The 53,927-nt window shown below is 68.9% G+C and carries 41 protein-coding genes, 1 tRNA gene and 1 pseudogene; 31 read left to right on the top strand and 12 right to left on the bottom strand.

Going from position 1 to position 53,927, the window contains the following annotated elements; all coding sequences use genetic code 11:
• The 6 genes and pseudogenes from ACYVDG_RS28045 to ACYVDG_RS28020 form a co-directional block, all read left to right on the top strand.
• Window positions 1–101: pseudogene (locus ACYVDG_RS28045) on the top strand (IS982 family transposase); the annotation flags it as partial.
• A gap of 68 nt (window positions 102–169) precedes the next feature.
• Entirely contained in the window at window positions 170–925 is a 756-nt protein-coding gene (locus tag ACYVDG_RS28040) for a polyamine aminopropyltransferase (RefSeq protein WP_460760647.1), read from the top strand.
• 66 nt (window positions 926–991) lie between these two features.
• Window positions 992–2,131 (top strand): FUSC family protein, encoded by a 1,140-nt coding sequence (locus ACYVDG_RS28035; protein ID WP_460760640.1) that lies wholly within the window; start codon window positions 992–994, stop codon window positions 2,129–2,131.
• A gap of 34 nt (window positions 2,132–2,165) precedes the next feature.
• The gene (locus ACYVDG_RS28030) at window positions 2,166–3,287 is read left to right on the top strand and encodes a PQQ-dependent sugar dehydrogenase (protein ID WP_460760636.1); all 1,122 of its coding nucleotides are present in this window, start codon (window positions 2,166–2,168) and stop codon (window positions 3,285–3,287) included.
• Window positions 3,288–3,507: 220 nt separating this feature from the next.
• Window positions 3,508–6,021 carry a hypothetical protein gene (locus tag ACYVDG_RS28025; protein WP_460760632.1) on the top strand — a complete coding sequence of 838 codons (2,514 nt, stop codon included), beginning with the start codon at window positions 3,508–3,510 and terminating at the stop codon, window positions 6,019–6,021.
• Window positions 6,022–6,194: 173 nt separating this feature from the next.
• Window positions 6,195–7,145: an alpha/beta hydrolase gene (locus ACYVDG_RS28020; RefSeq protein WP_460760629.1), complete on the top strand. Its 951-nt coding sequence runs from the start codon at window positions 6,195–6,197 to the stop codon at window positions 7,143–7,145.
• A 130-nt stretch (window positions 7,146–7,275) separates the two neighbouring features.
• Here the strand turns inward: ACYVDG_RS28020 and ACYVDG_RS28015 are convergent, their stop codons facing one another.
• Window positions 7,276–9,528: a glycoside hydrolase family 9 protein gene (locus tag ACYVDG_RS28015; RefSeq protein ID WP_460760625.1), complete on the bottom strand. Its 2,253-nt coding sequence runs from the start codon at window positions 9,526–9,528 to the stop codon at window positions 7,276–7,278.
• Window positions 9,529–9,644: 116 nt separating this feature from the next.
• On the opposite strand from ACYVDG_RS28015, the gene ACYVDG_RS28010 reads away from it, so the two are divergent.
• Entirely contained in the window at window positions 9,645–10,175 is a 531-nt protein-coding gene (locus ACYVDG_RS28010; RefSeq protein WP_460760622.1) for an NUDIX hydrolase, read from the top strand.
• A 343-nt stretch (window positions 10,176–10,518) separates the two neighbouring features.
• On the opposite strand, the gene ACYVDG_RS28005 is transcribed toward ACYVDG_RS28010, so the two are convergent.
• Window positions 10,519–10,589 (bottom strand) — tRNA-Gly (locus ACYVDG_RS28005).
• 135 nt (window positions 10,590–10,724) lie between these two features.
• On the opposite strand from ACYVDG_RS28005, the gene dcd reads away from it, so the two are divergent.
• The 5 genes from dcd (at window position 10,725) to ACYVDG_RS27980 (ending at window position 16,125) form a co-directional block, all read left to right on the top strand.
• On the top strand, window positions 10,725–11,315 hold the full coding sequence (gene dcd, locus ACYVDG_RS28000) for a dCTP deaminase (RefSeq protein ID WP_460760619.1): 591 nt from the start codon (window positions 10,725–10,727) through the stop codon (window positions 11,313–11,315).
• 432 nt (window positions 11,316–11,747) lie between these two features.
• Entirely contained in the window at window positions 11,748–12,746 is a 999-nt protein-coding gene (locus tag ACYVDG_RS27995) for a quaternary amine ABC transporter ATP-binding protein (RefSeq protein WP_460760643.1), read from the top strand.
• Window positions 12,743–13,981: an ABC transporter permease gene (locus ACYVDG_RS27990; protein WP_460760616.1), complete on the top strand. Its 1,239-nt coding sequence runs from the start codon at window positions 12,743–12,745 to the stop codon at window positions 13,979–13,981. The genes ACYVDG_RS27995 and ACYVDG_RS27990 overlap by 4 nt, the downstream gene beginning before the upstream one ends.
• Window positions 13,982–14,020: 39 nt before the next feature.
• Window positions 14,021–15,034, top strand: a complete 1,014-nt coding sequence (locus tag ACYVDG_RS27985) for a glycine betaine ABC transporter substrate-binding protein (protein ID WP_460760611.1) — start codon at window positions 14,021–14,023, stop codon at window positions 15,032–15,034.
• A gap of 167 nt (window positions 15,035–15,201) precedes the next feature.
• The gene (locus ACYVDG_RS27980) at window positions 15,202–16,125 is read left to right on the top strand and encodes a glycine betaine ABC transporter substrate-binding protein (RefSeq protein ID WP_460760607.1); all 924 of its coding nucleotides are present in this window, start codon (window positions 15,202–15,204) and stop codon (window positions 16,123–16,125) included.
• Window positions 16,126–16,264: 139 nt separating this feature from the next.
• Here ACYVDG_RS27980 and ACYVDG_RS27975 read toward each other — a convergent pair whose 3' ends face one another.
• Together ACYVDG_RS27975 and ACYVDG_RS27970 are read right to left on the bottom strand one after the other, a co-directional pair.
• Window positions 16,265–16,879: a rhomboid family intramembrane serine protease gene (locus ACYVDG_RS27975; protein ID WP_460760602.1), complete on the bottom strand. Its 615-nt coding sequence runs from the start codon at window positions 16,877–16,879 to the stop codon at window positions 16,265–16,267.
• Between the two features lie 85 nt (window positions 16,880–16,964).
• Window positions 16,965–17,438 carry a hypothetical protein gene (locus ACYVDG_RS27970; protein WP_460760599.1) on the bottom strand — a complete coding sequence of 158 codons (474 nt, stop codon included), beginning with the start codon at window positions 17,436–17,438 and terminating at the stop codon, window positions 16,965–16,967.
• A 679-nt stretch (window positions 17,439–18,117) separates the two neighbouring features.
• On the opposite strand from ACYVDG_RS27970, the gene ACYVDG_RS27965 reads away from it, so the two are divergent.
• The 5 genes from ACYVDG_RS27965 to dacB all read left to right on the top strand — a co-directional run bounded on the left by ACYVDG_RS27965 (window position 18,118) and on the right by dacB (window position 25,887).
• Window positions 18,118–19,827 carry an ABC transporter family substrate-binding protein gene (locus ACYVDG_RS27965; protein WP_460760594.1) on the top strand — a complete coding sequence of 570 codons (1,710 nt, stop codon included), beginning with the start codon at window positions 18,118–18,120 and terminating at the stop codon, window positions 19,825–19,827.
• Between the two features lie 83 nt (window positions 19,828–19,910).
• Window positions 19,911–20,921: an ABC transporter permease gene (locus ACYVDG_RS27960; protein WP_460760591.1), complete on the top strand. Its 1,011-nt coding sequence runs from the start codon at window positions 19,911–19,913 to the stop codon at window positions 20,919–20,921.
• Entirely contained in the window at window positions 20,914–21,840 is a 927-nt protein-coding gene (locus ACYVDG_RS27955) for an ABC transporter permease (RefSeq protein WP_460760587.1), read from the top strand. Before ACYVDG_RS27960 ends, ACYVDG_RS27955 begins: the two co-directional genes overlap by 8 nt.
• Window positions 21,837–24,074 (top strand): ABC transporter ATP-binding protein, encoded by a 2,238-nt coding sequence (locus tag ACYVDG_RS27950; RefSeq protein ID WP_460760583.1) that lies wholly within the window; start codon window positions 21,837–21,839, stop codon window positions 24,072–24,074. The genes ACYVDG_RS27955 and ACYVDG_RS27950 overlap by 4 nt, the downstream gene beginning before the upstream one ends.
• A gap of 214 nt (window positions 24,075–24,288) precedes the next feature.
• A complete protein-coding gene (dacB, locus tag ACYVDG_RS27945) occupies window positions 24,289–25,887 on the top strand; it encodes a D-alanyl-D-alanine carboxypeptidase/D-alanyl-D-alanine endopeptidase (RefSeq protein WP_460760579.1) in 1,599 nt (532 codons plus the stop codon).
• A 381-nt stretch (window positions 25,888–26,268) separates the two neighbouring features.
• Here the strand turns inward: dacB and ACYVDG_RS27940 are convergent, their stop codons facing one another.
• From ACYVDG_RS27940 to ACYVDG_RS27925, 4 genes are all read right to left on the bottom strand, one after another.
• Window positions 26,269–27,477, bottom strand: a complete 1,209-nt coding sequence (locus tag ACYVDG_RS27940) for an RNA-guided endonuclease InsQ/TnpB family protein (RefSeq protein WP_460760575.1) — start codon at window positions 27,475–27,477, stop codon at window positions 26,269–26,271.
• Entirely contained in the window at window positions 27,474–27,881 is a 408-nt protein-coding gene (gene tnpA, locus ACYVDG_RS27935; protein ID WP_460760569.1) for an IS200/IS605 family transposase, read from the bottom strand. Before tnpA ends, ACYVDG_RS27940 begins: the two co-directional genes overlap by 4 nt.
• Window positions 27,882–28,171: 290 nt before the next feature.
• The gene (locus tag ACYVDG_RS27930) at window positions 28,172–28,765 is read right to left on the bottom strand and encodes a TetR/AcrR family transcriptional regulator (RefSeq protein WP_460760566.1); all 594 of its coding nucleotides are present in this window, start codon (window positions 28,763–28,765) and stop codon (window positions 28,172–28,174) included.
• A gap of 32 nt (window positions 28,766–28,797) precedes the next feature.
• Window positions 28,798–29,121 carry a DMT family transporter gene (locus ACYVDG_RS27925; RefSeq protein ID WP_460760563.1) on the bottom strand — a complete coding sequence of 108 codons (324 nt, stop codon included), beginning with the start codon at window positions 29,119–29,121 and terminating at the stop codon, window positions 28,798–28,800.
• A gap of 319 nt (window positions 29,122–29,440) precedes the next feature.
• On the opposite strand from ACYVDG_RS27925, the gene ACYVDG_RS27920 reads away from it, so the two are divergent.
• Window positions 29,441–30,754, top strand: a complete 1,314-nt coding sequence (locus ACYVDG_RS27920) for a L,D-transpeptidase (protein ID WP_460760560.1) — start codon at window positions 29,441–29,443, stop codon at window positions 30,752–30,754.
• Window positions 30,755–30,931: 177 nt separating this feature from the next.
• Here the strand turns inward: ACYVDG_RS27920 and ACYVDG_RS27915 are convergent, their stop codons facing one another.
• On the bottom strand, window positions 30,932–31,594 hold the full coding sequence (locus tag ACYVDG_RS27915) for a TetR/AcrR family transcriptional regulator (protein ID WP_460760557.1): 663 nt from the start codon (window positions 31,592–31,594) through the stop codon (window positions 30,932–30,934).
• A gap of 165 nt (window positions 31,595–31,759) precedes the next feature.
• Here ACYVDG_RS27915 and ACYVDG_RS27910 point away from each other — a divergent pair, with 165 nt between their 5' ends.
• Genes ACYVDG_RS27910 through ACYVDG_RS27895 form a run of 4 tightly spaced genes read left to right on the top strand, consistent with a single transcriptional unit; the run spans window position 31,760 to window position 37,584 of the window.
• A complete protein-coding gene (locus ACYVDG_RS27910; protein ID WP_460760551.1) occupies window positions 31,760–34,225 on the top strand; it encodes a beta-glucosidase family protein in 2,466 nt (821 codons plus the stop codon).
• Window positions 34,226–34,262: 37 nt separating this feature from the next.
• The gene (locus tag ACYVDG_RS27905; protein WP_460760547.1) at window positions 34,263–35,693 is read left to right on the top strand and encodes an ABC transporter substrate-binding protein; all 1,431 of its coding nucleotides are present in this window, start codon (window positions 34,263–34,265) and stop codon (window positions 35,691–35,693) included.
• Window positions 35,690–36,652 carry a carbohydrate ABC transporter permease gene (locus tag ACYVDG_RS27900; RefSeq protein ID WP_460760544.1) on the top strand — a complete coding sequence of 321 codons (963 nt, stop codon included), beginning with the start codon at window positions 35,690–35,692 and terminating at the stop codon, window positions 36,650–36,652. The genes ACYVDG_RS27905 and ACYVDG_RS27900 overlap by 4 nt, the downstream gene beginning before the upstream one ends.
• On the top strand, window positions 36,649–37,584 hold the full coding sequence (locus tag ACYVDG_RS27895; protein WP_460760541.1) for a carbohydrate ABC transporter permease: 936 nt from the start codon (window positions 36,649–36,651) through the stop codon (window positions 37,582–37,584). Before ACYVDG_RS27900 ends, ACYVDG_RS27895 begins: the two co-directional genes overlap by 4 nt.
• A gap of 110 nt (window positions 37,585–37,694) precedes the next feature.
• Here the strand turns inward: ACYVDG_RS27895 and ACYVDG_RS27890 are convergent, their stop codons facing one another.
• Window positions 37,695–38,594, bottom strand: coding sequence for a helix-turn-helix transcriptional regulator (locus tag ACYVDG_RS27890; RefSeq protein WP_460760539.1), 900 nt, complete (start codon window positions 38,592–38,594; stop codon window positions 37,695–37,697).
• A gap of 190 nt (window positions 38,595–38,784) precedes the next feature.
• On the opposite strand from ACYVDG_RS27890, the gene ACYVDG_RS27885 reads away from it, so the two are divergent.
• A complete protein-coding gene (locus ACYVDG_RS27885; protein WP_460760534.1) occupies window positions 38,785–39,582 on the top strand; it encodes an SDR family NAD(P)-dependent oxidoreductase in 798 nt (265 codons plus the stop codon).
• A 73-nt stretch (window positions 39,583–39,655) separates the two neighbouring features.
• Here ACYVDG_RS27885 and ACYVDG_RS27880 read toward each other — a convergent pair whose 3' ends face one another.
• Window positions 39,656–40,225, bottom strand: a complete 570-nt coding sequence (locus tag ACYVDG_RS27880; protein WP_460760531.1) for an NADAR family protein — start codon at window positions 40,223–40,225, stop codon at window positions 39,656–39,658.
• A 479-nt stretch (window positions 40,226–40,704) separates the two neighbouring features.
• On the opposite strand from ACYVDG_RS27880, the gene ACYVDG_RS27875 reads away from it, so the two are divergent.
• From ACYVDG_RS27875 to ACYVDG_RS27860, 4 genes are all read left to right on the top strand, one after another.
• Window positions 40,705–41,211, top strand: a complete 507-nt coding sequence (locus tag ACYVDG_RS27875; RefSeq protein ID WP_460760526.1) for a MarR family winged helix-turn-helix transcriptional regulator — start codon at window positions 40,705–40,707, stop codon at window positions 41,209–41,211.
• A 194-nt stretch (window positions 41,212–41,405) separates the two neighbouring features.
• Entirely contained in the window at window positions 41,406–41,852 is a 447-nt protein-coding gene (locus tag ACYVDG_RS27870) for a DoxX family protein (RefSeq protein WP_460760523.1), read from the top strand.
• 250 nt (window positions 41,853–42,102) lie between these two features.
• A complete protein-coding gene (locus tag ACYVDG_RS27865; protein ID WP_460760518.1) occupies window positions 42,103–42,771 on the top strand; it encodes a response regulator transcription factor in 669 nt (222 codons plus the stop codon).
• A 3-nt stretch (window positions 42,772–42,774) separates the two neighbouring features.
• On the top strand, window positions 42,775–44,181 hold the full coding sequence (locus ACYVDG_RS27860; protein WP_460760513.1) for a HAMP domain-containing sensor histidine kinase: 1,407 nt from the start codon (window positions 42,775–42,777) through the stop codon (window positions 44,179–44,181).
• 36 nt (window positions 44,182–44,217) lie between these two features.
• On the opposite strand, the gene ACYVDG_RS27855 is transcribed toward ACYVDG_RS27860, so the two are convergent.
• Window positions 44,218–45,186: a TAXI family TRAP transporter solute-binding subunit gene (locus ACYVDG_RS27855; protein ID WP_460760509.1), complete on the bottom strand. Its 969-nt coding sequence runs from the start codon at window positions 45,184–45,186 to the stop codon at window positions 44,218–44,220.
• A gap of 256 nt (window positions 45,187–45,442) precedes the next feature.
• On the opposite strand from ACYVDG_RS27855, the gene ACYVDG_RS27850 reads away from it, so the two are divergent.
• The 4 genes from ACYVDG_RS27850 (at window position 45,443) to atzF (ending at window position 53,443) form a co-directional block, all read left to right on the top strand.
• Window positions 45,443–47,005 (top strand): SLC13 family permease, encoded by a 1,563-nt coding sequence (locus tag ACYVDG_RS27850; RefSeq protein ID WP_460760504.1) that lies wholly within the window; start codon window positions 45,443–45,445, stop codon window positions 47,003–47,005.
• 308 nt (window positions 47,006–47,313) lie between these two features.
• The gene (locus tag ACYVDG_RS27845) at window positions 47,314–48,039 is read left to right on the top strand and encodes a GntR family transcriptional regulator (RefSeq protein WP_460760501.1); all 726 of its coding nucleotides are present in this window, start codon (window positions 47,314–47,316) and stop codon (window positions 48,037–48,039) included.
• A 47-nt stretch (window positions 48,040–48,086) separates the two neighbouring features.
• A complete protein-coding gene (gene uca, locus ACYVDG_RS27840; RefSeq protein WP_460760498.1) occupies window positions 48,087–51,698 on the top strand; it encodes an urea carboxylase in 3,612 nt (1,203 codons plus the stop codon).
• Window positions 51,698–53,443 (top strand): allophanate hydrolase, encoded by a 1,746-nt coding sequence (gene atzF / locus ACYVDG_RS27835; protein ID WP_460760495.1) that lies wholly within the window; start codon window positions 51,698–51,700, stop codon window positions 53,441–53,443. The genes uca and atzF overlap by 1 nt, the downstream gene beginning before the upstream one ends.
• Window positions 53,444–53,927 lie beyond the last annotated feature (484 nt).

The following is a 53,927-nucleotide window of genomic DNA, read 5'->3' as shown; positions in this document are numbered from 1 at the left end:
CCCGTACCGCACAGCGCCTGCTGGCCATGGCCGCGGCGATCTGGCACAACTGGGAGACCAACGCCCCCGTCAAGCGGTCCCTGATCGCCTACGACCACTGAAGACATCGGACTCAATCATCTAGGGTCGAAGGGCACGTGAACGCGTGCGTGAACCGACCGGGGGCACCGTGAACCTGCGTTTCCAGGAGCTCGACTGGCGGCCCACACCCATGGGCGTCATCAGTCTGCGGGTCCGATGGGACCCGATGGCCAAGGCCGAGGTCCACGAGATCAAGCTCGACGACGACTTCCTCATGTCCAGCCTGTTCGTCCAAGGGGAGATCGAGGTGGCCCGGCTGGCCCTGGCCGAACTCCACCGCCACCCGGTACCGCCAGGCGGGTACGACGTGGTGGTCGGCGGTCTCGGGCTCGGGCACACCGCCCTGACCGTCCTGGACGACCCGGACGTGCGGTCGCTCGTGGTGGTCGAAGCCCTCCCGGAGGTCGTCGCCTGGCACGAGGCGAAGCTCATCCCGGCGGGGGAGCGGCTCACCGACGACCCCCGCTGCCGCCTGGTCCAGGGCGACTTCTTCGCCCTCGCCGCCGGTGAGAGCCTCGACCCGCAGACCCCCGAGGGCCAGGAGGAATCCGGCAACCGCTTCCACGCCGTGGTCGTGGACATCGACCACTCACCCCGTCACCTGCTCAACCCCGCACACGCGCCCTTCTACGAACCCGTCGGGGTCCGCCGGCTCCTGGGCCACCTCCAGCCGGGCGGGGTCTTCGCCCTGTGGTCCAACGACCCGCCGGACGAGGACTACATGGAAGTGCTGCGCGCGGACTTCCAGGACGTACGGGCCGACGTGGTCAGCTTCCCCAACCCCTACCAGGAGCGCCCCGCCACCAACACGGTCTTCCTGGCGACGGCACCGACACCGGAGTAGGACTGGGCGGGTAGTGCGCGAGTAAGCACGGACCGTCATCGGATCGCCTGCTGGGGAGGGGTGAGCATGCTCGAAAAGCTGCGGAACGGGGTGCGGCGCGCCTATCAGAGGCGCGGATTCGAGCGGGAGACCGCTGTCCTCATCCTCAAATGTGCGGTCGCCGCCACGGTCGCCTGGGTGGTCGGCACACTGCTGGGAGCCACGTCCCAGGTCGGGTTCGCACCCTTCACCGCGCTGCTCATCGTCCGGCCGAGCGTCTACGGTTCGGTGCTCCAGTCCGGGCGCTACGTCGCGGCGGTCTTCGCGGGTGCCCTCCTCGCCGGGCTGGTGGGGCTCACGGTCGGCCCACAGCTGTGGTCGTTCTCCCTGTTGCTCCTGGCCGCGCTGGTGGCCGGGCAGGCGCGGTTCTTCGGCGGACAGGGCATCCAGCTCCCCGTGGTCGCGGCCTTCGCGCTCGCGGGCGGTACCGCCGAGAACCCCGAGGACCTCGGCTATCTCCTGCTGATGGTCTGCGTGGGTGCCGCGTGCGCACTGGCCACCAATATGGTCTTCGCCCCCGCGGTCCGGTTCCGGGACGCGGAGAACGCCGTCCTGGACTTCGCGGACGGCCTGCGCTCCCTCACCGGCGAGATGGCCGACGGCATGGGCCAGGGGTGCGACGGCCTGGACCTGGACTACTGGGGGCGCGCCGCGGACGGGTTCGACGGAACCGTCCGCAACGCGGAGGAGGCGGTCCTGCGACAGCAGGACCGGGCCCGGTTCAACCCGCGGCGCCTCATCTCGGGGGACCGTCACTCGCCCCGTGCCCTGGAGACCTACCGGGACTGGGTCTCGGCCCTGAGCAGGGCATCCCGGCACGTGCAGTCCCTGGTCCGGACACTGCGCACCACCAACACTTCCGGTTCACGCTTCCCCGCACCCGAAGACGGCTTCCTCCGCGACCTCGCCCCGCTGGTGCAGCGGGCGTCGGACATCTTCCGGACGGTCCACGACTACGGCGAACCCGATCGCGCGACCGTCTCCGAGGACCTCCGCGTGATGGTGGAGGACGCGTTGCGCCAGGTCGACTCCGAGCGCTCACGGATGCGGGAGGAGTGGGACAACGACCGGTGGCCGGTCTACAGCGCTCTGCTCACCGACGTCGAGCGCCTCTTCGAGGAGGTCCACCAGGGTTACGAGAACAGCACGCATGAGGACGCTGAGTGAGGATAGTCGCGCCCGGAGCGGGCAGGGAACGTTCATGGCACAGAAACCGAGACACACACGGACAATAAGCGTCACCAACAGAACCCTCGCCCTCCTTGGCACCGCCCTTCTCGTGAGTGCCTGCTCCACCACCGAGGCCGATGGTGTGGGGGCTCAGGGCTCCACCGGGGCCGGCGCCTTCGACCTGGGGCAGCCGGAGGACATCGCCACCGATTTCGACGTACCGTGGGGGATCGACTTCCTCCCCGACGGTTCCGCTCTGGTCGCCCAACGGGACTCCGCGGAGGTCGCCCGCGTGGCGCCGGACGGCACGACCGAGGAGGCGGGCACCGTCGAGGGGGTCTCGCACGGCGGTGAGGGCGGCCTCTTGGGGCTGGCCCTCGACCCCGGCTTCCCGGAAGAGCCCTACGCCTACGCCTACTTCACCACCGACTCGGACAACCGGGTCAGCCGGATCGAGTACGACCCGGACGTGAACTCCCTCGGCGACGCCGAGGTGATCGTCGACGGCATCCCCGCAGCGAACACGCACAACGGCGGCCGGATCGCCTTCGGTCCGGACGACGAGCTGTATGTGGCCACCGGTGACGCCGAAGTACCGGACGACGCCCAGGACACCGATTCACTGGCCGGGAAGATCCTGCGGATCACCACCGACGGCGAACCGGTGGCCGACAACCCGTTCGACAACCACGTCTACACGTACGGCCACCGCAACGTGCAGGGCCTGGCCTGGGATGAGGAGGAAAACTTCTACGCGACCGAGTTCGGCGCCGACACCCTCGATGAGGTGAACCTGGTCGAGGCGGGCGACAACTACGGCTGGCCCGAGGTGGAAGGGCCCGGCGGCGGTGACGAGTACACCGACCCGCTCATCAGCTGGGAGCCTTCGGAGGCCTCGCCCAGCGGCGCCACGGTCGCCGGCGAATCGCTCTACGTGGCGGCCCTGCGCGGTGCCCGCCTGTGGGAGATCCCGCTGAACGGGGACGGAACGGTCGGCGAGCCCGAGGCGCACTTCGTCGACGACTTCGGCCGTCTGCGCACCGTTGAGGCCCACCCGGACGGCGACGCCCTGTGGCTGAGCACCAGCAACCTGGACGCCTGGGGTACCCCCGGCAGCGACGACGACCGGGTCATGAACGTCCCGCTGGAATAGGGAGCCGTCGGACCGCGGCGCAGTGGACATAGGTCGACATACCGCGAGGTCGGAGAAACGCCGAACGAGGCACCTTCCGTCACCCTGAGTGCATATTAACTACTCTTAGTGGTTGTCTGGTGACGAAAGGTGCCTCATGTCTGCTTTCCGCTCGCATCGCCGAACTCCCCCCGGGCGATCCCGCCGCTTCCCTGCTGTGCTGGCCGCTCTGCTCCTCACCTTGACAGCGGCCGCAGCGCCCGGGGCGGCGCAGGGCACCCAGCAGGACATCAGCACTGTCACCGTCCACACCGGGGGAGAACGGCTCCCCGACGGTGAGGTCGGCCCGCTCGACGGGGTGACCCTGGGGCTCTACGAGTCGGAGGACAGCGAGACTCCGTTCTCCGATGAGGACTGGGCCACCTGTGAGTCCACGGGCGGAGTCTGTACCTTCGAGATCCCCATCGGAGCTGACGGCGTTTCTTCGAATACCCGGCTCTGGGTTGGTCAAGAGGAGGACGGTGTCCCCGAGGGATGGTTCACCAACCCCAGCCTGCGTACCGGGCAGGGCACCGGCGAGAACTCGGTCGAACGCGAATACCGGTATCAGACACCCGAGCTCACCGCGGGGTCGAGTTTCGACTCCCGAGACGACAACAGCTTTATGCGTGGATCCGATCCTGATCCCGGCTACTGGATGACCTCCTCGGGGTACTGGCAACAGTCGATCGACAACCCGCCGCTCCCACAGGTCTGCGGACTCAACGTCGCGCTCCTGCTGGACCTGTCGGGTTCGATGGAGGGCTCCCTCGACCAGCTCAAGGACGCGGCGGACACGATGGTCGACTCGCTGGTCGGGTCCCCCTCCCAGACGGCGGTCTTCTCCTTCGCCAGTGGTTCGCCAGCGCAGGAAGGCGAGAACCGGCCGGAGCTCGTGCCGGTCGCCACCCAGGGCGAGGCGGACGACTTCAAGGAGATCTACGCGGACTGGGAGGCCGTAGGCGGCACCAACCGGGACGAGGGGGTGGCCAAGGTCGCCGATGAGATGGCCGCCGCGGGTGAGGACTACGACCTCACCGTGATGATCACGGACGGCAACCCCACCTTCTACGCGGACGAGCAGGGCAACGGCAGCCAGACCCGCGTCATCGAGGTGGAGTACGGCACCTTCTCCGCCAACCAACTCAAGGGCATGGGCAGCCGCCTGATGGTGGCGGGCGTCGGACCGGGCATCGACGCGGTCACCGAACGCAACCTCCGGGCCATGTCCGGCCCGGTGAGGTTCGACGCCGACGCCGGCAACATCGCCAACGCCGACTACCTGCACGCGGACAACTTCGCCGAGGTCGGCCAGGCCATCCAGGACCTCCTAGCGGAGCTGTGCGCGGGCACCCTTTCGGTGACCAAGTACATCGTGCCTTCCGAGAACGAGGGCGACGACATCACTGGGGCCACTCAGGCAGGCGCGGGCTGGACCTTCGACGCCGCCGCCGTCGGGCCGGACGGCGGCGGGGTGGACCCGGAGAGCGCCACGACCGATGACACCGGAACGGTCAACTTCCGGCTGGACTACCCGACTGACACCGAGACCGCGGTGCTGCGCGTCACGGAGCAACAGCAGGAGGGGTACGAGCTGGTCGCCCCGGACGGGAACACGGCGATCTGCGAGATCCGTGAAGGGGACGGAAGCGCGGATCCGCACGGCTCCGAGTCTGTCGCTACGGGTGACGGGAACCCCGCTTTCGAAGTGGATGTCCCGCGCAGCAGCGCCGTCGAGTGCCGGATCTACAACAAGCTGTCCCCAGCCGAGCTCACGGTCGACAAGCAGTGGGAGATCGACGACCGGATCGTCGCCCAGGACGACCGGCCGGACGGGTTCGACGCGGACCTGGAGCTGTCCGGTCCGGGGGACGCGGACCCGTCGCCGCAGGACTGGGGCGAGGCCCGCGGCGGGTACTCGATCGGCGACGACGCCACCGGTACCGAAGAGGTGGTGATCCCCGAGCGGTGCACCCTCGACGAAGTGCGCATGGTGCGGGGGAACGACCCCGACACCCCGGTCGCCGTGGATCCCACGGACCTGGAGTTCGAGGTCTACGCCCAGTCCAGCGAGTACCTGATCACCAACGAGGTCTCGTGCGACACCAGGCTGACGCTGGTCAAGACCGTGGACAACAGCGGAGGCGGCACCGCCACCCCCGAGGACTGGGTACTGACCGCGGACGGCCCGACCATCGTGGAGGGCAACAGCGGAGACGAGGCGGTGACGGACGCCTGGGTCCGGCCCGGCCACTACGAGCTGACCGAGCGCGGACCCGACGACTACGGGTTCGACTCGTGGAGCTGTGTGCTCGACGGTGACCAGGACCCGGTCAACGACGGGCGTGAGGTCGGTATCGGGTTCGGAGACCACATGACCTGCACGGTGCACAACGAGTACCAGGAGCCGGAGCCGACCCCGTCGCCCACTCCCGCGCCCAGCCCGACGCCCACGTCCGACCCAACGCCCAGCCCTACGCCCACGCCGTCACCGAGCCCGACGGAGAGCCCGTCACCGGACCCGTCGCCCAGTCCCGAACCCGCATCGGTAGCCGGGCCGTCGGGTCCCGACGCACCCGGGCCGGCCCACGAACCGGATCTCCCGGTGACCGGGTCGTCGCTGGGCGGGTTGGTCGGGTCGGCCGCCCTGCTGCTCCTGGCCGGGGCGCTGTCCATCGCGATCGTGTGGCGTCGGCGCACGCGCCCAGTGGGGTGACCCCGGTGCGCTGAGGCGCGTCCGTCCCGGGAGGGCTCGACGCTCTCCCGGGGCTCCCCCGGGCGGCGCGGAGCGTGCTCGATAGTCTGGGCTCCGGTGACGCGGCGCCATCGGACAGAGTTCGCCCGGTGGACGTTCGGCCCGTATCCGTCCGCGCATCCCTGAGGAAGCCGATGAACGCTCTGCACCCGCAACTCGCCCGGGCCCGTTTCATACCGAGTCCGCCGATCGGCCGCACCACGGCGCGTCCGGCCCAGTGGCTGTCGGCACGTATGCGCCCCGGCCCCGTCCCCGACGACATGCACATCGAGGAGCGGACCGTTCCGGTACCGCCCGGGGCACCGGCGGTCAGCCTCCGGATCTACCGGCCCAAGACGCTCGTGAGCCCGTCCCCGGCGCTGTTCTGGATCCACGGGGGCGGCTACCTCATCGGCAGCCCAGTCCAGGACGAGCCCGGAAGCATCGATTTTGCCCGCAGGCTCGGGATCACTGTGGTCGCCGTGCGGTACCGAAAGGCACCCCAGAGCCCGGCGCCCGCCGCCGTCGAGGACGCCTACGCGGGGTTGTCCTGGGTGTTCGAGCACGCAGACGAACTCCTGGTGGACCCGGAGCGGATCGCGATCGGCGGGGCGAGCGCCGGAGGAGGTGCCGCCGCGGCGCTGGCCCTCCTGTGCCACGACCGGGCGGAGCTGAGCCCGGTCTTCCAACTGCTCGTCTACCCGATGCTCGACGACCGCACGGTCCTGCGCACCGACATGGACACGCGGCACGTGCGCCTGTGGACTCCGGCCGCCAACCGGTACGCGTGGAACGCCTACCTGGGCCGTGCGCCGGGGAGCGAGGGCGTTTCGCCGTACGCCGCTCCGGCACGGCGGGAGGACCTCTCCGGGCTCCCTCCGGCCTGGATCGGGGTCGGCGACCTCGACCTGTTCCACGACGAGGACCTGGCCTACGCCGAACGGTTGCGTGCCGCCGGTGTCCCCTGTGCCGTCACGGTCGTCCCGGGCGCGTTCCACGGTTTCGACGCGGTCTTCCCGAAGACGGACGTGGTACGCGGGTTCCGGGATGAGCAGGCCCGCGCCCTCCGGGACGCCTTCGGCCCCGGGGACCTCCCGCCTCGGTAACCCGGGAGAGGGGAGCCGAGCCCTGGTGGCCGGAGTCGGCGGCCGGTGCGCGGGGGAGGGCAAAGGCAAGGACACGGGGTGGACCCGCGCTCTCAGACGGGTCCACCCCGTGGGTACGGGCGGCGACGGCCTACTGTTCGACGGCGAAGGCGGTGACCCAAGCCAGGGTCGAGTTCCAGTTGATGGTCAGCTCGTTGGTCGAGTACGAGTCGATGTGGTCGATGTAGCAGAACTGGGGCGCGCAGCCGCTCAGGTTCGCGGCGGCGACCGGGTCCCAGGTCGCGGTGTCGGAGTTGGGTCCGCCCGCGAGTGAGCCGTCGGGCGGGTTGGGCAGTGACGGGTCGAGCTGGTTGGCGTACCAGCGGCTGTGCTGGTTGACCGCGTCGTTGGTGCCGTAGCCCGTGACGTAGGACTGGTTGAGCGCGTTGCGGCCCAGGACGTAGTCCATGCCCTGGAGCACGGCCTCCCGGAAGTGCGCCTCCCCGGTGAGGTCGTAGGCCACGGAGAGGACCACCAGGTTGTTCAGCACCAGGTTGTTGGATCCCCAAGCGAAGACGCCGTCCTCGGGTGCGTAGGAGAGCCCGTACGGGTGCTCCGCGACGTTGGTGAGGTACTGCTCGGCTCCCTCCACCACGGTCGCCCTGACCTCGTCCAGTCCCTCGACGCCGTCGGGCACGGTGGCGAGCTGCAGAAGGCCCAGGGGTGCGGTGTAGCGCCAGTCGAAGCCGTCCGCGACGAACACCTCCGGGTCGTTGTGCAGTTCGTAGGAGGTGACGGCGTCCCAGTAGTTGGCTGCTCCGGTGGTCAGGTAGAGCTCGGCGGCGGCCCAGTAGAACTCGTCGGAGACGTCGTCATCGTCGTAGGGTCCGCCGCCGTCACCGTCAGCGGGCGCGTACTCCTCGGGGTAGGCCACTGCCGAGTCCCAGGCGGTCTTGGCCGTGTCCAGGCACTCCGCTGCGAAGTCGGCGTCGTATTCCTCGAACACCCGGGCGCACTGGGCTCCGGTCGCCGCGAGGTTGAGGGTCGCGGCGGTCGAGGGCGGGTGCAGGTAGCGGGGCTCGGGGTCGTCCGCGGGCATCATCGGCATGGCCGTCCACGACTCGTCGTGGATCTTGTGGTGCGCCATCCCGGCGAACGCCTCGCCCGCGGGGACCTGCATGCTCAGCATGAACCCCATCTGCCAGCGGGCCTCGTCGAGCACGTCCGGCACCCCGTTGTCGGTCTCAGGTATGCGCAGCGAGGAGTCTCCCGCCCGGTCGGGGTTGCCCGTGGGGGCGGTGAGGGACCGCTCGTACACGCTCATGAGCTGGTGGACGGAGATACCGCCGTTCACCACGTACTTCCCGTGGTCCCCGGCGTCGTACCACCCTCCGGAGACGTCCAAGCTGTAGTCGCATGGCGAGTCCGGGTGGCAGGTGACCTCGGTGTCCCCTTGGTTGGGCGCTACGCCGACGTGCCCGGCGTCGCGCTCGTACCCGGGTGCGATGTCCCCGTCGATCTCGATGCCGCTGCGCTGCGGGTAGTAGAAGGAGAGGGAGTCGGTGGCGAGGGTCTCATACAGGTCGGCGTCGATCGCGAACGGATGGCTCGTCTCGTCGTCCGCGACCAGCGTGTAGTCGGACCCGGGTTCGGTGAAATCGGAGAAGTCGACGGTGTGCACCGCCTCCTCAGAGGAGTCGTCCACACCAGAGGGGTCGGTTTCGCCCTCCGCTACGGGAGTGCCGTCTTCGTCGGTGAGCTCCCAGGGCAGGGCGTCCTCCGCCTCGGTGACGACGGTCGCGTGCTTGGGGCCGTCGGGCAGGTAGCCCACCTGGTTGACCCTGACCCGGGGGCCGGTGTCGGGTTCGTGCACGGGGGGCTCGGCCCCGTCCAACAGGGAGACCTCGTCGAGGCAGAATGTCCAGTCGTCGTCGGCTCCGCCGATCTGGAAGGCGAGCTGGCCGTCGTCCCGGCTCTCCTGGACGGTGAAGGCGAACTCATGGGTCTCGGGCTCCGGGGTGAGGACCGCGCGCTCGTCCAGCTCGGTGCGGTAGGGCTCGTCGGGTTCCTGGACGAGCGCGCGGATCGGCGCGTCGCCGGAGGCGGTGAAGGCGAGGTCGTAGGACTCGTCCTCGACGAGGGGGACGTCGTCCTGGCCCACGATCAGGTCCCACGCGTCACCGGTGCCGCCGGGGACCTCGATACACAGTTCTTCATCCGGGGTGACGACCAGTTCCACTTCCTCGCTGGCCCACCACCCGGTGGTTCCGTCGGAGAAGTCGCCGTTGACGATGTGCTCGATGCGGTCCTCGTCGTCGGCCTGAACGGGGACGGCCGCGAGAAGTCCGCTGGTCAGTGCGGCCGAGGCGCCGAGCGCGAGGGCCGAGTTCCGTTTCCGTCTCAAGGGGTCCTCCTGGGGGAGAGGGATTGGGAGCGCTCCCAATAGTATGATCATTGTTGTGTCGACAGTCACAACATGTCAATAGGGGTAACTACTGCCTCATGTCCTACCGTTCCGGTGTGAGTACGCGATGGACGATCCACGGTGAGCAGCTGGTGGACGAGAACCGGCACATCCGCTTGTCCACGGTCGACGTCACCCTTCCGGGCGGGGTGTCCTTTACGCAGTACGTCGTGGCCATGCCTCCGGCCGCGATGACGCTGGCGGTCAACGACCAGCGCGAAGTGCTCCTCATGCGGCGGCACCGGTTCATCATCGACCGGTGGGTGTGGGAGCTGCCGGGCGGTTACGTGTACGGCGCGGAGAACATCGAGGCCGCTGCTGCACGTGAGGTCGAGGAAGAGACTGGGTGGAGCCCTCGCTCGATGGAGCACATGGTGACCTTCCAGCCCGCGATCGGGTCGGTGGACCAACCCCAGATCATCTACCTGGCGCGCGGTGCTGACCTGACCGACACCCCTCCGGACATCAACGAGGCACAGGAGATCCGCTGGTGGCCTCTGGAAGAGGCCGTGAAGATGATCGACCACGGTGAGATTATCGGTGCGTCCACGGTTGTGGCGGTGTACCGGGCGCTCACCCTGGTGTGAGGGCTTCCCTGGCGTGCGCGGTGTACGCCCCTACCTCTTCGCTGGAGACCGTGCCCGCGCAGTGCGGAGCGTAGTTGGCGAGGACCTGGGGGAGTTCGATGAGCTTGCGGCTGCTGTGCGCACCTGGCTGAGCCTCGCCAGCTGAAGCGTGTTCTTGTCTCGGGGCGGTGCCTTACCGGAGCTGCCACGATTCCTTGACCGGCTGCTGGATGGGGGCGGCCAAGAGCGCCCCGTCCTTGCTCTCGAAGGTGCTGTGCCGTGCACCCGCTGGTGCACCCCCAACACGAAAACGGCCCCTGGTGTGCGGAACGTTCTCGCACTTCAGGGGCCGTCTTTCGAACGGAGCGGATGACGGGAATCGAACCCGCGTTATCAGCTTGGGAAGCTGAAGTTCTACCATTGAACTACATCCGCGTTGCGCCGCCGGAGGGGACCGGCCAACGGTGGCTATCCTAGCCCACCTTCGGGGTCCGTGGGCAAGTCGGAGCGTTGGCGGGTGGTGCGGACGAGACGCCGCGGGACCGTTCCCGCAGGCGGTAAGTTCGGAGCGTGCTTCTCTCCGATCGCGATATCAGGTCCCAGATCGACTCCGGGCGGGTCCGGATCGACCCCTTCGACCCCTCTCTTGTCCAACCGTCGAGTATCGACGTGCGCCTCGACCGGTTCTTCCGGGTCTTCGAGAACCACAAGTACCCGCACATCGACCCGTCGGTCGAACAGCCGGATCTGACCCGGTTGGTCGAGACCGACGGCAAGGAGGCGTTCATCCTCCACCCGGGCGAGTTCGTCCTGGCCGCCACCCACGAGAGGGTGAGCCTGCCGGACGACGTCGCCAGCCGGTTGGAGGGGAAGAGCTCCCTGGGGCGCCTGGGGCTGCTCACGCACTCCACTGCCGGGTTCATCGATCCGGGCTTCTCCGGGCACGTCACCCTGGAGCTCTCCAACGTGGCGACCCTGCCGATCATGCTCTACCCGGGGATGAAGATCGGTCAGCTGTGCATGTTCCAACTGACCTCGCCCGCGGAGCGCCCCTACGGTTCCGCCGCCTACGGTTCCCGCTACCAGGGGCAGCGGGGTCCGACCCCGTCGCGCTCGCACCAGAACTTCTCCCGCACCTTGATCGGCAGCGACGAGGCATAGGCGGGGTCACTCTGGTGCCCCAAGCGCGGCTTACGGTACGGTCATGCTTTGACACGGTCTGTCGCGTAGCGCGCCTGTCACGCAATCGTGACACTTACCTCCCTAAAATGGGCGGTGGTAGAGATCACATAAGGGCGCTCTGTGGCGACGAGAACCCGCGCCGCAGGTCGGCGGACGTGTTTTATGGCGGCTAAACATGTTATTTGGTAGTGACATACCGCCTGAAGTGTGCGTACACATCTCGGTAAGGTGGCGCCCCGACGTGAACCAGGTAGCGGTTTCGCCCATTTTGGGCGCGCACGGGGGGGCTCTGCGCGGGCCGACTACCTGAGGGAACCGCGGGTCGACCAAGGAGCTCAGGGAGCCACCGGAGCGCCTCGCGGCAGGGAAAGCCCCATAGAGGAGACCGTGCCAGCAGTACGCGCAGACAACCTGTACAAGGTGTTCGGGAGACAGCCGAAGGCGGCCGTAGAACGGCTTTCCGACGGCAGCCACCGGGACACCATCGCCGACCTCGACGTGACAGCCGCCGTCATCGACGTGTCATTCGAGGTCCAACCGGGCGAGATCTTCGTCGTCATGGGCCTGTCCGGGTCGGGTAAGTCAACCCTCATCCGGATGCTCAACGGGCTCCTCGAATCGACTTCCGGCTCGGTCGAGATCGACGGCGTGGACATCACCACCCTGAGTAAGAAGAACTTGCTGAGCCTGCGGAGCCAGAAGATCAGCATGGTCTTCCAGCACTTCGCGCTGCTCCCGCACCGCACGGTGCTGGAGAACGCCGCCTACAGCCTGGAACTGCGCGGGCTGCCCCGCGCCGAGCGCCACGCCAAGGCGAAGGAGACCCTCGCACTCGTGGGGCTCGACGGCTGGGAGGACAAGCTCCCCCAGCAGCTGTCCGGCGGCATGCAGCAGCGCGTGGGCCTCGCCCGCGCCCTCACCGCCGACACTGACATCATCCTCATGGACGAGGCGTTCAGCGCGCTGGACCCGCTGATCCGCCGCGACATGCAGACCCAGCTCCTGGAGCTCCAGAAGAGTCTGGGCAAGACGATCGTGTTCATCACCCACGACCTCAACGAGGCCATGCGCCTCGGCGACCGGATCTGCGTGCTCCGCGACGGCCGTGTCGCGCAGGTCGGTACGGCTGAGGAGATCCTCAACGACCCGGCCACCGAGTACGTCGCCCGCTTCATCGAGGACGTGGACCGGACCCGGGTACTCACCGCGGCTTCCGCCATCGACGACGGTGTGGCGGCCGACGCGGAGACCCCCGAGGTCCCGGCCGCGACGCCCATCGCCGAGCTGTACGACAGCATGGCGACCGCTGAGCGCCTCCGCGTTGTGACGGAGGACGGTGAAAGCCTCGGTGTGGTCTCCCGGAGCTCCGTGCTCGCGGCGCTGTCCACGGGTAAGGAGGTGCAGGAGTGACCCCCGTCGAATTCCCCCCGAGTATCCCGCTCGGTGCTTGGTTCGAGGCCGGCAACCAGTGGCTGAAGAGCAACTTCGCCTGGTTCTTCGACGTCGTCGGAGAATTCATCCGCTGGGCCGTCGGCACCCTGTCCGACTTCTTCATCTCCCCGGGCGCGGGCCAGCTGGCTTTCATCGCCGCGGTCATCATCGCCGTGCCACTGGTGCGCACACGCCGGATCCCCTTGCTGGCGACCGTGGCCGTGGTCTCCCTGCTCTACATTCTGGAAGTCCAGTTCGCCCTGGTCGGTGCGCTGATCAACCAGCTACCGGAGTTCCTGTTCCTGTGGGCGATCGACCTGTTCAACCTGCCCATGCAGGTCGACGCCTACTTCCTCGTCTCGCTGGTCTTCCTGCTCGCCGTGACCGTGCTCGGTGTGCTCGACAACAGCAGCCGGACGCGCACCATCGTGATGACGGCCGGCTGGCTGGGCGCCGTCATCGTCGGCTGGCTGGTCCTGCCCATGCTGGTCACGAACCCGATGTCGGTCCTCGTGATCCTGCTGCTGAGCCTGCTGGCGGCCTCCGTCGCCGGGTGGCGACTCGGTGTGTTCGGGCTCATCGCCCTGACCCTGGTCGCCTCCGTCGGCCAGTGGACCAACGCGATGGACACCCTCGGCCTGGTGCTGGTGGCCAGCAGCATCGCCGTGGTCATCGCGATCCCGATCGGCATCCTCGCCGCCTACAACGACCTGGTCAGCAAGATCGTCAAGCCGGTCCTGGACCTGATGCAGACGCTCCCGGCGTTCGTCTACCTGATTCCGGCGATCTTCTTCTTCTCCATCGGTTCGGTGCCCGGCGTGGTCGCGACCATCGTGTTCGCCATGCCGCCCGGCGTGCGCTTGACCGAACTGGGCATCCGCCAGATCGACAAGGAACTCGTGGAGGCCGGTGAGGCGTTCGGTGCCCCGACCCGCAAGGTCCTCACCGGGATCCAGCTTCCTCTGGCGGTTCCCACGATCATGGCCGGTGTCAACCAGGTCATCATGCTGAGCCTGTCCATGGTCGTGATCGCGGGCATGGTTGGTGCCGGTGGCCTGGGCAACCAGGTCTACCAAGGCATTTCCCGCAACGACGGTGCACTGGGCTTCGAAGCCGGTATCGCCGTGGTCATCCTGGCGATCTTCCTCGACCGGATGACGGGGGCGATCACCCGCAACACCCCGCAGGCGCGCGCCGAGCGCGCACGCTCGTAAGAGTGAACGATGACGCAGTTTCCAAGGGAAGGAACACTCATGAACAAGCGGATCACCGCGCTCACGGCCCTCGGCCTGAGTGGCGCGCTCCTGCTCTCGGGTTGTGGTGAGGGAAGCGGTCTGGCCGACGGCCCCGAGGAAGACACCAACGGTGCCGCCGACGAGTGCACCCCCGGTGCTGAGCCGCCGGAGGTCGAGGAAGCGGACATCCCCCTGGTCGACGTTCCCGATGAAGGCGAGGACGCCGACGAGATCAACTTCGCGCTGATCCCGTGGGAGGAGGCCATCGCTACCACCCACCTGTGGAAGGTCATCCTCGAGGAGCAGGACTACGACGTCACGGTCACCGACCTGGACGTGGCCCCGATGTACCAGGGCGCCGCCAACGGCGACGTGGACCTGTTCATGGACACCTGGCTGCCCCAGACCCACGGTGACTACTGGGAGGACTACGGTGACTCGCTGGAGAACCTGTCCGTCTGGTACGACGACGCCAGCCTCAAGCTGACGGTGCCCTCCTACATGGAGGACGTCAACACGATCGACGACCTGCGGGCCAACGCCGACGAGCTCGGCAACCAGATCGTGGGTATCGAGGCCGGCTCCGGTCTGGTCCGGACCACGCGCGAGCACGCCATGCCGGGCTACTGCCTGGACGACGACTTCGAGCTGTTGGAGTCCTCCACCGGCGCGATGCTCGCCGAGCTGGACTCCGCGATCCAGGCCGAGGAGCCGATCGTCGTCACTCTGTGGCGTCCGCACATCGCCTACGTCCAGTACGACCTCAAGGACCTCGAGGACCCCGAGGGCATGATGGGCGGCGCCGAGACCATCCACGCGGTCGGTCGTGAGGGCTTCGCCGAGGACTACCCCAACTTCGCTTCCTGGCTGGCCGAGTTCGAGCTGGACGAGCCCGAGCTGGAGAGCCTGGAGGACCTGACCCTCGAGGAGCACGAGGACGACCCGGACGAGGGCGCCCGCGCCTGGCTCTCCGAGAACCCGGAGTTCCTCGAGCGCACCTTGGGTGACGACGCTGAAGGTCTGGACTTCTAAGTCCACAACCGCACATAAGCTCGTTTTACGGGCACACACATGAGACGGCTGCTCCCGTACCGGGGGCAGCCGTCGCCTGTGTGTCACCGCGGAGCCCGTATCGATGGCACCCCCCTCACATCGGTCCGCTCCTTGGAAGTCGAGTACTGAGGGAAGGCGAATCCACGATGGACAGGCGTAAGCGCACGGCTCTGGCAGCCGCGGGTATGAGTGGCGTACTCCTGTTGTCCGCCTGCGCCGGCGAGGGCGAGGGCCTGCTCGACGAAGCGGGCGGCGGGGACGACAAGGAGATCGAGATCGCGCTGATCGCCTGGGAGGAGGCCATCGCGGTCACGCACATGTGGGAGGCGGTCCTGACGGAGATGGGGTACGACGTGACGGTCACCGAGGTCGACGTCGCCCCCGCCTTCGAGGGCGTGGCCGCGGGTGAGATGGACCTGTACCTCGACATGTGGCTTCCGGTCACCCACCACGAGTACATGGACGAGTACCGGGGGCAGATCGAGACCCTGGGCTCTTGGTACGACAACGCCGTCCTCACCCTCGCGGTGCCCGGGTACATGGAGGACGTGCACGCCATCGACGACCTCCCAGGGCGCGCCGGTGAGCTGGACGGCACCATCGTCGGTATCGAACCGGACGCTGGCCTGACCCGGGTCACCAAGGAGGAGACCATGCCCGGCTACCAGCTGGACCAGGACTTCGACCTGGAGACGTCGTCGGGTTCGGGCATGATGGACGAGCTGGGGCAGGCCATCTCGCAGCAGGAGCCGATCGTCGTGACGCTGTGGCGTCCGCACCCCGCCTACGCCCAGCACGACCTGAAGGACCTCGAGGATCCCCAGGGGCTGATGGGCGACACCGAGAGCCTGCATTCGGTCGGGCGCGACGGGTTCTCGGAGGACTACCCCGAGCTGACCGAGTGGCTCCAGAGCTGGACCATGGACGACGAGGAGCTCGCCTCCCTGGAGGTCCTGACGGTGGGCCCCGAGGTCACCGACCCGGAAGCGGGGGCTCGGCAGTGGCTGGCGGACAACCCCTTCTTCCTGGAGCGCACCATGGGTGAGGACGCCGAAGACCTGGAGTTCTAGGCCGTCGCGCCGCGCACCGCGCCAGCAGCGCGCCGCGCGCCGTGCCCCACTCCGCGCAGCTTGTACAAACGGAAGGGCCGCCTCCTCGAGGGGAGGCGGCCCTTCCGCGTTGCTGCTGGATCCGTTCCGGACACCGGGCTCAGGGGGCGTAGTAGCCGCCCTGGGCGCCGCCGGGGTTCCACTGGTTGGTCTGGGCTGGCCTGTCACGCTTGGGCAGTGTGTAGGCGGCGATGAGGCCGCCGATGAAGCCGAAGAGGTGGGCCTGCCAGGAGACCCCGGGGTGCTGCGGCAGGACCCCCCAGATCATCGTTCCGTAGAAGATGACCACGCAGATCATGATGACGATGTCGACGGTCTTGCGTTCGATGATGCCGCGCAGGACGGTGTAGCCGAAGTAACCGAAGACCAGTCCGCTGGCGCCCACGGTCAGAGTGTGCGGGGCGGAGAAAAGCCACACGCCCACGCCGCTGACGAGGGTAATGATCAGTGTGGTGAGCAGGAACCTGCCCAGGCCGCTGAAGGCCACGAGTGACCCCAGCACGAGGAACGGCAGCGAGTTGCCGATCAGGTGGGCGAAGTTGCCGTGCATGAACGGTGCGGTCAGCACGGTCCAGGGTGCGTCGGTGTCCCAGGCGCGCAGCCCGAACTGTCGGTCGAGCTGGCCGTTGAGTGGGGTGTCGAGGATCTCGAAGACCCACATGGCCGCGAGCATCCCCGCTACGGTCAGGATGGCGGTGATTCTGGACTGCTTCACACCACCGAGGGTAGATGAATCAGCCTTGTGACGGTATGTCCTTGAGGCGCGTGGGGGCGAAGAGTCCGGTGTGTTCGGAAATGTCTCACGAGGTGAGCGAGCGCTTGCGGGGCGGGATCCCGGAGACGGCCATGAACGACTCCACCTTGGCGGGGTTGGTCATGCCGGTCAGCGGCAGGTAGGCACGCGAGGTCCGGCGGCTCTTCAGTGACGGGAAGCGCTTGGGTCGGCCCGTATGGTCGCAGAGCCCCAGGGAGCGGATGCGCCCGGGCAGGACGTAGTACGAGCCGATGTCGTTGAAGGGGACCGTGACCACGTAGTTCCCGCGCTCGTACCGGAACTCCTCCTCGGAGACCTCCAGTACCGGCGCCTTGATGAGGTGGCCGTGGACGGCGAAGGCGGCGCCGCCGAGCGCGAAGATGGCGCCGAGGACGATGGTGGCCCAGTGCCCGGGGTCGACGAACGCGACCACGAGTCCGAGTGCAATCAGAGCGTAGCCAGCCCACAGCTCCACGTACTTGCGTCCTACAGGGCAGACCAGACGGACCGATTCGGACACGGCGGATGCCTCTTTCGCTGGGCGGGGCGGCTGGGGGTGACGGAGGCCGTCACCCGGAACCCTATCCGGTTCGTGGGCGCAGGGTTCCCGGTTTCGGTCAGGTCGTGCGTGGGGTTCGGGACGTCTCAACGCCGGTGTGACGGGGGCTGGCGGCCTTCGCCTGGGAGTACTGCATGACATCCCTTCATCCCATGATTGGTTTAGTGGATGTATAAGAATCGACCCGGGCGGATGCCTGCTTGGGTCTACCTCGTTGTATCAGCCCCTATGAGAGCTTTGGGGTGTTTGTCCGCTTCTCGTTGAGTGATCGGGCGTAACGGCATTGTGCATAAACAATGTTTACGCTTCTGTGAAGGGTGTTCTAGGGGAGTCCTTGCCCGGCAATGCATTTCGAGGGTGTCCGAATCTCCGTCCGAGCTCCGGATTCTCGTCTGACATCCCTGGCCTGCGGGTATGCCTCGTTGACTACGTGTTACCAGCATGTTGAGCTGCTATGTCGACGTTGGGGGCCGCATGAGCGCGAACCGGTTGCGGATGGGTCACGAATCCGGCAGTAGGGCTATACAGACATTTCGCTCAATGGTCTTCTGAACGACTAATCGCCTAAGTTCGGCGGGGTATGCGTGTACCGCGCAAACGCCGCATGCACGGCTCGTTTTAGTGATCAAGGGTGTAAGTAATGCACAAACGCGGAAAGACCATGGCAGTCGCCGCTGCGGCGGCGTCAGCCGTGCTGGTGGCCAGCGGTTGCACCGGCGACGGCGGCGGCGATGGAGCGGGCGGCGACAAAGAGGTCACCTGGGTGATCAACAGCCTGCCGGCCGCCTGGCAGGGCATCAGCGCCGCCGGCGGCAGCGTCTACGTCATCCAGATGCTCTCCGGTGTGCTGCCGAGCACCGGCACATGGCTGCCGGACGCGGAGACGTACGAGTACGACATGGACGTCCTCGCCGAGGAGCCGGAGCTCATCAACGACGACCCCGACGAGGGCCCGTTCGAGTGGACCATCACCCTCGCCGACGACGCCGTGTGGAGCGACGGCGAGGACATGACCGGTGAGGACCTGCGGACCACCTGGAAGCTAGCGACCAACCCCGACGAGGGCCACTGCACCGGCTGTGACTCCCGCCTGTCCACCGACTACGACAAGGTCGAGGACATCGAGGTCGACGGCAAGACCGCGACTATCCAGCTGAAGGAGGGCCTGGGCAACCCTGAGTGGGAGAAGCTCTTCGACGCCCACAACGTCGCCGGCGGATTCCTCCCCTCGCACCTGGCCGAGGAGCAGGGATGGGACGTCGAGGACCCGGACGACTTGGGCGAGTACTACGACTGGCTGCACGCCGAGCGCCCGGAGTGGTCGGGCGGCCCGTACCAGATCGTCGAGGGCGACCTGGAGAACGAGGTCATCAAGGAGCCGAACCCCAACTGGTTCGGTGAGACCGAGCCGGCCCTGGACCGGATCACGATGCCCTACAACACCGACGAGGGCACCTTCGTCAACGCGTTCGTCAACGCCGAGATCGACGGGGCCAACCCCGCCGACTACAACGAGGACGTCGTCGTCCAGCTCGATGACCTCGAGAACGCCGTGATGGAGATCGACGAGGGCGCCTCCTGGGAGCACCTCAGCTTCAACTTCGAGAACGAGGACCTCCAGGACGTCGAGCTGCGCCGCGCGATCTTCACCGCGATCGACCGCGACGACATCGCCGCCCGCAACTACGAAGAGGGCTACCCCGAGTACGAGCTGAAGAACAACCACACCTTCCGGAACGACAGCGAGTACTTCGTCGACCACTACGCGGACACGCCCCAGGGAACCGGCGACCTCGACGAGGCCCAGGAGATCCTGGAGGACGCGGGCTACGAGCTGGACGGCGACACCCTCACCCTCGACGGTGACGAGGTCGGCCCCTTCAGCCTGCGCAGCACCGACTCCGACGTGCGCAACACCTCGGTCCAGGTGATCCAGTCCCAGCTCGATGAGCTCGGCATCACCACCAACATCGACATGACCGACGACCTGGGCACCATGCTCGCCGAGGCCGACTACGACATCGTCCAGTTCGGCTGGCAGGGCAACCCGTGGTTCGCGACCAACCCGGACCAGCAGTGGAACAGCAACAGCGCCAGCAACTTCGGCGGCTACGAGAACGAGGACGTCGACGAGCTGACCGCCGATGTGGCCAACGCGCCAGACCAGGACACCGCCGCGGACCTGGCCAACGAGGCCATGGAGATCCTGGTTCCTGAGGCCTACGTCATGCCGATCATGGCGGAGCCGAACTACTTCTTCGCCAACGAGGACTTGGAGAACGTCTCCGACCACCTGTTCTCCAGCTACCGCGCCACCTACAACATCGGTGATTGGGACCTGGCCGACTAGTTCGGCCCGGTGCCTCAGACCCGGCCCCGGGTCACCAACCCGGGGCCGGGTCGGTCCTCGTTCACCCCTGAAGGATCACACCCATGCTCGTTTACACGATGCGGCGGCTCCTGAGCGCGATTCCCGTCCTCGTCCTCGCATCCATCCTCACGTTCGTGATGATCGACGTCTCCGGTGACCCGCTCGCCGACCTGAAGACGGCCCAACCCCCGCCGGAACCCGCGGTGATCGAACAGGAAGAGGAGCGCCTCTACCTGGACCGGTCGATGCCGGAGCGCTACGTGCTCTGGGTCACCGGTATCGGCGGCGACGGGGACATCGGCCTGCTCCAGGGCGAGTTCGGCCCCTCCGTGCAGGGGCCCCAGTACGACATCGGCGAGAACATCGCCGAACGCCTCTGGACCACCCTGCGCCTGGTCGGTATGGCGATGCTGTTCGCGCTCGGTCTGGCCGTCCTCGCCGGTGTCGTCAGCGCGATCAAGCAGTACTCCAGGATCGACTACACGCTGACCTTCATCGGCTTCCTAGCACTGGCGATGCCGACCTTCTGGTTCGCCGGAATCGTCCAGGCAGGTGGTGTCGCCTTCAACGAGGCGGTCGGTGACCAAGTCTTCAACACCATCGGGGACGGGCGGTTCAGAGCCGAGGGCGAACCGTTGTGGGACCAGTTCCTCAACGCCTTCGCCCATATGGCCCTACCCACGATCGTGCTGATGCTGACCACCTTCGCGTCGTGGAGCCGGTACCAGCGCACCTCCATGCTGGAAGTGCTCAACAGCGACTACGTACGACTAGCCAGGGCCAAGGGTCTGCGCAACCACGTGGTCATCCGGCGGCACGCCCTGCGTACCGCTCTCATCCCGTTGACCACGGTCGTCGCCCTGGGCGTGGCCGGCATCATCGACGGTGTCATCCTGACCGAGGTCGTCTTCCAGTGGCGGGGCCTCGGCGACTTCTTCATCACGGCTGTGGAAAACAACGACTCCTACGCGCTGATGGGCTGGCTGCTGCTGAGCGGAACCGTGGTCATCGTGGCCAACCTCATCGCAGACCTGCTGTACGGCGTGCTCGACCCGAGGATCCGCTATGAGTGACAACGGCAAGACCGCGGCCGATCGCCGCGGCCCCGCCGGGGGCGGGGTCGGGCCCCGTAAGGATCGCACCCAGCTGCAGATGGTCCTGAAGCGGTTCTCCCGCCACCGGCCGGCGATGATCAGCCTGGCAACCCTGATCGCGATCGCCGCGTTCGCCTTCTTCGGTCCCTTCTTCTGGACCTGGGACCACACGGTTTCACGGGAGATCGCGAGCAACCAGCCGCCCAGCGGCGCGCATCCCCTAGGCACGTCGTCTGCGGGGCAGGACGTCCTGGGCCAGCTCATGAGGGGCGCACAGCAGACCCTGAAGGTCGCCCTCACGGTCTCCTTCTGCGCCGCCGCCTTCGGTTCCGTGTGGGGAGCCACCTCCGGGTACTACGGGGGCCGTACGGACGCGCTCATGATGCGGGTCGTGGACGTGTTCATCATCGTCCCGCCGCTCGTGGCCGTGGCCGCGCTCGCCGGCAACACCACGGGCGGTACCACCTGGGCCACGATCGCGCTGATCATCGCCCTGTTCGCCTGGGCCACCATCGCCCGTGTCGTGCGCGGTGTGGTGCTCTCGCTGCGGGAGCAGGAGTTCGTCGAGGCGGCCCGGGCCTCCGGTGCCTCGGCCCCGTGGATCATCCTCCGCCACCTGCTGCCCAACGCGGCCGGTCCGATCATCGTCGCCGCGACCCTGCTGGTGGCGGTCGCGATCCTGATGGAGGCGGGCCTGTCCTTCCTCCAGTTCGGTATCCAGCTGCCCGACATCTCGCTCGGGCAGATGATCGGCGACGCGCGGACGGCGGTGTCCACCCGACCCTGGCTGTTCTACCCGCCGGGTGTGCTGCTGGTGTTGATCTGTCTGACGATCAACTTCATCGGTGACGGACTCCGGGATGCCCTCGACCCACGACAGACCACGGTGCGGCGATGACGACTACTGAGCACATGAGCAACGAAGAGGCGGCCCTAGCCGAGCACGACGAGGTGGTGCTGCGGATCAGCGACCTCAGCGTCACCTTCCCCTCCGACGACGGGCCGCTGCCCGCCGTCCGGGAGGTCTCCTACGAGCTGCGCCGGGGCGAGGCCCTGGGCATCGTGGGAGAGTCCGGCTCGGGCAAGTCCGTGACCTCGATGGCGATCATGGGCCTGCTGCCCAAGAACGCCCACGTGGAGGGCCGGGCGGAGCTCCTGGGACAGAACATCATCGGGCTGTCCGACAAGGAGATCAGCAAGGTGCGCGGGCAGAAGATCGCGATGATCTTCCAGGACCCGCTCACCTCGCTCAACCCCGTGTACACGGTCGGGTACCAGATCGCAGAGGCGGTCCTCGCGCACCGGAAGGTGGGCAAGAAGGCCGCGATGGACCGGGCACTGGAGCTGCTGGAGATCGTGGGGATCCCGTCCCCCGAGCAGCGGCTCAAGCAGTACCCGCACGAACTCTCCGGCGGCATGCGCCAGCGCGTGGTCATCGCCATCGCGATGGCCAACGACCCGGACGTGATCATCGCGGACGAGCCCACCACCGCCCTGGACGTCACCGTTCAGGCCCAGGTGCTGGACGCTCTGCAGGCGGCCCGGCGGGAGACTGGTGCCGGGCTGGTGCTCATCACGCACGACCTCGGCGTCGTGGCGGGCCAGGTCGACCGGGTCGGCGTCATGTACGCCGGGCGCATCGTCGAGAAGGGCCCGGTCGAGGACGTCTTCTACCGCCCCGAGATGCCCTACGCGCTAGGGCTGCTGGGGTCGCTGCCCAGGCTGGACGGCGAGCGCGATGAGCGCCTCACCCCCATTCTCGGCACCCCGCCCTCCCTGATGGACCTGCCTCGGGGGTGCGGCTTCGCGCCGCGTTGCCCCATGGCCAGGGACCTGTGCCGCGAGGAGGAGCCCACGCTACTCCTCACCAGGGAGAACGGGGACCGGGGGGTGGCCCAGGAGGGTGACTTCAGTGCCCACGTGGCCGCCTGCCACTTCAGTTCCGAGCTGGCGGATACCCGCGCGGACGAGCTGTTCCAGGCGACCGCGGTGGACACCGAGGGCATGGAATCGGTGGCTGACCTCGCCGGTGCCGAGTCGCTGGCCGCGGAGGCGGCCGAAGAGCTGAAGGAGGCGGCAGAGGAGCCAGCGGAAAGTGCCGGGGATGCCGACGGTGCCGAGCCGGAGATCCTCCTCAGCGCGACCGACCTGGTCAAGGAGTTCCCGATCCGGTCCAAAGGCCTGCTGAGGCGCAGGATCGGTGAGGTTCAGGCGGTCTCGGGGGTCTCCCTGGAGCTGCGCGAACACGAGACCCTCGCGCTCGTGGGCGAGTCCGGCTGCGGGAAGTCGACCACGGCCCGCCTGCTGCTGAACCTCATCAAGCTCACCTCGGGTGAGGTGGCCTACATGGGCAAGCCGCTGCAGGGCCTCTCGGACAAGCAGATGCGTCCGCTGCGCCGGGACCTCCAACTGGTCTTCCAGGACCCGTTCGCCTCGCTGGATCCGCGGATGACGGTCTCGGACATCATCGCCGAGCCGATGAAGATCCACCGCAAGGGCCACGGGGCCGCGAAGAGCCGGGTGAAGGAACTGCTGGAGCTGGTGGGCCTCAACCCCGAGCACGGTTCGCGCTACCCGCACGAGTTCTCGGGCGGTCAGCGCCAGCGCATCGGTGTGGCCCGAGCGCTTTCGCTCAACCCCAAGGTGCTGGTACTCGACGAGCCGGTGTCTGCGCTGGACGTGTCCATCCAGGCGGGTGTGATCAACCTGCTGGAGGACCTCCAGGACGAGCTGGGCCTGTCGTACCTGTTCGTCTCGCACGACCTGTCCGTGGTCAAGCACATCGCCGACCGGGTGGCCGTGATGTACCTCGGCAAGATCGTGGAGACGGCAACGACGGAACAGCTGTTCCGGGCTCCGGCGCACCCGTACACGCAGGCGCTGATCTCGGCGATCCCGCTGCCGGACCCGGTCAAGGAGCGGACCCGCGAGCGGATCACCGTCAGCGGTGACATCCCCAGCCCGGCCAACCCGCCGTCGGGCTGCCGGTTCCGGACCCGGTGCCCGAAGTTCGCCAACGAGCTCTCGGAGTTCGAGCGCACCAAGTGCGTGGACCAGCCGCCGGACCTGTTGGACCGGGGCGCCGGGCACAGGGACGCGTGCCACTACTCCGAGGTGGTCGAGCTCATCTGATCCGGAAGATCTGAGAGGTCGGGAACGGCGTCGAGGGGCGACTACAGCCGCGCCTCGGCGCCGTTTCGCGTTCGGCGGGGTACGGGTTCCGCAGGCGGGGAACCGCGGAGGGGCGGGTTTGCGAACCGCCGGAAACGCTCTGGCTTGGAGGGCTGACGTTCGGTTAGGTTCGTTCTTCAGCATGCTCCCGAACGGCCGCTTCCGAAGGAGATTCATGACCCCCGCAACCCCCCGACGGTCGGCGGGCCGGAGCCGCCGCGGATGGCTGGCCACGGCCGCCCTCCTCGCGGTCCCGCTGATCCCCCTGTCCCTGACGGCCGCACCCGCCGCGGCCGACACGGTCGACCCGGCCGAGCGCGACGACGAACTGCGAGCCGACATCGACGCGATCCTGGAGGACCCCGCGCTGGAGGGCGCGACCTCCGGGGTGGTGGTCACCGAAGCGGACACCGGAGAGGTGCTCTACTCGCGTGACGCCGGAACCGAGCTGCTGCCCGCCTCCAACATGAAGACCTTCACCGGGGCGGCCGCCCTGGAGGTGTTGGGTGCCGACCACACCTTCGAGACGGAGGCCGTGGTGGAGGGCCCGGCCAAGGGCGACGTCGAGGAGCTTTACCTGGTCGGGGGCGGTGACCCGACGCTGAGCGAGGCCGACCTGGACACGATCGCCGCGGACGTGGCCGCCTCCGGTGTCACGTCGGTCGGTGACCTGTACGCCGACGACACCTGGTTCGACGACGAACGCCTCGTGGACGACTGGTGGCCCGAGGACGAGCCCTTCGCCTTCTCGGCGCAGATCTCGGCTCTCACCGTCGCCCACGGCGACCGCTACGACACCGGGGTGACCGAGGTGACCGTCACCGCGGGCTCGGAGGGCGATCCCGTGATCGTGGACCCGGGTGCCGCCGACGGCTACGTCGAGCTCGACAACCAGGCCGTCACCGGTGCCCCCGGGAGCGAGGACACGCTCGTGATCGACCGACTGGTCGACACCAACACCATCGAGGTCAGCGGTTCCCTGCCCGCGGACGCCGAGCCGTCGGTGGAGCTGCGCACCGTGGACGAGCCCGCCGGGCTCGCAGGGCACCTGTTCGCCCAGGCCCTGGAGGAGAACGGTGTGCCGGTCGAGGGCGGGGTCGCCCAGGGTGCTGTCCCGGACCAGTGGGATCCGGAGGCGGTGGGCGAGCACACGTCCATGACGCTCGCGGAGGTCATGGTCCCGCTGATGAAGTTCAGCAACAACGGCCACTCGGAGATGCTGGTGAAGAGCATCGGCCAGGAGGCTTCGGGCGAGGGGACCTGGAAGGCCGGTCTGGCGGCTCAGGAGGAGGCGCTGCAGCGGGTGGGTGTGGACACGTCCGATCTGACACTCAATGACGGATCGGGGCTGTCCCGGGGCAACTGGGTCACCGCGGACACCGTCGTCGACCTGCTCACCCACGCCCAGTACGCCCCTTGGTACGACGACTGGCACCACTCGCTGCCGGTCGCTGGCGACAGCGACCCGTTCGTCGGCGGAACCCTGGCCTCCCGTATGGAGGGCACCGCGGCCGAGGGGGTCGCCCAGGCCAAGACCGGCACGATGACCGGGGTGAGTGCTCTCTCGGGCTACGTGCAGGGCCCGGACGGCGGTGAGTTGTTCTTCAGTGTCGTCAACAACGACCACGAGGGTGCGGCCCCCACCGACGTACAGGACGCGATCGTGGTCCGGTTGGCCGAGTACCTCGGCAACCAGGCCCCGGAGCCGGCGACGCTCGCGCAGAGCGGTTCCGGCGGCGGTGAGCTGGAGTGCTCCTGGGAGCTCACCTGCTGATCCCCCGATGGCGCCCTGAACACCCCCGATGACGCCCTGAACACCCCCGATGACGCCCTGAACACCCCCGATCAGGGGACGTGGCCTCTGCTGAGATCGTGAGGCCCTGGCCCGCGGGACGCGGTCCCGCGGGCCCTTCCCGTGCCGGGACGGGTGCGCGGACGCGGCGGGCCGGGGTTATCCACAGGCTGGGGACGCTGACTGTCGCCGCCGCGGTGAACCTGTCAGGGTTGTGCCTGTCCGCCAGCCTTCGCGCGGACACCCACCCCCTCGCGCTGCTGCCCGGCTTCTCCGAGCGCTCCCGGTGTCTGCGGGGAGACCCCACCAAGAAGGGCGTTTGTGACTCCACCCACCGCTGAAGCGGCGGGCTTCCCACGGCACCTAACCGGTGCCGTAGAGGGCCAGCCCGGCCCTGAGGATGTTCGTCGCTCCGACCACGTCGGCGTGCTCGCTGAACGAGCATTCAACGCACCGGAACGTCTCCTGCGTGACACGGTTCTCCTTCGCGATGTGCCCGCAGTCGGGGCACGTGCGGGAGGTGTTGCGGGGGTTCACCGGGACCACAGCACGACCAGCACTCTCAGCCTTGTACGCGAGGATGCCCAGGAAAACCCCCCAACCCGCGTCCGAGATCGAGTAGTTCAGCCCGGCCTTCGCCCGCGCCCCGTTGGGCAGGTAGGCGCCCGGGGCGTCGGGGTCGGGTTTGGGTTTGGGAGCCCTGACCATGTTGGCCACGGTCAGGTCCTCGTGCGCGATGAAGTCGTTCTCGCGCACCAGGTCCAGGGCTGTCTTGTGCGCGTGGTCCAGCCGTTGGCGGGCGACCTTGCGGTTCAGGCGGGAGACCTTGGCCGCCGCGCGCCGGTGGCGCTTGGTGCGATTGCCGGGCTTGCGGCGGGGGAAACTGGCCAGCTCCTGTTGAGCGTCCGCGAGCGCGTCGGCGTTGGTCTTGCCGTGGCGGGGGTTGGGCAGGTGGGTGCCGTCGCTGGTGGTGGCGAACGAGGCGATGCCCATGTCGATCCCGACGATCGCACCCGTGGACGGCAGGGGTTCGGCGGGAACCTGGTCGCAGGCCAGCACCACATACCAGCGGTCGCCCTCGCGCTTGATCGACACGGTTTTGACCCGACCCTGGATGGGCCGGTGCTGGTGGGCGCGGACGTGCCCGACCCCTTGCAACTGCACTCGGGTGTCGGCCAGGTGGTCGGCACTGTTCCACCGGCACCCGTCCCCGTCCGTGGGGAACACCACCGTGTCGAAGTGTCCGGCTCCTTTGAACCTGGGGTAGCCCGGCGTCTGCCCTGCCTTGACCCTGCGAAAGAACGCCTGGAACGCCTTGTCCAACCTGCGCAGGGTGGCCTGCTGGGAGGAGAACGACCACCGGCCCTGACGTTCGGGGTCGAAGGCGCGGATGTCTTTGAGCTGTCCCGACTGGTCGCCGTACTTGATCTTGGTCCGGGACGCGTGCCGGTAGGCGTCCCGGCGTTCCTGCAGCGCGGCGTTGTACAGCGACCGGTGGTCGTTGAGCATCGCCGTGAGTGCGCCGACCTGTCGGTTGGTGGGGCGCAGCAGGAACTTGTAGGAGCGGATCACAGGCGCTCCCACTGGGTGTCGATGTACCGGCGCACTGTCTCCTGCGAAACGACCCCGACCGAGGCGGCGAAGTACGACGACGACCACAGCGTCGGCAGCCGCGACCTCAGGTGGCCGAACTCGGCGCGCAACGCTCGGGAGGTGGAGCCCTTGAACTGGTGGGCCACGTGGGACGCCGAGGACTTGGGATCGTGCTTGACGAAGAGGTGGACGTGGTCGGGCATCACTTCGAGCGCCACGATCTCCCACCCCTTCTCTTCAGCCTTCGCTTTCAGGAGTTCTTCGAGCCGCACAGCGACCGCGCCGGTGAGCACAGGTCGGCGGTACTTGGGACACCACACGAGGTGCATCCCGAGGTCGTACACGCCGCCTGAGAACCGGCGGACCCTACGCGGTGAGCTCACCCCTTGATTATACGTGATGTGTGTGTATAACCGAACCAGTAAAGAAGGGAAATGATTCCCCCACCGGCTAAAGCCGGTGGTCCCCTCGCTAGGAGAACTGATGGATTCGCTGACCATCACCTCGGTGTTCGGCATGATCGTCGGCCAGGTGCTGGCCACCCGGCGCGACCTGCTGCCGACCGTGGAGATCCGTCGGAGCAGGTAGCCGTAGCAAGGTTCGGGGGCAGCGGCCCGGGCGGAAGAGCGAAGCAAACGGCCCGGGTGTGCACCCAGTGGTCCCGGGAGTCAGCTCAGCCGACGGCGCGTTCGCGGTCGATGAGGCGGCGCAGTGCACGGTAGACGTCCGCGGTGTCGGGCCGCGGGTCGCTGATGCAGCAGCGCAGGAAGTAGCCGTCCGAGGCAGCGGCCACCCCGGCCCGGGCGGCGGGATCGGGAAGGTAGGGCGCGAGGAAGGCGTCGACAGCCGCGGTCCAGCGATCAACCTGGGGTTGCAGTGAGGGCCGCCGGGCGGCGATGAGGAACAGCTCCATCTCGGCCAAGGCGTGTGACCGGTCGGCCCCCATCCCTTCGGTGATGAGGGCGGCGAAACCGCGCAGCGCCTGGTCCGGGTCGTTCGGCAGGGCTTCCACCACGGATACGTAGGCGTCGTTCACCCGGGTCAGCGCGTTGACGAGGAGGTCGTCGACGGTCGCGTAGTAGTACGTGACGGTGCTGGGCGGGACACCGGCCTCGGTGGCCACCCGGCGCTGGCTGACGGCGGCGACGCCGTCCCGCGCGATGACGCCCATGGTGGCGTCGAGAAGCAGCCGACGCCGCTGCTCGCCCTTGCGTCGGCGGCCGTCGCTGATGTTCGCCGGGTCCTCGCCCCACTGGTTGGTGCTCACGTTGTCCCATCTTGCCGGAAGGCCGCCGGTGGTCAGTGCTGGCCGCCCATCTCCAGGGCCATAACCCCGGCGATGACCATGGCGATGCCACCCACCTGGACCCAGGTCAAGGTCTCACCAAGAAAAATGCTGCCGATGACCGCGACCAGGGCTACCCCGGCCGCCGCCCACACCCCGTAGGCCACCCCGAGCGGCATACCGCGGGTGAGGGCCTGGGAGAGCATGAAGAACGCGGAGGCGTAGCCGACGACGACGAAGATCGAGGGCAGGAGCTTGGTGAAGCCCTCGGAGAACTTCAGGGACGTGGTGGCGAAGACCTCGAGCGCGATCGCGATGGTCAACCAGATCCACGGCATGGTGCCTCTCCTTTGCGAATAAACCTGAGCGGTTGATCAGCTTTCACTCCATAAAACCTGAGCGATCGATCAACATTCTAGGTCGGCGGGGTCCGCAGGGGCAAATACCTGGGCTTTCCCGCGCTAGAGACCTCGGTCACCCAGTGGACGAGGCACGTACCCCCTAGGTGTATCCTCGTCGGTTCCGGGCGTGCTGGCCGTGCCTCCGGATAACCGCTCTATACCGATGCATGGGATTTCCGAACCTTTTCGTCGCTGGAGCGTCTTACATTGGCAAAGGCAGTAGGTCGGGTTCGAGTTGGACTATGGAGGTTCAGACGTGACGGGTAAGACCCACCCGGCGGTGACGCGTCGGTTTGGCATCGGTCTGGTGGCGCTCGCGCTCGTCGCCACGGCCTGTACTTCCGGTGACGCCGAGACGCAGAGCAACAGCGACCCCGATGCCGAGCCAGCCGAGCTGAGCATCACCCCGGAGGACGGCGTCGAGGAGATCGAGCCGAACACCCCCGTCCGGGTCAGCTCCGAGCACGGTGTCATCACCGACGTCCAGGTCGACCAGGTCGAGCTCGCCGAAGCCGACGCTGAGGGCGAGGGGGACGCTGAGGGCGAGGACGAGGACGACGGCGACCTGTACGAGATGACCGGAACCCTCAACGAGGACGAGGACGAGTGGGTCAGCGACTGGAACCTGCGTCCGGGCTCCGAGATCGTCGTCACCGCGACGGCGGAGAACGAGGCCGGTGAGGAGACCGAGCTCAGCACCGAGTTCACCACCCTCGAAGCGGTCGCCGGCCAGCGCCTCGAACTCGAGTCCAACTTCCCCAGCTCCGGTGACACCGTCGGTGTCGGCATGCCCGTGGTGATCAACTTCGACCTGCCCGTGAGCAACCACGAGCAGGTCGAGAACTCCATGGACGTCGTCGCCGAAGAGGAGGTCTCCGGTGCCTGGCACTGGGAGACCGACCAGATGGCGGTCTTCCGTCCGGAGGAGTACTGGGAGCCGTACCAGGACGTGACGGTCGACCTGAACCTCTCCGGGGTTGAGGCCTCCGACGGCGTCTACGGCGTGCGCAACTACCAGATCGACTTCGAGATCGGCCGCGAACTCATCGCGACCATGCACGTCCCCGATCACGAGATGGAAATCGAGATCGACGGTGAGCACGATCGCACCCTGGAAGTGAGCAACGGGGCGGGCACCCGGCACTTCGACACCACGACCAGCGGTGTCCACGTGCTGATGGAGCGCTACGAGGAGTTGACCATGGACTCCGCGACCGTCGGCATCGCCGAGGACGACCCGGGCTCGTACCTGGTGGACGTGCAGTACGCCGTGCGCACCTCCAACAGCGGCGAGTTCGTGCACGAGATGTCCAGCAACGGCGCCATCGGCTCGGCCAACAACTCCAACGGTTGCACCAACCTGCGGATGGATGACGCCCGGTGGTTCTACGAGGAGACCCTGATGGGTGACATCCTCGACACCACCGGTACCGACCGCGAGTTCGAGTACAACAACGGCTGGGGTTACTGGCAGCCGACCTGGGAAGAGTGGCTCGAGTTCGACGAGACCGGCGAGCCGCAGACCACGGCCCCGGGCACCCCCGGTTCCGTCCACGGTGAGGACCTGTAAAACGTAGTCGGTAACACGTAGCCGACCGGCCGGAACGGCCGACGGCGGGAGAACACGGCCCTGGGGCGTCGTGGTGCGTACGGCACCGCGGCGCCCCTGTCGTGTCGCCCGTACGGGAGGTTGACCGCCCGCGCGGGACCGTCCGGGGCAGGAACACCCCGGTGCAGTACGGGGTTTTCAGCCCTCGCCTCCGTCCGGCCCGCTCAGCCGTGCCACGAGGGCGTCTATCACCAGGTCGGTGACGGTCGCCATGTCCACAGCGTCCGGGTCCAGCAGCCACTGCACCTGGAGCCCGTCCATGGCGGCCAGGATCGCCGCGGCGGCCGACCTGGCGGGGGAGTGTCCGCTCGGCCCGGGGGTCCCGGCGGCCTTCCTGTGTGCCGGCCCGATCCGGTCCAGGACCGCGTCCTCGACTTCCTGCCGCAGAACCGAGTAGCGCTCACGGAACCACTCCTGTGCGGGGTGTTCGGCCGTGGCGCTCTCCGCCGACAGCACCGCGTACAGCTGGGTGGTCCCCGGGCGCTCTGCGTTGCGTTCGGCCGTGGTGACCAGGTGGTCGAGCATGCCGCTGCCCTCGGGGGCGGGATCCGTGGTGTCGCGTAGCTCCAGCACGGCGGTGAGCAGGTCCGTCTTGGAACCGAAATGGTGCAGGACCCCCGCCGGGGTGATGTTGAGCATCGCCGCGATGTCGGCCAGCGACGTGTTGTTGAAGCCCTGTGCCGCGAACACGTCGGCCGCGGTGCGCAGGATCTGTTCGCGGCGGTTCACCCTTTTGCGCGGAGCGTTCTCGGCGGGTCTGGCCTCGTGGGAACGCGTGTCCGCGGGGGTCGTCTCGCTCATTCCTGCTCTCCACTTCCTCGTGCCGGGGGTACCCGGGGTCGGTGGCTGGGGGCGAGCCCGGGTCGGTACCCACGCTATCGAGATTTCCTTTGCCCCTCTTGCTTAATGAACATTAAGTAACTAACGTCTCGGCTCAAGAGACACAGATCACAGGGCAAGGGGCTCATGAGTTCAGACCTTCGCAAGCGCGTCACCCGACTGTCCCTTGAGGACAAAGTGCTCCTGCTCACCGGGCGTACCGCGTGGATCCTGCACGGGAGCCCGGAAGCCGGACTGCTGCCGATCACCGTTTCCGACGGTCCGGCCGGGGTGCGCGGCACCGAAGCCACCAGCCAGGAGCACTCGGCCAGCACCCCCAGCCCCACCGCGGTGGCCGCTGCCTGGGACACCGGACTCATGGAGCGCGTCGGGCGGTTCTTCGCCGCCGAAGCCCGCCGCAAGAACGTCGACGTCGTCCTCGCCCCGGTCCTGAACCTCCAGCGCTCCCCGGCCGGCGGCCGCCACTTCGAGTGCTTCTCGGAGGACCCTCTCATTACCGCCGCGCTCGGGGCCGCCTTCGTCCGCGCCGTCCAGGGTGAAGGCGTGGGCGCCTGCCCCAAACACTTCATCGGCAACGAGACCGAGCGGGAACGCACCTCGTACCACTCCCGCATCGACGAACGCACGCTCCGAGAGGTCTACCTTCCGCCCTTCGAGGCCGCCCTGGACGCCGGAGCCTGGACGGTCATGGCTGCCTACAACGGCTACGACGACGGTGCCGAGGCCGCCTTGGCGACCGAGCACCGCGGCCTCCTCACCGGCCTCCTCAAGGAGGAGCTCGGCTTCGACGGGCCTGTGTTCAGCGACTGGGCCGCCACCCGCAGCACCGCGCCCGCCGCCAACGCCGGGCTCGACGTCGTGATGCCGGGGCCGCACGGCCCCTGGAACGAAGCCCTGGTCGAAGCGGTCCGCTCCGGCCAGGTGCCCGAGTCGGCGGTCGACGACAAGGTCGTCCGCCTCCTGCGCCTGGCCGAGCGGGTCGGCAAGCTCGACCGGGACACCGCGCCCGCGGTCGACGGCGAGGACGAACAAGCCGTGCTGCGCGAGGTCGGCTCGCGCGGCCACGTCCTCCTGCGCAACGAGGGCGCCGTCCTCCCGATCGACCCGAAGGCGGTCCGGCGTGTGGCGCTCATCGGCCCCAACGCCGTCGACGCCTACACCCAGGGCGGCGGTAGCGCACACGTCAACGCCAAGTACCTGGTCAGCCCGGCGGACGGTCTGCGCGAGGCCCTGCCCGACGACGTCGAGATCACGCTCGTGCGCGGCGGCGACCCCCGCCGCCACCTGCCCGTGGTGACCCCGGAACGCCTCACGGAGATCGACCTGACCCTGTACGACGGCTCGGGGAAGGCCGTCGACGGTCCGGAGGTCGACAGCGGCGCGTTCCACGTCGGTGCGCCGGAGGGGGCGGAGCGGGCCGCGGTCAGCGCGTCGCTCACCCTCACGGAGCCCGGAACCCACCGAGTCGAGGTCGCCTCGGTGGGCCGGCACACCATCCGGATCGACGGCGCGGTCGTCGCCGACGGCGGCGACCGCGCCTCGGTCGACGACATCCTCTATTCCCGCCACTCCAACCCGGACGGGCCCAGGGTCGACGTCGAGGTCCCCGAAGGCGGCGCACCCGCGACCGTGCGGATCGGGATCGACACGGAGGTCGGAGACTTCGGCGGCTTCGGCCGCGGAGTCATCGCCCAGATCCGCCACCAGCCGCCGGGTATGACCAACGAGGAGGAGATCCGGGAGGCGGTCCGGGCGGCCGAGGACGCGGATGTGGCCATCGTGGTGGTCGGCACCAACAACGAGGTCGAGTCGGAGGGCTATGACCGCCCCACCCTGGACCTCCCCGGCCGCCAAGACGAACTCGTCACCCGGGTGAGCTCCGCCAACCCGAACACCGCGGTCGTGGTCAACGCCGGAGCCCCCGTGCTCCTGCCCTGGCTGGACGAGGTCCCGGCGGTCCTGTGGTCCTGGTTCGGCGGCCACGAGTACGGTCACTCGCTCGCCGACACCCTCACCGGCCGCGCCGAGCCCACCGGGCGCCTGCCCTGGACCCTGCCGCGCACCCACGACGACGTCCCCGTCATGGACACCCACCCCGCCGACGGTGTCCACACCTACGACGAGGGCGTGTTCGTCGGCCACCGCGCCTATGACCGCGACGGGGTCGAACCCCACCGGCCCTTCGGCTTCGGCCTGGGCTACACCAGCTGGGAGATCGGCGGCGCAGAGCTGTCCGCCACTGCCGTCACCGTCTCCGACCAGGACGGCGGCCTGCTGGCGGAACCCCTCACCGCCACCGCAACTGCCACCAACACCGGCACCCGGGCCGGGCACCACGTGGTGCAGGTCTACGTGGAACCGCCCGCCGACAGCGCGGGGACCACCCGACCGGTCCGGGCCCTGGCCGCCTTCGCCTCCGTGCACGCCGCACCGGGGGAGGAGGTCACGGTCCACCTCGACATCCCGCCGCGCAGCCTCGCGGTCTGGGACCCCGCTACGCATTCGTGGCGCACACCGGAGGGCACCTACCACCTCTCAGTGGGGTCCTCCAGCCGCGCCATCGCGCACCGGTTGGCTTTCGACGTGCGCTGAGTCCACCCCCCACCGCAGGTTTTCCTAAGGAACCAGCATGAAAGTTCCCATCCCCCGAAGAGGGACGGGCAGCCTCGCCCGACAGCGACTCGCCGGCCAGCTCCCTGCCCGGCAGGGCCTCTCCCGCCGCGGGCTGCTCCGAGCCGGAATGGCGGCCTCCGCCGCCGGCTCGGTGGCCGCGCTCGGCGGATGCGCCGCCACGGTCGGCCCGGCGGGCACCCGTCCACTGGTCCCGCCGAAGGACCCGGACGAGAACATCGAACTCACGTACTGGACCTGGTGGCCCAACTTCCAGGCGGTCGCCGACATCTGGAACGAGGAGAACCCGGACATCCAGGTCCGGGCCGTCACCATCCCGGGCGGCCTGGACGGCGGCTACGCGATGATGTTCAACTCGCTGGTCGCGGGCAACCAGCCCGACCTGGCCCAGGTCGAGTTCTTCCAGATCCCCTCCTTCCTCCTGGAGAACGGCCTGGAGGACCTGAGCCAGTACGGCGCCTTGGACCACGCCGACCACTACGACGAGTGGCAGTGGTTGCAGGCCGCCTACATCGACGGCCACTACGGGATGCCCGTCGACTCCGGTCCGATGCTGTTCTTCCACCGGGCGGACAAGTACGAGGAGTGGGGGATCGAGGCCCCCCAGACCTGGGACGAGTACGCGGAGGCGGCCCGGCAGGTCGTCGCCGCGGAGGACGGCGCCTTCATCGAGTCCTTCCCGGTCGGCGACGCCGACTGGCTGGCGGGCCTGTGCATGCAGGCCGGGGCGCAGTGGTTCAGCTCCGAAGGCGACGAGTGGTCGGTCGACTTCCTGGACGACGGGTCGGTCAGGGTGGCCCGCTTCTGGGAGGAACTGGTCCGGGAAGGAGTCCTGAACCTCACCCACCCCGTGTGGTCGACCGGCTGGTTCCAGGGCTTGCAGCAGGGCACCATCGGCTCCTGGGCCGTGGGCAGCTGGGGCGACGCCATCATCGAGGGCAACGACCCCGACAACCCCGGCGCCTGGGCGGTCTCCGGCCTTCCCCAGTGGGAGGGCGAACCGCGCCGTGAGGGCGCCTGGGGCGGTTCGGCCTCGGTCGTGCTCAGCGGCGCCGACCACCCCCACGAGTCGGTCCTGTTCGCCAACTGGCTGTCCACCGACCAGCGGGCCGTCGACGCGATGATCACCGAGTGCGGCATCGGGTGGGCGGCCTCCCAGGAAGTCAACGAGAACTCGGTGCGCAGCCAGGGGCCGGACCCCTACTTCTCGGACCAGGACTTCACCGAGATCGTCGGTGAGACCGCCGATCACATCCCCGAGGACTGGATGTGGGGCCCGACGCTGAGCGCCACCAAGAACCACATCAGTGACGCCTTCGGCGCCGCGGTCTCCAACGACACCTCCTTCGTCGACGCGCTCGCGGCCGCCCAGGAGAACACGGTCAGGGACATGCGCGCCAAGGGCCTGTCGGTGAGGAGCGAGTCATGACCACCACCACTCGCACCCCCACCGCCGCCTCCGGCGCGAAGCGGCCGACGGGGCAGCCGCCCAAGCGCCGGTTCAAGGCCGGAACGTTCACGCCCTGGGGGTTCCTGGCACCCTTCCTCAGCCTGTTCGTCCTGTGCTTCCTCGTGCCGATCGGCTACGCGATCTACCAGAGCTTCATCCAGGTGCAGCGGCACGGGCTCTTCGGTGAGCTGGGCCGGGAAGCGGTCTTCGCCGGGTTCGGCAACTACAGCCGGGCGCTCGCGCAGGACACGTTCATCGACTCGATCGGCCGCGTGCTGCTGTTCGGCGTCGTCCAGGTCCCGATCATGCTGGGCCTGGCGCTCGTCCTCGCGCTGCTGCTGGAGTCGGCCTCGGCGAAGTGGCCCGGCTTCTTCCGGGCGATGTACTTCATGCCCTACGGTGTCCCCGGCGTGGTGGCCACCCTCCTGTGGGGCTTCCTGTACGTGCCCGGGCTGTCGCCCATCGTGGACGTGGCGGGGTGGGTCGGGCTCGAAATCGACCTGCTCGGCGACGGCGCCGTCCTGTGGTCGATCGCCAACATCATCACGTGGCTGTTCATCGGCTACAACATGCTGATCCTGATCGCCCAGCTCAAGACCATCCCGAGCGAGCTCTACGAGTCCGCGCGGATCGACGGGGCCGGACCCTTCCAACTGGCCCGCCACGTCCAGCTCCCGCTGATCCGCCCGGCCCTGGTGCTGACCACGATCTTCTCGATCATCGGCACCCTCCAGCTGTTCGCGGAGCCCCACATCCTCGCGGGCTTCACCACGGCCATCGACTCCTCGTACACACCCAACATGGCGGCGTACAACTCCGCCTTCACCGACAACGACTACAACGTGGCCGCGGCCCAGTCGGTCATCGTGGCCCTGACCGCGTTCGTGCTCTCGTTCGGGTTCCTCTGGTTGGTCAACAGGAAGGACCGGCAGCGATGACCACGACGAACAAGGCCTCGACGAAAAAGACCGGGCCGAAGGGCAAGGCGCCGGCCCGCCGCAACCCCACCGGCAAGGGCGTGGCCACCGGTGCGCCGCTCCGGTCCAAGATCCTGGTCACCTCGATCCTCGCGGTCGCCGCCTGCTACTTCCTGGTGCCCGTGTACTGGGTGTTCGTGGCGGCCACCAAGACCACCTCCGACCTGTTCAACTCCCACGGTTTCCTGCTCGGTGACTCGTTCGCGCTGTGGCAGAACATCGTGGACGTCCTCACCTACCACGACGGCATCTTCTGGCGCTGGACGTTCAACAGTCTCCTGTACTCGGTGTTCGGCGCGCTGCTGGCCACGGTGCTCGCGGCCGCGGCCGGGTACGCCCTGGCCAAGTACGAGTTCCGGGGCCGGGAGCTGGTCTTCGGGCTGGTCCTCGGCGGAGTGCTCGTTCCGGCGGCGGCCACCGCACTGCCGCTGTACCTGCTGTTCAGCCAGATCGGGCTGGCCAACACCTACTGGGCGGTGCTGCTGCCCAGCCTGCTCTCCCCGTTCGGCCTCTACCTGTGCCGGATCTACGCCGCCGCCTCGGTACCGGACTCCATCGTGGAGTCGGCCCGACTGGAGGGGGCCGGTGAGGCGAGGATCTTCTTCACGCTGGGGTTGCGCATGATGGCCCCGGCGCTGGTGACGGTCTTCCTCTTCCAGCTGGTGGGCATCTGGAACAACTTCTTCCTGCCCCTGGTGATGCTCGCCGACGAACGGCTCTACCCGATCACGCTCGGCCTGGTGACCTGGCAGTCCTACCAAGGCCGTGACATCGACATGTACATGCGGGTGGTCACCGGATCCATGCTGTCGGTCATCCCGCTGATCATCGCCATCATCATCCTCCAGCGCTACTGGCGGGGAGGTATGACCGCGGGCGCCATCAAGGGCTGACCCGCGCACAGACCGGCGGGGCCCCGACCGAGCCCTTCGGGGGTCCCGCCGCCCACTCGTGCAAGGGCCGACCCGCCCTGGCGGTCTCGTGGACGCCTCCCGGGCGGGTCTCATCCGTGCCCGGGGTGCCGGGTGAGCCGGGCGTTGTGCGCGCCTGCCGGGAAGTCCCCGACCCCGGGCGGCAGGTGGTCGGCGGCCAGGCGGCGCATGCCCGCCTCGCTGGGGGAGCCGGGTTCGGTGCAGTACAGCATGACCCGCTGGTCGGACTCGGGCACGTGCAGCACCTGGCACTCGAACTCCAGCGGACCGACCAGTGGGTGCTCTACGCGCTTGTGGTAGCCGCGCCGCTCCTGGACGTCCCGTTCCTCCCACAGCCGGGCGAACCTGGGCGAGGTGCCGAGCAGTGTCGTGACCATCCGGCTGATAACGGGGTCACCGGGGTAGCGGGCGTAGGCCGCGCGCAGGTCCGCGACGGAGTTGCGCTCCATACAGTCGCCGGAGCTCCGCCCCGCCACGCTCGGATCGTCGTCGGGCCGCCGGAACATCCACATGATGATGTTGCGCTCAGGGGCGGCGACCGCGGACATGTCCCCGATGAAGTGGGTGGCCAGTTCGTTCCAGGCGAGTACGTCGTACTTGGCGTCCAGTACGTAGGCGGGTGTGGCGGTGAGGCTGTCCAGCAGGTGCCGGATCGCGAGCGTCACCTCCCGGTCGGGTCCCCGGACCGGAGGCGGCTCCTCCCCGGACACCCGGAAGAGGTACGCGCGCTCGTCCGCCGTCAGCAGGAGAGCCCGGGAGAGCGCGGACAGGACCTGGCGGGACGGGCGCGGGCCGCGTGCCTGTTCGAGCCGCACGTAGTACTCCACCGACATCCCGGCGAGCTGGGCGACCTCCTGGCGGCGCAGCCCGGGGGTGCGCCGCCGACCCGTGTCGGGCAGTCCTACGTCGGCTGGCACGACGCGGGCGCGGCGGTCGCGCAGGAACGCCGCCCGTTCGGAGCGATCGGCCATCACGGGCCTCCTCGGGGCGCATCGGACGTGGTACGGCTCGGGCGGGGTACGGCTCGGACGCGGCACCGTGCGCTTTGGACGTCAGCCTGTCTCCAGGGTGCACGACGGTAGCGCCGAAGACACTGGTACCGCCGGTACCACCATCGGCCGGTCCCTTTCCCCGGTTGTTGGCGCTGCCCACGATGGGGGCATGAACGAGTACACGAGCGAAGCACAGGCCGAGCGGACCACCGGCGGCACCGGCGTCGCCCTGGTCACGGGCGCCAACAAGGGCATCGGGTTGGAGACGGCCCGGCTGCTGGGCAGGGAAGGCATGACCGTTCTGGTCGGGGCGCGGGACACGGAGCGCGGCGCGGCGGCGGAACGGGTTCTGCGCGACGAGGGTCTGGACGCGCACACCGTGCGCCTGGACGTCGCGGACAACGAGAGCGTGAAGGCGGCCGCGGCCCGGGTCGAGGCGGAGTTCGGCCGGCTGGACGTGCTCGTCAACAACGCGGGGGCGGCCTTCGGCCGGGGATCGGGGCCGAGTACCTCCGACCCCGACCAGCTGCGCGCGCTCTTGAACGTGAACACGGTGTCCGTGGTGACGGTGACCAACGCGTTCCTGCCGCTGCTGCGCCGCTCCCGTGCGGGACGGGTGGTGAACGTGTCCAGCGAGGTCGGTTCGATCGGCTCCATGACCGACCCGGACCACCCCTTCTTCGGGATGACGGGATCCGTCGCTTACCCGGTGTCCAAGACGGCGGTCAACATGCTCACGGCCCTGTACGCCAAGGAGCTCGCACACACGTCCGTGAAGGTGAACGCCGCCAACCCGGGGTACTGCGCCACCGACCTCAACGGGCACAGCGGCGACCGCACGGCGGCACAGGGCGCGCGGGTGAGCCTGCACCTGGCGACGCTGCCCGAGGACGGACCGAGCGGGGCCCTGTGGGGCCATGTGGCGGTGGCGGGGGATCCGGACCGGTACGGGGTCCTGCCCTGGTGACCGGCGCCCCGGGGCGGACCGGAGCTGGGCGGGTGGCGCGGATCCGTCGTGCCACCCGCCGGTAGCGGTCGGTTCAGGCCGTCTCGGGGGCGAGCCTCGCTCTGGCCTCCATGAGGGCGAAGCCCAGCAGATTGCGTCCGCGCCAGTACTGGGGGCGCTCTGCGTTCTCGTCTTCCTTGCCGATGCCGATACCCCACACGCGGTCGCGGGGGCTGGCCTCGACCAGTACCCGGTCGCCGGTGCCGAGCAGGAACTCCCGCAGCTCCTCGTTCTGGCCGAACTTGGCGACATTGCCCTGGACGACGATTTCGAAGCGCTCCTGTTCCCAGACTTCCTGGTCGAATCCCTGGATCTCCCGGCCGATCTCCTTGGCGTCGCGCGGGTCGTCCGCGGCGATGATCCGTTCCGCGGCTCCGGCGTCCCCGAACAGCCGCGCTTTGCCGGTCATCATGAAGTGCTCGGCGGTGCGGTAGGTCGTTCCGTCCACGGTGAAATCGGCCGGCCACCACTGGGAGAGGCAGCTCGCCGATATCCCGTTGGACGTCGGTTGGTGCTCCCAGAAGTGCACGTACTTGATCCGCCCGTCAAGCTTGAGCAGATCCTCGACTGTCCTCGCATCGGCAGAGTTTCGTGAGCCCGTCATGGACGGGAGTTTCCCAGAACCCCATGAGGGGTGGAAGCCCTTGACAGGGGGTTTCGTGTGTTTCGGCGGGTCTGGGGTGGCCTGGGCGCCTACGGGGCGGGGATGGCGGCCCCGAATGTGCCACCTGGAGCGTGTCGGCATCGGATCGGTGGCGGCGCGGTGACGGGGTTCCGTGAGCGGGGTCCCAGGGGAGAGGGGCGACCGGACCAGTGGCGGGCTCGCGGAGCCGGTCGGCGGGTCCGGCACACCCGGAGCGGCGCGGGTCACGTCGTAGTAGCGTTGCGGGAAGCCCCAGAAGCCGTAGGTCAGAAGGGGTGTCGTCCGCAGTGGCGCCGACGGTGAGAGGTGCGTTCTCCCCATGCGGGGAGGGCACTGGGACCGCTGTCGGGCGGACGGTGTCACCAGACCAGCCGGGGATCCGTGTTGCTTGCAGCACCAACACAGTTGAATTTTCAAGTATTTGTGGGGGCCCAGCTCCGATGGCCGAGACGCGTTGGCTCGACGATGACGAGCAAGAGGCCTGGCGTGCCTTTCTGAAGGCCACCCAGCTGCTCGACAGTGCCCTGGACCGGCAGCTCAGGCACGCATCCGGCCTTTCGCACGCCAACTACCAGATTCTGGCGATGCTCTCCGAGGCTCCGGGGCGCGAGCTCACGATGACCCAGCTGGCGCGCCTGCTGCGCTCCTCGCAGAGCAGGCTCTCGCACGCCGCCGCGCGGTTGGAGGCCGACGGGAAGATCCGCCGGTACAAGCGCCCGGACAACCGGCGCACCACCATCGTGGAGATTCTGCCCGCCGGGGTGAAGGCCCTCGAAGCCGCGGCTCCGGGGCACGTGCTCGAGGTCCGGCGTGTGCTGTTCGACACGCTCAGCCGGGAGCAGATCGGGCAGCTGCGGGAGATCTCGGAGTCGATGCTCTCCGTGCTCGACCCCCTGGGCGAGGAGCCCAGGTACTCGGATTCGAGCGGGATTCAGTCCCAAGACTGAGCCGTGTTCTGTTGTCTGTGCTGACCAGGGCGGGTCCCGGGTGTCGCACGTTCGGCGGTGCACACGCTTTGTGTTCGGGCGGATGCCCATTAGCATTTGGTTTCCTGGCAAAAGGTTGCGGTCTCAAGTGTTGGAACCGCACGTCGAGAGACCAGACCAGTGCCGGGCTACCCGCTCACAGAACAGGAACCACCATGACCGAAACGCTCCGACCAAGGATCAGCGACGTCACCACCCTGCTCGCCAGGGCCGTCGTCGGCGTCGTGTTCATCGCCCACGGGCTGCCCAAGGCGACCGACCTCGACGGCACCGCCCAGGGCTTCGAGGTGATGGGCATCCCCTTCCCGCAGTTCTCCGCCCTTCTCGGCGCGACCATCGAGGTGGGTGCCGGGGTCGCGCTCATCGTCGGCTTCGCCCTGCCCGCCGCTGGGCTGCTCCTCGCCTTCATGATGGGTGCCGCGTACTACTTCGCCCACGTCGGTGACCCGCTGCTCGGCGGCTACGAACTGCTCCTGGTCCTCGGCGCGGCTGCGCTTGCCCTAGGTTTCGCCGGCGGCCGCTACCAGGTGGACCGCCTGATGCCCTGGGGTCGCATCCGCCAGCAGGAGAAGGCCAAGACCCAGGAGTCCGTGCCCTCCTGAGCCAGATCCCCTGAGGCAGACCTCCTGGGACGGGCCGCTCGAGGCCCGAGGAGGAATCCGGCCGGGGCTCCGGCCCGCTGGCGCGGTCGCCCACCAACGAAGCTGGGCGGCCGTTCGCCGCTGCTGGAGGACATGAAGGTTCACGACCCTGCGGGACGCCGCTCCCTACATCCCCCGCCGGTAGTCCCAGGACCTCTGACCGCGTGCCCACTGGAACGGGCGGTCCGAACTCTGCCTACTATGACTAGCCATGCGTATTCTCGTGGTCGAGGACGATGACCGGGTGGCCCGAGGGCTGGTCACCGCCCTGCGCTCGGCCTCCTTCGAAGTGCAGCGGGTGGCCACCGCCGAGCGGGCTATGTCGGCGCCCGCGGCCGACGTGGTCCTGCTGGATCTGGGGCTGCCCGACGCGGACGGGATCGAACTCCTGCGCAAGCTCCGGGAGCGGCCGCAGACGGCGATCATCGCGGTCACGGCGCGGAGCGAGGAGCGGGACCGGGTGCGCGGGCTCCGGGCAGGGGCCGACGACTACGTGGTGAAGCCCTTCGGGGTGGCCGAACTCCTCGCCCGGATCGACGCCGTACTCCGGCGGACCAGGACCGCGAGGGCCGAGCCGGAACATGAGGACGCTCCGCTGCGTGCCGGGGACCTCTCCCTCGACACCGACTCCCGGGAGGCGTGGATCGGTGCCGAACCCCTGTCGTTGACCCGGAAGGAGTTCGACCTGCTGCGCCTGCTGGTGGAGCGCTCGCCGAAGGTGGTGGCGCGGGACCAGATCCTCGACCAGGTGTGGGGGGCCGCCTGGGAGGCCTCTTCCAGAACCCTGGACACGCACATTGCCTCGCTGCGGGCGAAGGTGAACGGCGCCGTGCGCATTCGGACGGTGCGCGGTGTCGGCTATGTCCTCGACGGGGTCTGACCCGTGCTCCGGCGGCTCCTGACCATCCTGCTCCCGGTTGCCTTCGTCCTGGTCGCGGCGGTGCTCGCGCCCCTGGGCGCGGTGATCGCCCAGCAGCAGACCCAGGACGTCTACGTCGACCGGTTGGGCGACGCGGGCCGGTTCGCCTCGCTGGCGGGGACGGCCCTGGAGACCGACCGGCACAACGCGCTCGCCCAGGAGATGGCCCGCTACGAGCAGCTCTACGGCATTCCGGTCGCCGTGGTGTCCCCCGACGGCCAGGTGCTCGCGGGCTCGGGAGAGCCGCCCAGGATGCGGGAACTGGTGGCGGACGCGGCGACCGGCGGCGGGATCACCGCCGCGCTGGCGGGGGAGCGGCCGGAGCCGCCGACCACGATGTGGCCGTGGGACTCCGGCCCCCTGGTCATCGCCGAACCCATCGGCCGCGACAGCGAGGTGGCCGGCGCGGTGGTGCTGGTCGCACCCACCGAGGAGCTGAGTACGGCGATCCTCGGCACGTGGGGGTGGATGGCCCTGGCCAGCGTCATCCCGCTGGCGCTGCTGGTCGCGGCGGCGATGCCGCTGTCCCGCTGGGTCCTCCAACCCATCCAGCGCCTGGACCGGGCCACCACAGCGGTGACCTCCGGCGACCTGGAGGTGCGCGTGGACGCCGAGAGCGGCCCGCCGGAGCTGCGCCGGCTCACGGACTCCTTCAACACGATGGTGGAGGTCGTGCGCCGGGCCCTGGAACGGCAGCGCTCCTTCGTCTCAGAGGCCTCACACCAGCTCCGCAACCCCCTCGCCAGCCTCCGCCTGTCCGTGGAGAACCTCGGTCCCTACCTGAAGGGCGAACAGGCCCGCGAGGCGCACGCGGTCGCGATCGACGAGGCCACGGCGATGCACCGGATGCTGAACTCGCTCCTCGCCGCGACCCGGTTGGAGAGCGTCACCGGCACCGAGGCAGTGGAGGTCACCGGACTCGTCGGCACCCGGGTGGCGCGTTGGAGCGCACTGGGGGAGTCACGGGACATCGAGGTGACCACGGACCTGCCCGAAGCGGTGTGGGCGATCGCCCCGGCGGGCGGTCTGGGCAGCATCCTGGACGAGCTGGTCAGCAACGCCCTGCGGCTGTCCGGCGGTTCAAGGATCGAGGTACGCGCTGAGGACGGTGAGGTGGTCCGGATCGGGGTCCTCGACAACGGCACGGGGTTGCCGGAGGAGGAGCGCGATTCGGCACTGGACCGGTTCTGGCGTTCGACCACCCACCAAAACACCGAAGGCACCGGGTTGGGACTGGCCATCGCCGCCGACCTGGTCCGCGAGGCCGGTGGCCGGCTCACCCTCGGTGACGGCCTGGCCGGCCAGGGGCGGCGCGGGTTCGGCGTGGTGATCACCCTGCCCCCGGCCGAACCTCCCGCCGATGAGGACTGATCCGGACCCGCGGGGCCGCACCGGCCCAGGGCCGGCTCAGGCGCTGTCCGTGCCCTCCGAAGCGGGCTTGTGGTCCCGGTACCACTGCTCCGCCCCCGGGTGCAGGGGCACGATGCCGGTGGAGATGCCGGTGCGCACGTTGATCTGCGCCGCCTCCGGGCGCTGCTCGGCCAGCCGGGAGGCCCCGGTGTACACCGCGTCCGTGATCAGGTGGACGAGGTCCTCGGGCAGGTCGTCGCGGCACAGCAGAAGGTTGGGGATGGACATCGTCGGGCAGGCGGGGATGTTCGCGTAGGTGGTGGCCGGGATGGTCGCCGGGAAGTACGCCTCGGGGTAGGCCGTGGCCATCACGTCGGCGGTGTCGGACAGGTCCACCAAGCGCAGGGGGGTCTCCTCCGCCAAGGTCACGATGGCCGGTGTGGGCAGCCCGGTCAGGGAGAACATCGCGTCGACCTCCCCCGACTCCAGAGCGGCCGCCGATTCGGCCTGGTCCAGCCGGACGACGTCGGGGGCCACCCCGGTCTCCTCGAGGATCTGCTCGGCGGTGAACTCGGTGCCGGAGTTGACCGCGCCGACCGAGACGCGCAGACCGTCGAGGTCCTCCAGGGACCGGACGGGGGAGTCGGCGGCGACGACCAGGTGGACGAAGCTGTCGTAGAGCCGGCCCACGGCGCTGACCTGCGCCTGGCCGCCGATCTCCGTGGCCAGGACCGAGTCGAGGTTGGCCAGGCCGAGGTGGGCCTCCCCGTCCTCCAGCATGAACAGGTTGTCGTGCGAGGCGCGGGTCTCGATGGTGGTCACCTCGTTGCGGGGGAGGCGTTCGTCGAGGAGGCGGGCGAGCTCTCCGCCGATCTCCCGGTAGACGGCTCCGGGCGGCCCGGTGGCGACCACGAGGAGCGGCGGGTCGGCGGCGGGGCCGCGTGTGCAGCTGGTCACGGCAGCGGCGGCGAGCGCTCCCGCGCCAGCTAGGAGTGCGGTTCGTCTACTCGGCCCCGTCGCTCGCATATGTGCAGCTTAGGCCGTATTCAATGGTCGGTTGAGAGGATGCCTCGCATCACCCCGTGTTCTTCGACACACACCTAGGGTAGCCCTACGTCAGAGGAATCCCAAGTTTGGTGGAGTTGCGTTGCACACACACCCGGGTGAAATCACTATCTGTTGGGTCAGGACGTAACGCGGAGGCAATCCCCCGGTAACCCGTGGGTGGGGCTTTCGACGGCAGGGCGCCGTCACCCCCCGGCCCCAACAGGAGGAGGTTTCCATGGCGACCCAGTCGGGCGTCGATACCACCGAAGGACCGCAGATCAAGCGGGAGGAGAAGGGCACGGCAGGGATGACCCGCGGCCGGGTCGTCGGACTCGTGCTCGGCCCCCTGCTCGGTCTCCTGGTCTACCTCCTGATGCCGGAGATGCACATGCCGGTGGGGGAGGACGGCGGAGAGCCGGTCCTCTCCGCGAACGGCAGCGTCGTTGCCGCGATCACGGCCTGGGTCGCCATCTGGTGGGCCACCGAGGCCATCCCGATCCCGGTGACCTCGCTCCTGCCTCTGGTGCTCTTCCCCCTGATGGTGGAGGGCGCAGAGGTCGAGGACGTGGCCTCGGCCTACGGTTCTGACACGATCTTCCTGTTCATGGGCGGCTTCATGCTCGCCCTGGCCATGCAGAAGTGGAACCTCCACACGCGCATCGCCCTGACGATCGTCTCCAAGGTCGGCTCCAACACGGTCGGCCTGATCGGTGGCTTCATGATCGCCACGGGCTTCATCAGCATGTGGGTGTCCAACACGGCCACGGCCGTGATGATGCTTCCGGTCGGGCTCTCCGTCATCGCGCTGATCGCGCAGTTCCGCGGCGGCCGGACGGACGCGAACTTCGCCACCGCGCTCATGCTCGGCATCGCCTACGCCGCGTCCATCGGCTCGGTCGCCACCCTGATCGGCACGCCGCCGAACGTCCTCATGGTCGGCTACCTGGCCGATACCCATGACATCCAGATCGGCTTCGGCCAGTGGATGATGGCCGGTGTGCCGCTGGCCGGCGTCTTCATGCTCATCGCCTGGTTCGTTCTGACCCGCATCTTCCCGCCGAAGGTGAAGAAGATCGAGGGCGCCCAGGAGCTCATTCGCGAGGAACTGGGCAAGCTGGGCGCCATGTCCCGAGGCGAGAAGCTGGTTCTGGCCATCTTCTCCTTCGCGGCCCTCTCCTGGATCTTCGTGCCGATGCTCGCCGACGTCGACGCAGTGGCCAACGTCGCGCCGTGGCTCGGCGACGTCACGGACGCCGGCATCGCGATGACCGTTGCGGTCCTGCTCTTCCTCATCCCGGTGGACAAGAGGACCCCGCTGATGGACTGGGACACCGCGGTCAAGCTCCCCTGGGGGATCCTGCTTCTCTTCGGCGGCGGTCTGGCCATCTCCGCCCAGTTCACCGACTCCGGGCTCAGCGAGTGGGTGGGCAACCAGGTCGCTTTCCTCAGCGGTGTGCCCGTCTGGGTGCTCATCGCCGCCGTCGCCGTTCTGGTCCTTCTCCTCACCGAACTGACCAGCAACACCGCGACCGCAGCGACCTTCCTGCCGATCATGGGCGGTGTCGCCGTGGGTATGGACATCGACGTCCTGGCCCTGGTCGTCCCGGTCGCGCTCGCCGCCACCATGGCCTTCATGCTCCCGGTGGCCACCCCGCCCAACGCGATCGCCTTCGGTTCCGGTTACGTCAAGATCGGCGAGATGATCAAGGGAGGCCTCTGGCTCAACCTGGTGGCCCTGCTCCTGATCCTCGGCACCATGTACGGCCTGATGACGTGGGCACTGGGGATCTCCTTGTAGCCCCTCCGACCAAGGGCCGTCCACTGTAGAGGGCGGACGGCCCGTTCCCCGGGTCGGTGGTCCCTTCCTCTCCCGGACTCCGACCCGGCACTCCCAGGGCGTCCTGCCCGGCTCCGCGCCCGTCCAGCGGAACCGGGCAGGACGCCCCTCTCGTGTGTCCGGGCCCCGGGACCCGTTCCGGGCGCCGCGCACCGGTCCTCCTTCCGGCAGTGCCGCGACCAGCCACGAAACACGCAGAAACACGGGGAAACCCAGGATTCACCGCGCGACAGGCCCCAGGAAACAAGCGCTTCCTAGCGTCTTGGGCCATGGACACACCGATGTATACACGGCCGGAGCCAGTCGCCGGGGACAGTGCGGTCTCCCGCCGCGACCGGGTCCACGCCCTGATGCGTGAGGAGGTCCTGAACGGCCGCGTCACGCCGCACACCCGCCTCGGCGAAGTGCGCCTCGCCGAGCACTTCGGGGTCTCCCGCACGCCCGTCCGCGAGGCCCTCGCCCGGCTCCACGCCGACGGCCTGGTCGAACGCCGGGACAACGGCTTCTACGTCACCGTTCCCAACCTCGCTGAGCTACGCGACCTCTACGAGCTCCGGGTCGCCCTCGAACTGCGCGGCATCGCCCGCGCCATAGAGGACCGCACCATCCGGCACGCCCCCGGGATCCTCCTGGCCGAACTGGAGCGCTGGGAGAAGCTGCGCGCCGACCCGCCGGAACCGGACCCCTCGTTCGTTCTCCTCGACGAGGAGTTCCACGCCGCCGTCTCCAAGGCCTCCGGAAACGGCGCCCTCACCGAGGCGCTGGTCTCCGTCAACCAGCGGATCCGCCGCGTACGCATGCACGACTTCCGTACCGGTGACCGGGTCACCTCGACCATCGCGGAGCACATCCGGATCGTCGAGTACCTGCGCGCGGACGAACTCGACTCCGCCTACCGCGCCATGCACGAACACGTCGGCGCGTCCATGGAGGTCGTCCTGGAGCGCGCCCAGCGGGCCCTGACCCAGATGGCGCTGCACACCGCCCCCTCCTGACCCGGCACCGCACCATCCGCCCCAGCCTCCGACAGAGGGAGAGCCCCGTGTTCGACTCCGTGCTCGTCGCCAACCGAGGCGAGATCGCCTGCCGCATCATCCGCTCCGCCCGTGCCGTCGGCCTGCGCACCGTCGCCGTGTACTCCGACGCCGACGCGGGCGCGCCGCACACGAGGATGGCCGACGAGGCCGTCCGCCTCGGTCCCGCACCCGCCAACGAGAGCTACCTCCACATCGAGCGCGTCATCGCGGCCGCGGCCCAGACCGGTGCGGGCGCCGTGCACCCGGGCTACGGGTTCCTGTCCGAAAGCGCGGCGTTCGCCCACGCCGTCGAGGCCGCCGGAATGGTGTTCGTAGGACCCGAGCCCCGCCACCTCGAGGAGTTCGGCGACAAGCACACCGCCCGTAAAGCTGCTGCCGCCGCCGGCGTGCCCATGGTCGCGGGAAGCGAGACCCTCCCCGACGCCGGGCAGGCCGTGGTGGCCGCCGAGCGGATCGGCTACCCGGTGATCCTCAAGTCCACCTCTGGCGGTGGCGGGATCGGCCTGCGCCCCTGCTTCGACGAGGAAGCCCTGCGTGACGCCTTCGACCAGGTCAGCCGGATGGCGGAGACGCACTTCGGCGGCGGCGGGGTGTTCGTCGAGCGCTTCGTGTCCCGGGCCCGGCACATCGAGGTGCAGGTCTTCGGTGACGGCCAAGGCGGCGTCGTCACCCTCGGCGACCGCGACTGCTCGCTGCAGCGCCGCAACCAGAAGGTCGTGGAGGAGGCCCCAGCCCCAGACCTGTCCGACGCCCTGCGCGCCGAGCTCCACCGCACCGCCCGTGAACTGTGCTCCGGTGTGTCCTACCGCAGCGCCGGGACGGTGGAGTTCGTCTACGACGTCGAGCGGGACGAGGCCTCCTTCCTGGAGGTCAACACCCGGCTCCAGGTCGAGCACCCGGTCACCGAGGAGATCGCCGGGGTGGACCTGGTCGCCTGGATGCTCCGCCTGGCCCGGGGCGAGGACGTCCTCGCCGACCTCCCGCCGGAGGGCCCGGTCCGCACCGGACACGCCGTCGAGGCCCGCGTGTACGCCGAGGACCCCGCCCACGACTTCCGTCCCAGCTCAGGGCTGCTCACCCGGTTCGAGGCCCCCGCCGACGTCCGCGTGGACGGCTGGGTGGAGACCGGTCAGCGGGTGACGAGCGACTACGACCCCATGCTCGCCAAGGTGATCGTGCGCGGCGACGACCGCGAGGACGCGCTGGACCGCCTGGGACGCGCCCTGGACGGGGTCCGGGTCGACGGGGTGCAGACCAACCTGGGGATGCTGCGCGCCCTGAGCGCCCACCCCGACGTGCGTTCCACCGCGCACACCACAGCCACCTGTGCCACCGTCGGCGATCCCGAACCGCGGATCGAGGTGGAGCGCGCCGGGACCCTCACCACCGTCCAGGACTTCCCCGGGCGCACCGGCTACTGGCAGGTGGGCGTGCCCCCGTCGGGTGCCATGGACGATCTCTCGCTGCGCCTGGGCAACACCGCTCTGGGCAATCCCGAAGGCACCGCCGGCCTGGAGTGCACCATCGAGGGCCCGGCCCTGCGCTTCACCCACACCGCCACCGTGTGCGTGACCGGCGCCCCCGCCGACGTCACCGTGGACGGCGCGCGGGTGCCCCAGTGGGAGCCGACCGAGGTGCCCGCCGGTGCCCTGCTGGACGTCGGCCCCGCCCAGGGCCCGGGCATGCGCACCTACGTCCTGGTCCGGGGCGGTCTCGACATCCCCGAGTACCTGGGCAGCACGTCCACGTTCACCGCCGGGGAGTACGGCGGGCACGCGGGACGGGCACTGCGCCTCGGCGACGTACTGCGGCCCGCGCCGCCCTCAGCGGCCGCCCCTGACCCGCGTCCGGTGCCTGCCGAGAAGCGTCCGGGGTTCCGCGCGGCGGGGGAGGGCGGCGGCACGCACTGGGACATCGAGGTCTCCGAAGGGCCGCACGCCGCCCCCGAGTTCCTCACCCGCGAGGGCCTCGCCGACTTCTACGCCACACGCTGGCGCGTCCACCCGCAGTCCGCCCGCAACGGCGTCCGGCTCTCCGGGCCCAAACAGTCCTGGGCCCGCCCCGACGGCGGCCAGGCCGGGCTGCACCCCTCCAACGTGCACGACACCGCCTACTCGATCGGTTCCGTCAACCTCTCCGGCGACACCCCCGTCCTCCTCGGCCCGGACGGCCCCAGCCTCGGGGGGTTCGTCTGCCCCGTCACCGTGGTCACCGGTTCCCGCTGGAAGGTCGGCCAGGTCCGCCCCGGCGACACCGTGCGGTTCCACCCGGTCACCGAGGCGGCCGCGGAGAAGCTGCACACCGACCCAACCGCCGCGCCCCTGCTGCGCTCCTCCGGGGCCGACGGCGACGACGGCGTCCTCGCCCGCGTCCCCGCCGGCGCGGACACCCCCGAGGTCACCTACCGGCGAGGCGGCCACGACAACCTGCTCGTCGAGTACGGTCCCATGGTGCTCGACCTCGGCCTGCGCATGCGTGTCCACGCGCTCATGGCCGCGCTGGACCGGGCCGCGCCCAAGGGCATCGTGGACACCACACCGGGTGTGCGCTCGCTGCACCTGCACACCGATCCCGAGGTGCTGCCGCTGCGTACGCTGATCGGACTCCTCCAGGAGATCGAGGCGTCGCTCCCGCCCACCTCGCGGCTGAGGGTGCCAAGCCGCACCCTGCACCTGCCGATGTCCTTCGACGACCGCTCCATCCACGAGGCCGTCGCCCGCTACGAAACCGGTGTGCGCGACGACGCCCCCTGGAACCCCGACAACATCGAGTTCATCCGCCGGATCAACGGACTCGACACCGTCGACCAGGTCCGCGACATCGTCTTCGACGCCTCCTACCTGGTCCTCGGCCTCGGCGACGTGTACCTCGGCGCCCCCGCGGCCACCCCGCTGGACCCCCGGCACCGCCTCGTCACCACCAAGTACAGCCCCGCGCGGACCTGGACGCCCGAGGCCGGTGTGGGGATCGGCGGCGCGTACCTGTGCGTGTACGGCATGGAGAGCCCCGGCGGATACCAGCTCATCGGCCGCACGGTCCCGATCTGGTCGGGGCTGCGCCAGTACGGCCGGTTCGAGCCGGGCACACCCTGGCTGTTGCGCTTCTTCGACCAGCTCACCTGGTACCCCGTCTGCCAGGAGGAGCTGCTCGACATCCGCGCCGACCTGCTCGCCGGGCGCCACGAGCTGGAGGTCACCGAGGGCGAGTTCGTCCTCGCCGACCATGAGCGGTTCCTGGCCGGGAACGCCGACTCCATCAGGGAGTTCGAGCAGCGGCAGGCCACCGCCTTCGAGGAGGAGCGGAAGCGCTGGGAGGCCGCGGGGGAGTTCGAGGACAGGCCGGAACCCGAGCCCGTGGCGCTCGCCGGAGAACCGGACCTGCCGCCGGGGGCCTCCTTGGTGGAGGCGCCGCTGTCCGCGAGCGTCTGGAAGGTGGACGTCGAACCGGGCGAGACTGTCCAGGAGGGGCAGCCGATCGTCCGGTTGGAGGCCATGAAGCTGGAGGTGGTGGTCCGGGCCCCCGAGGCCGGAACCGTCTCCGAGATCCTCGTCAGCCCCGGACAGCACCTCGATCCGGGACGCGCCATGGCCGTCATCACCCAAGGAGCAGCCGCCTGATGCACACCCCCGCCGACCCCGCCCCCACGGAAAGAGTGCACGCCGCCTACCGCCGGATCGCCGATACCGGCCGGCCGGAGGTCTGGATCACCCTGCGGCCCGAACAGGACGTGGCGGTCGAGGCCAAGGCGCTGGAGGAACGCCTGGCCTCAGGCGTGGACCTGCCGCTGGCCGGAACGCTCGTGGCGGTCAAGGACAATATCGACGTGGCAGGCCTGCCCACCACGGCCGGGCACCCCGGCTTCGCGTACACGCCCCAGGAGAGCGCGACCGCCGTGCAGCGGCTGGTAGCGGCCGGGGCGCTGGTGCTCGGCAAGACCAACCTGGACCAGTTCGCCACCGGCCTCGTCGGGACGCGCAGCCCCTACGGCGCGGTCCGCAACGCCTTCGACCCCGCCCGTGTCTCCGGGGGCTCCAGCTCCGGATCGGCCGTGGCGGTGGCCCTGGAGTTGGTCGACTTCGCCCTGGGCACCGACACAGCGGGCTCCGGACGGGTACCCGCGGCCCTGCACGGCATCGTCGGCCTCAAGCCCACCCTCGGCCTGGTGCCCAACACGGGCGTGGTGCCCGCGGCCAGGCCCTACGACAGCGTCACCGTGTTCGCCCGGGACCTGGGCACCGCCCAACACGCACTGGCGGTCATGACCGGCCCCGACCCCGGGGACCCGGGCAGCCGTACCTGGCCCGCCGACGTCCGGCTCGCCCCCCGGAACCCGGCCCGGATCGCGGTCCCCACGGCATCGGGCCTCGAACCGCTCAGTGCGGAGGAGCGGCAGGCCTTCCACAGGGCTGTGGACGGCTGCCTCCGCGCGGGAGTGCGCGTGGAGACCGTCGACATCTCCCCGCTGCTGGCGGCCGCACGCCTCCTCTACGACGGCGCCCTCGTGGCCGAACGCCACGCCGCGGTGGGGGAGTTCCTCGCGGAGCAGGCGCAGGCGCAGGCGCAGGCGGAGGGCGCAGAGTACGCAGGGGGCACCGACCCCACGGTCGCCGGGATCATCCTGGCTGCCGCGGACCTCCCCGCCACCCGCCTCGCCGCCGACCAGCACCGCCTGGCCGAGTACCGGGCGGCCGCCCGGCGACTCCTGGACGGCTTCGACGCCCTCCTGCTCCCGACGACCGTCGGTCATCCGACGTTGGACGAGGTGGCCGCGGACCCGGTCGGAGTGAACTCGCGGCTGGGCACCTACACCAACTTCGTGAACCTCCTCGACCTGGCCGCCGTCGCCATCCCCGCCGGAACCGCCGACGGCTGCCCGTTCGGGGCCACCCTGGTCGCCTCCGCCTTCGAGGACCAGGTGGCCCTGGACCTGGCCGGTCTCCTCAACGGTGAGGACACCGGCCAGGTCCAACCCGCCACTGGCGTGGAGCTTGCGGTGGTCGGAGCACACCTGCGCGGCCAACCGCTCAACCATCAGCTCACCGACCTGGGTGCGCGGTTCGTGGAGGCGACCACGACCAGTGAGGACTACCGCATGGTGGCCCTCGCGACCACGCCCCCGAAGCCGGGGCTACTGCGGGTCAACAACGGGGGTTCGGCGCTGCGCTGCGAGGTGTGGTCCATCTCCCCGTCCGGACTCGGCACGTTCCTGTCTGCTCTTCCCTCCCCGATGTCCCTCGGCGCGGTCACCCTCGCCGACGGCCGCACCGTGGTCGGCTTCGGCTGCGATCCGGCGGCTGCCGAGGGAGCCGAAGACATCTCCCACCACGGAGGTTGGCTCGCCTACCGCGAGTCCCTGGCTTAGTCACCCCCGGCAACGCCAGACGAGGGATGAACCGTCCCACTGACAACCCTTTCGCGCAAAGGGAAGTCGCTCTGCTGATTGAAAGTGTGTGGATGTAAAACACTACTGATGTTTAAGCTAGCGGAAAGCGGGCCTGGCTATAGCCCCAGGCCCGTATTTCCGCAGCCTAAGACGGCAAGATCCCTTGAGGCCTTGCGCCAAATCGCTCATCAAGGATCAGTGATGCGAGAGTTATAGCTGTGGCGCAACCTATCCCGCAAGGAGGGGCTCTGGGATGCCCTCCTTTCCCTCCGCCCGATGGTGGCCGTCTCCGCTGCGCGCCTCAAGGTCGTCGCCATCGAGCGCTTCGCGCGTCATGGGACTGTATAGATAAGGGTGTAACTCCAAGAGGGTAGGAGTGCACCATGAGTGACAAGACGCAGGTCAAGACGGATACTGGCAGGTCGGACGAGGCCCTGGTCGCGGAACTGGTCGCCAAGGCCAA

The sequence above is a fragment of the Nocardiopsis oceani genome, assembly GCF_054777395.1.
This window is presented reverse-complemented; position numbering and strand designations above follow the sequence as displayed.

Bases quoted from the DNA above. Each gene is read 5' to 3' on its own strand.
- ACYVDG_RS28035 (WP_460760640.1), top strand. From the start codon at position 992: ATGCTCGAAAAGCTGCGGAACGGGGTGCGGCGCGCCTATCAGAGGCGC.
- ACYVDG_RS28030 (WP_460760636.1), top strand. From the start codon at position 2,166: ATGGCACAGAAACCGAGACACACACGGACAATAAGCGTCACCAACAGA.
- ACYVDG_RS28020 (WP_460760629.1), top strand. From the start codon at position 6,195: ATGAACGCTCTGCACCCGCAACTCGCCCGGGCCCGTTTCATACCGAGT.
- ACYVDG_RS27985 (WP_460760611.1), top strand. From the start codon at position 14,021: ATGAACAAGCGGATCACCGCGCTCACGGCCCTCGGCCTGAGTGGCGCG.
- ACYVDG_RS27980 (WP_460760607.1), top strand. From the start codon at position 15,202: ATGGACAGGCGTAAGCGCACGGCTCTGGCAGCCGCGGGTATGAGTGGC.
- ACYVDG_RS27965 (WP_460760594.1), top strand. From the start codon at position 18,118: ATGCACAAACGCGGAAAGACCATGGCAGTCGCCGCTGCGGCGGCGTCA.
- ACYVDG_RS27960 (WP_460760591.1), top strand. From the start codon at position 19,911: ATGCTCGTTTACACGATGCGGCGGCTCCTGAGCGCGATTCCCGTCCTC.
- ACYVDG_RS27955 (WP_460760587.1), top strand. From the start codon at position 20,914: ATGAGTGACAACGGCAAGACCGCGGCCGATCGCCGCGGCCCCGCCGGG.
- ACYVDG_RS27950 (WP_460760583.1), top strand. From the start codon at position 21,837: ATGACGACTACTGAGCACATGAGCAACGAAGAGGCGGCCCTAGCCGAG.
- dacB (WP_460760579.1), top strand. From the start codon at position 24,289: ATGACCCCCGCAACCCCCCGACGGTCGGCGGGCCGGAGCCGCCGCGGA.
- ACYVDG_RS27925 (WP_460760563.1), bottom strand. From the start codon at position 29,121: ATGCCGTGGATCTGGTTGACCATCGCGATCGCGCTCGAGGTCTTCGCC.
- ACYVDG_RS27915 (WP_460760557.1), bottom strand. From the start codon at position 31,594: ATGAGCGAGACGACCCCCGCGGACACGCGTTCCCACGAGGCCAGACCC.
- ACYVDG_RS27910 (WP_460760551.1), top strand. From the start codon at position 31,760: ATGAGTTCAGACCTTCGCAAGCGCGTCACCCGACTGTCCCTTGAGGAC.
- ACYVDG_RS27905 (WP_460760547.1), top strand. From the start codon at position 34,263: ATGAAAGTTCCCATCCCCCGAAGAGGGACGGGCAGCCTCGCCCGACAG.
- ACYVDG_RS27900 (WP_460760544.1), top strand. From the start codon at position 35,690: ATGACCACCACCACTCGCACCCCCACCGCCGCCTCCGGCGCGAAGCGG.
- ACYVDG_RS27895 (WP_460760541.1), top strand. From the start codon at position 36,649: ATGACCACGACGAACAAGGCCTCGACGAAAAAGACCGGGCCGAAGGGC.
- ACYVDG_RS27890 (WP_460760539.1), bottom strand. From the start codon at position 38,594: ATGGCCGATCGCTCCGAACGGGCGGCGTTCCTGCGCGACCGCCGCGCC.
- ACYVDG_RS27885 (WP_460760534.1), top strand. From the start codon at position 38,785: ATGAACGAGTACACGAGCGAAGCACAGGCCGAGCGGACCACCGGCGGC.
- ACYVDG_RS27880 (WP_460760531.1), bottom strand. From the start codon at position 40,225: ATGACGGGCTCACGAAACTCTGCCGATGCGAGGACAGTCGAGGATCTG.
- ACYVDG_RS27875 (WP_460760526.1), top strand. From the start codon at position 40,705: ATGGCCGAGACGCGTTGGCTCGACGATGACGAGCAAGAGGCCTGGCGT.
- ACYVDG_RS27870 (WP_460760523.1), top strand. From the start codon at position 41,406: ATGACCGAAACGCTCCGACCAAGGATCAGCGACGTCACCACCCTGCTC.
- ACYVDG_RS27865 (WP_460760518.1), top strand. From the start codon at position 42,103: ATGCGTATTCTCGTGGTCGAGGACGATGACCGGGTGGCCCGAGGGCTG.
- ACYVDG_RS27855 (WP_460760509.1), bottom strand. From the start codon at position 45,186: ATGCGAGCGACGGGGCCGAGTAGACGAACCGCACTCCTAGCTGGCGCG.
- ACYVDG_RS27850 (WP_460760504.1), top strand. From the start codon at position 45,443: ATGGCGACCCAGTCGGGCGTCGATACCACCGAAGGACCGCAGATCAAG.
- ACYVDG_RS27845 (WP_460760501.1), top strand. From the start codon at position 47,314: ATGGACACACCGATGTATACACGGCCGGAGCCAGTCGCCGGGGACAGT.
- atzF (WP_460760495.1), top strand. From the start codon at position 51,698: ATGCACACCCCCGCCGACCCCGCCCCCACGGAAAGAGTGCACGCCGCC.